Genomic DNA, 48,678 nt, shown 5'->3' with positions numbered 1-48,678 from the left:
TATAGATGTATTTTATTACAATCAAAAGAATGTTGGAAGTGTGCTTTTCAGCACACCCCAACATTCAGTATAGAACCAACTTTTTAAAGGTTCTGTTCACAGACTGGGAAACTCCGGGCACTTAACGGCTCCGGGGGCATCCGGGTTGAATTTGGACAGTAAGCCGGAGAGCCTCGTAAGGCAGTTGTCCAGTTCCTTCAGTTCCTGTTCTGAGAAACCCGACAGGCCTGCCACGGTACAGCTGAGCATGGCTTCCTTTAACTGGCTGACAATGGCGGCTCCGGTGGGGGTGATGTACAGATAGACCTGGCGTCTGTTCCTGGAATCATGCTCCCGTCTGACCAGGTCTTTTTCCTCCAGGTCATTGACCAGTTTGGTCAGCTGCTGCTTGGTGATTTCCAGCCGCGCAGCCAGCTCCGACATGGTGGGGGCGCTGCGGCCCGCCTGGTTTAACAGGATAAGGGCCTGGAAACCGACGGAGTTGGCTTTAATCTGGTTCTGCTGCTGATATTTGCTTTTCGCCAGATTAAAGAATGTGATGGTAAAATCCAGGAAATGTTCACCTACCGTCCTGTAATCCGGGGTATGGTCAGTCATGTTTATAAATACCTCCTCTGTCAGGGCGCGGATATCTGGTTGGAACCCTAGCTGGATCCACGCCTGTTCTCTGTACCCGTTGTACCATATTCCTGATTAAATGTCAATAAATATTAAAAGTAAATAAAGTTTTACAATAAAAGATTGACAAATATTGCTTTTCGTATTATCTTACAGATGGATGGCGGATGACACTGCAGTGCACGGAACTATGCTGCATGACCGGCAAAACAGTGCCGTCAGCCGTAATAGGCCGGTATCTAACCGGCGATACTATAGAAGAGTATGAAGAAGAAAAGGAGAACCTATATGGGTGTGAATGAAGACAATGGAAAGCGGGATATGAAGAACGGTCCAACCAAGAAACCGTTCATTTACTATTATTTCCTTGTCATCCTGATTGTCATGATACTGAACGCACTGGTATTCCCTATGATGGAGCATACCGTCGAGGTGCCGTACAGTGAGTTTATCACACAGCTGGATGCAGGCAATGTAAAAGATGTGTACATGAGCAGTGATGAGACGCAGATTCAGTTTTCCACCAAGGACCAGCAGTGGAATGTTGCTTCTTATAAGACAGGGCCCCTGCCGGGAGATAACCTGGCCCAGCGTCTGGAGACAGCCAAGAGTGAGGGGAAGGTGGACAATTACTCCAGGCAGATTCCCACCAAGGCGTCCCCGCTCCTCAGTTTCCTGATGTCATGGGTGGCCCCGATCCTGATGTTTGTAATCATCGGGCAGATTATGGGGCGTATGCTTTCCAAGCGTATGGGCGGCAACAACGCCATGACCTTTGGCAAATCCAATGCCAAGATTTATGCGGAGAATGAAACAGGAATCACGTTTGCGGATGTGGCGGGCGAGGAGGAGGCCAAGGATGCCTTAAAGGAAATCGTGGATTTCCTCCATAATCCCCAGAAGTATGCGGATATCGGCGCAAACCTTCCAAAGGGCGCCCTGCTGGTAGGCCCTCCGGGAACCGGTAAGACACTTCTTGCCAGGGCGGTGGCCGGAGAAGCCCATGTGCCGTTTTTCTCCATATCCGGTTCGGAATTTGTGGAAATGTTCGTGGGCATGGGCGCTGCCAAGGTCCGCGACCTCTTTAAGCAGGCCAATGATAAGGCGCCCTGTATTGTATTCATTGACGAGATTGATACCATCGGCAAGAAGCGTGACGGCGGCGGTATGAGCGGCAATGATGAGCGGGAACAGACCCTGAACCAGCTGCTGACCGAGATGGATGGATTTGACGGCAAGAAGGGGGTCGTGATCCTGGCCGCCACCAACCGCCCGGAATCACTGGACAAGGCACTCCTGCGTCCGGGCCGTTTTGACAGGCGTGTGCCGGTGGAACTTCCTGACCTGAAGGGAAGGGAGGCCATCCTAAGGGTACACGGACAGAATGTCAAGATGTCCGATGATGTGGACTACAGCGCCATTGCCAGGGCCACGGCAGGAGCCAGCGGCGCAGAACTGGCCAATATCATCAATGAGGCGGCGCTGCGGGCCGTACGCATGGGCCGCGGGGCAGTCGTCCAGGGTGATTTGGAAGAAAGCGTGGAAACCGTCATCGCCGGATATCAGAAGAAAAACGCGGTCATTTCCCAGGAAGAACGTAAAATCGTGGCATACCATGAGGTGGGGCATGCGCTGGTGGCTGCCTGCCAGACCCAGTCCGCACCCGTGCAGAAGATTACCATCATACCAAGGACCTCCGGCGCCCTGGGCTATACCATGCAGGTGGAGCAGGGAGAGCGGTATCTCATGAGCAAGGAGGAGGCGCTGAACAAGATTGCCACCTTCACTGGAGGACGTGCCGCGGAGGAACTGATTTTCCATTCCATCACAACGGGAGCGTCCAATGATATTGAGCAGGCCACCAGGATTGCCAGGGCCATGGTGACACGCTACGGCATGACCGATGAATTCGACATGGTTGCCATGGAGACAGTGACCAACCAGTATCTGGGCGGTGACACGTCCCTGGCCTGCGCGCCTGAGACAGCGAAACGCATTGACGAGCAGGTGGTGGGCATCGTGAAGGGGCAGCACGCCAAGGCCCTTGACATCCTCAGGGAAAATGAAGGAAAGCTGCATGAGATTGCCGCTTATCTTCTGGAGAAGGAGACCATTACAGGTGAGGAGTTCATGGAAATATTTAATAAGGAGCCGTCCGTCCATTGCAATTGACCTGGGGCTGTGCTATTCTGGAAGTATGGACAGGGTGGGGGCATGAATGCTTTCGCCCCTGTTGCATACAGACAGATGAAAGGCAGGAACAGGAATGGGAAAAATTTTGAACATGTTATATGCAGGGGATCTGCACCCCGCTGACTGTGTGATGCAGGATTCAGCGGATTACCAGGCCCTGTGCAGGGAATCCTTAAAGGAAGTGGAGTGCTTCACGGAGAAGCTGGACGCGGGAATGAAGGCGGAATTTGATACCCTGATGGAGCATTATCTGGAGCTTACTTATCTGGAAAAGACGGAGACGTTCAGTCATGGATTCCGTTTGGGCGCCGGGATTATGTGCGAGGTGTTCAGTGAAAATGGCCAGGCGCAGGCCTGAAATATAAGCGTAGCTTAAGAATATAAGGCGGGATTGGTGATAAATTAAACCAATCCCGCTTTATTGTGTATAAAATTGTTTTAAATAAATGGTTAATATTGACAATGATGGAAAAAGTGATATACTTAACTACGTATTTGTGTTACATTTTAACGGATAGGACATCGATGGAACGTCAGGGGCAATGGCAGCCAATACCTGACGTATTTTCGTCTGGATGTGCCTATATCCCAACTTCATGGAGGAGAGCATTATGAAATTACGTAAGTTAGTCAGCGTAGCAATGGCGGGTGTGATGACATTGTCATTGGCAGCCTGCGGCGGTTCCGGAACAGCAGATACGACCGCGGCGCCGGCAGCGTCCACAGAGGCGGCGGCAGACACCACTGCTGCAGAAGCAGGGGAGACAGAGGCCAAAGAGGCAGCGCCTGCAGGCGGTGTGGCAAAGGAAGATTTAAAGGTTGGTTTTGTATTCATCGGTGATGAGAATGAAGGCTATACGGCCGCACATTATAAGGGCGCCATGGAGATGAAGGATGCCCTTGGCCTGTCCGATGACCAGATTATCGTTAAATGGAATATCCCGGAGGATGAGACTGCTCAGGATGCGGCTATGGATCTGGCTGACCAGGGATGCCAGATTGTATTTGCCAACAGCTTTGGACATGAGTCCTATGTGATTGAGGCAGCTAAGGAGTATCCTGAGGTCCAGTTCTGCCATGCTACCGGTTTCCAGGCAGCATCCAGCGGACTGAGCAACATGCATAACTATTTCACGGCTATTTATGAAGCGCGTTACGTGTCTGGCGTGGTTGCCGGACTGAAGCTGAACCAGATGATAGAGGACGGGACCGTTGCAAAGGATGCCTGCAAGATTGGTTATGTGGGCGCTTATCCGTATGCTGAGGTTATCAGCGGATATACCTCCTTCTTCTTAGGCGTGCGCTCCGTATGCCCGGATGCCACCATGGAAGTTAAGTACACCAACAGCTGGGCCAGCTTTGACCTGGAAAAGGAAGCGGCAGACGCCCTGATTTCCGATGGCTGTGTGCTGATCAGCCAGCATGCCGATACAACCGGCGCCCCCACTGCATGTGAGGCAGCAGGCGTTCCATGTGTGGGCTACAACATTTCCATGATTGCAACGGCTCCTACCCAGGCCCTTACATCCTCCACAAACAACTGGGGTGCGTATGTGACCGAGGCCGTACAGCATGTTGTGGATGGAACCGAGATTCCGGTTGACTGGTGCAAGGGCTTCTCAGACGGCGCAGTGCTTATCACTGAACTGAACGAAGCAGCGGTTGCCCCGGGAACCAAGGAAAAGGTGGAAGAGGTTGAGGCCAAACTGGCAGCAGGCGAGCTTCATGTGTTCGATACCTCCACCTGGACCGTTAAGGGCGAGACACTGGATACATATAAGAAGGATGACGGCAATGAGTACATTTCCGACGGATATTTCCATGAGTCCGAATTTGCATCTGCGCCCGCATTCGACATACTGATTGACGGAATTAATACAATTGACAACTAATTTCCCGCAGGTACCAGGCTGGGTGAAGTTGTAAAAGCTGCAAAAGCGGAGCTATCTGACTGGCTCCGCTTTTTTCCACGGAGGCATTGGGGTGCATGGCGGGAATGGATTTTTAAACACGGACTGGTACAGCGCCCTGCCGCAAGCAAGATAAAAATAATATAAATGGAGGACTGCCGGGTGAGCGGAGAATACGCAATTGAACTGAAAAACATCACAAAACGATTCGGCAAGGTAACTGCCAATGACAAAGTATGCCTGTCTGTCAAGCGGGGGGAGATACTGTCCATCCTGGGTGAGAACGGAAGCGGGAAGACCACCCTCATGAACATGATATCGGGAATCTACTACCCGGATGAGGGGCAGATATATGTGAATGGAAAAGAGGTGGCCATCCGTTCGCCCAAGGATTCCTTTGCATTGGGAATCGGCATGATCCACCAGCATTTTAAACTGGTGGATGTCCTGACCGCGGCGGAAAACATCATCCTGGGCCTTTCGGGAAAAGAAATCCTGGACATGAAAAGCGTGGCGGCACGGATTAATGAACTGACGGGCAGATATGGCTTCGATCTGGACCCGGACCAGAAGATATACACCATGTCCGTATCCCAGAAGCAGACCGTGGAGATTGTCAAGCTCCTGTACCGCGGCGTGGACATCCTGATTCTGGACGAGCCCACGGCGGTCCTCACACCCCAGGAAACAGACCGTCTTTTCGCAGTCCTGCGCAACATGCGCGAGGCAGGCCATTCCATCATCATCATCACCCATAAACTCCATGAGGTGCTGGCGCTGTCAGACCGGGTTTCCGTGCTGCGCAAGGGCCAGTATATCGGGACCGTGCAGACAGCCGAGGCAACGGAGGAGTCCCTGACCGAAATGATGGTAGGCAAGAAGGTCAGCCTGAACATCGACCGCCCGGAGCCTGTCAATCCCCAGAAACGCCTGGAGGTACAGGGGGTCACCTGTTTGAATAAGGAAGGTGTCAGGACTTTGGACAACGCCACCTTTACCGCATACAGCGGAGAGATACTGGGGGTGGCCGGAATCGCGGGAAGCGGACAGAAGGAGCTTTTGGAATCCATTGCAGGCTTACAGCCCATGGAGTCGGGAACCATTACATATTATCCGCCTGAGGGCGGGGAGAAGAACCTGGCAGGCATGGCTGCTTCCGCCATCAGCAGGCTGGGCGTGAAGCTTTCCTTTGTGCCTGAGGACAGGCTGGGCATGGGACTGGTGGGTTCCATGGACATGACGGACAACATGATGCTCAGGGGCTACCGGAACGGCCGTCCTTTCTTTGCGGACAGGAAGACGCCCAGAAGCCTGGCGGAGCATATCATCGAGGAGCTGGAGGTGGTGACCCCGGGCGTCACCACGCCGGTGCGCAAGCTGTCCGGCGGAAATGTGCAGAAGGTCCTGGTGGGACGTGAGATTTCCTCCAATCCCAAGGTGCTTATGGTTGCCTACCCTGTGCGGGGGCTGGACATCAATTCATCCTATACCATCTACCATCTGCTCAATGAACAGAAGCAGCAGGGGGCGGCGGTCATCTGTGTGGGAGAGGACCTGGATGTGCTTCTGGAACTGTGCGACCGTATCCTGGTGCTGTGCGGCGGCCGGATAAGCGGTATCGTGGACGGCAGGACAGCCACCAAAGAGGGCGTGGGCCTGATGATGACAAAAGTAGGAGGTGACCAGAGTGAGTAAGGAAATGACAGCGATATCAGTAAAGGAACCTCTGATGCATATATCCAAACGTGACGGCATAGAGCCGTACAAGGCGTGGCTTATCAGGCTGGCGGCGGTACTCATATCCCTGATTGTCTGTGCAGGCGTTATCTTCGCGCTTACTGGCCTGAATCCCATTGAAGTGTACAAAGGGGTGTTTGACGGAGCGGTGGGAACCAAACGGCGTGTCTGGATGACCATACGGGACACCCTGGTCCTGTTGTGCATTGCAATCGGCATTACCCCGGCATTTAAGATGCGGTTCTGGAATATCGGCGCCGAGGGGCAGGTCCTGATCGGGGGCGTCACATCGGCGGCCATGATGATTTATCTGGGTAATTCCCTTCCGCCAATCCTGCTGTTCCCGCTGATGCTGGCGGGAAGCGCCCTGTCCGCCATGGTCTGGGCTGCAATCCCGGCATTTTTCAAGGCATACTGGAATACCAATGAGACACTATTTACACTGATGATGAATTATGTGGCAATGCAGGTCATCACATACTGCATTATCTTCTGGGAGAACCCAAAGGGGTCCAACTCGGTGGGCACCATCAACTCCGCTACAAAAGGCGGCTGGCTTCCCAAGCTTTTTGGGCTGGACTACGGGTGGAACCTGGTAATCGTCCTGGCTCTGACCCTGGCCATGTTCATTTACCTGAAATACAGCAAGCAGGGGTATGAGATTGCTGTGGTGGGTGAGAGTGAGAACACGGCCAGGTACGCGGGTATCAATGTGAAGAAGGTAATCCTTCGCACCATGGCCCTGTCCGGGGCTATCTGCGGCATTGCCGGTTTTATCATTGTAAGCGGCGCAAGCCACACCATATCCACCAGCACGGCGGGAGGACGGGGATTTACGGCAATCATAGTGTCATGGCTCAGCAAGTTCAATGCATTTGCCATGGTCCTGGTATCCTTTTTCCTGGTATTCATGCAGAAGGGCGCGGGGCAGATCGCGTCACAGTTCAACCTGAATGAAAATGCCTCTGATGTCATAACGGGAATCATCCTGTTCTTTATCCTGGGCTGTGAGTTTTTCATCAATTACAAAGTAGCGGTGCGCAGCAGGCGCAAAGACACACAGGCTTAGGAGGGAGGACAAGGATATGGGATTTTTAGTTATATTCATTCAGAAGGCCATTGGGCAGGGCATAGGGATTCTGTACGGCGCCCTGGGCGAGATCATGACGGAGAAGTCCGGCAACCTGAACCTGGGTATTCCCGGGATGATGTACATGGGCGGGATTGCAGGACTGATTGGTGCATTTTTATATGAAAATTCAGCGGGGACACCCAACGGCTTTGTGGGGATGCTGATTTCCTTCCTGTGCGCATTCGCATGCGCGGCCCTGGGCGGTCTGGTGTACAGTGTGCTGACCATTACGCTGCGGGCCAACCAGAATGTCACGGGTCTGGCCCTGACCACCTTTGGCGTGGGCTTCGGCAACTTCTTCGGCGGCTCCCTTGCAAAGCTGGCAGGCGGCGTGGGACAGATTTCCGTGGCGGTTACGGGCGCGGCTTACAAGACGCCGGTTCCTGGGCTTTCTAAGCTGGGAGTGGTGGGGCAGGTATTGTTTTCCTATGGATTCCTTACCTATCTGGCGGTCCTCCTGGCAATTGTACTGGCTTTCTTCCTGGGTAAGACCAGGAAGGGGCTGAACCTGAGGGCTGTGGGCGAGAGTCCGGCAACCGCGGATGCAGCGGGCATTAACGTGACTGCGTACAAGTACCTGGCCACCTGTGTGGGCGGCGGTATAAGCGGACTTGGGGGACTGTACTTTGTGATGGAGTATTCCGGCGGGACCTGGACCAATAACGGATTTGGCGACAGGGGCTGGCTGGCCATCGCACTTGTCATCTTCGCACTGTGGAAGCCGGTCAATGCAATCTGGGGTTCCATATTGTTCGGCGGCCTGTATATCCTTTATCTCTATATCCCGGGACTGGACAGGGGGGCCCAGGAGATTTTCAAGGCCCTGCCATATGTTGTGACCATTGTGGTGCTGGTGATTACCAGCTTGAGGAAGAAGAGGGAGTATCAGCCGCCTGAGAGCCTGGGACTGGCTTATTTCAGGGAGGAGAGGTAGGTTACGTCGAATGGACGCGGACGGGAGAGGGATTTTGTCCGTGGGAGGATTGGGATGGCGCTGCGGCCGTATGCTGCAGCGCCATTCGGCTCTTTTAAACTGCCAGGGGTGGGCGTCCGCTGTCGCTTCAGAAAAGGGAGCGCGGTGGTGCTGGTTTCTGGCAAAGAATGGCATGGGAGTTTTTGGGATGGCTTGACAAGGGGGATTATGCTGTTATGATTAGAAGCGGATGATTCCATAAGGATTTTGGACTATGGCCGGGTGTGGGCCGGAGAAAGGGGATGTGGGATGAAGTTATTGTTTCGGCAGAGGTTTTTCTCGTGGTTTGACAGTTACGATGTTTTTGATGAGGACGGCAGGACGGTTTATACGGTCCAGGGGAAATTGGCCTGGGGACACAGGCTGGAGATATATGACGCGCAGGGAAGGCATCTGGGTACTGTTAAGCAGGAGGTGCTTACTTTCTTGCCAAGGTTCCGGCTGTATGTGGGTGAACGGCTGGTGGGGGAGGTTTGGAAGGAATTCACGTTTTTCAGGCCGTCTTTTAAGATGGATGTCAGGGGATGGCATATTGCCGGGGATATCCTGGAATGGGATTATTACATAGAGGATGCCATGGGGAGACGGGTAGCGGGGCTGTCCAAGCAGCTGTTTAAGCTGACTGATACATATGTGCTTGAGATTGGGAACCCGGAAGACGCATTGTATGTGCTTATGGCGGCCCTGGCAATCGATGCTGCAAAATGTTCATCGGATAATTGACAGTGAGGCGGATGATTATGGAAATGAAAAATGAGATTTACCGTTATATGAAGGAGCTGGTTGCAATCCCCAGTATTTCCAACAGCAGGGAGGAACAGGCGGCAGGGGATTACATAAGGGAGGAACTGGGGCGGCAGCCGTATTTTAAGGCGCATCCTGAACTTACGGGAATGTATGGGCTGGAGGGGGATATCCTGTCCCGGGGGACCCCTTATGGGCTGGTGAAGGGGAGCACTTCAAGGACAGTTATCCTTACCGGGCATTATGATGTGGTGGATACTGAGGAGTATGGGGATTTCCGGCCCTATGCGTATGATGTGGAGGCGTGGAAGCTGGCGCAGGGAAAGGAACTGGAGGACCTGATGTCAATGCTGCCTGAGGAGGCCAGGGCGGATTTTGAGACAGGGGAATGGCTGTTCGGGCGGGGTGTCAACGACATGAAGGGGGGACTTGCGGTGGGCATGGCCCTGATGGACTGGTATGGGCAATTGATGCTGGAACATCCGGAACTGCCGGGCTGCCTTCTGTTTGCCGCGGTGGCGGATGAGGAGGCTTATTCAGCCGGTATGAGGGGGTCCATTCCGTTTTTTACGGGGCTGCAGGAACAGTTTGGCCTGGAGTATGGATGCCTGGTGGATCTGGAGCCCAGTTTTAATGAGGATGGCAGGCAGCAGATCTATATCGGGTCTGTGGGGAAGACCATGCCCGCGGTGCTGGTCCAGGGCGTGAAGGCGCATGTGGTGGATTGTTTCCGTGGATTGAACGCAATCGGGGTCCTGGCGGAAATGTTCATGCGCACGGAGCTGGCCCCTGAGTTTTCAGAACGATGGGAAGGGGAACCGTGTCCGCCGCCCACCTGGTTTAACCTGAGGGACCGCAAGGAAGGGTATGATGTGTCGGTGCCCCACCGGGCAGCGGGCTATATGAGCATGCTGGGGTTTGGGAAGACGGCGGATTCTGTCATGGGACGGCTTAAGGAGATTGGGCGGGAGGCATTTTCCTCTTATATGGAACGGATGGAGGCCCGGGAGGCAGCGGTCCGGTCCGGCGCAGCCCTGCCGGATGTGGATCTGTCCCGCTGTGTCATGGAGTACGGGGAACTGGTAAGGCTGTGCCGGGAGCGGCATGGGGAGGAGGCGGGAAAATGGTTCAGGGCGCTGTATGAGGATGCGGGGGAACGTATCCGCCTGGGCCAGTGGAACTATCCTCGGGCGACCTTGGAAATCATGGATGCAGCCCTGACCTATTCAGGGATTACGGCGCCTGTCATGGTGATTGCATTTGCACCGCCGTATTATCCGGCTTTTCACAGTGACCGCCTGCCGGGAAGGACAGGACAGGGAAGCGCGCTCTATGAAATGCTTCAAAAAGCATCGGGGGAGACCTGCGGTATCCGGCTGGGAAAACGCAATTACTGTTGTGGTATCTCGGATTTAAGTTACTGCGCAGGGCCGGATATGGAGGAGCTTAAGGCTTATGCGGCCAATGCCCCTCTGTGGGGGAAGCTGTATGGAATGAACCTGGACGCCATGTCCGTTTTCCAGGTTCCGGCCCTTCTGTTCGGCCCCGTGGGCAGGGATGCGCATCAGATGTCGGAGCGTGTCAATGCAAGGAGCCTGCTGGAAGAAGTTCCAGCAATCCTACAGCATTTTATCGAACAAATGTTTGCAAATGATGGTGGAATGTGATATACTTACGCCATACACTTTGGGGTGAGTTTTAAGTAAAGATTACTGATAAGAGACAAGGAGCATTTTGAATGGCAAAGCAGTACATTAAAATCCGCGGGGCCAATGAGCATAATCTGAAGAATATATCCGTGGATATACCGAGAAACGAGCTGGTGGTGCTGACCGGACTGTCCGGGTCCGGCAAGTCATCACTGGCTTTTGACACCATCTATGCGGAAGGGCAGAGGCGTTATATGGAGTCCCTGTCTTCCTATGCCCGCCAGTTCCTGGGACAGATGGAGAAGCCGGATGTGGAGAGCATAGAAGGGCTGTCGCCGGCCATTTCCATAGACCAGAAGTCCACGAACCGGAACCCGCGTTCCACGGTGGGTACCGTGACCGAGATTTATGATTATATGAGGCTTCTGTATGCCAGGGTGGGTATTCCACACTGTCCCAAGTGCGGCAAGGAGATACACAAGCAGTCCATTGACCAGATGGTGGACCATATCATGCAGATGCCGGAACGTACCAAGATTCAGCTTCTGGCTCCTGTTGTCAGGGGGCGTAAGGGCGAGCATGTGAAGGTTCTGGACCAGGCGCGCAAGAGCGGTTATGTGAGGGTGCGCATTGATGGGAACCTTTATGAGCTTTCGGAAGATATCAGGCTGGATAAGAATATCAAGCATAACATAGAAGTGGTAGTGGACCGTCTGATCGTGAAGGAAGGCATTGAAAAGCGTCTTACGGATTCCATTGAGACCGTGATGGCCCTCAGCGGCGGGCTTATGACCGTGGATGTGACGGACGGGGAACCGGTGAACTTCAGCCAGAGCTTTTCCTGCCCGGACTGCGGCATCAGCGTGGATGAGGTGGAGCCCAGAAGCTTTTCCTTTAACAACCCCTTCGGCGCGTGTCCGGAGTGTTTCGGACTTGGATATAAGATGGAGTTTGACGAGGACCTGATGATTCCCGACAAGTCCCTTTCCATTGATGACGGCGCCATTGTGGTGCTGGGATGGCAGTCCTGTACGGACAAGGGAAGCTTTACAAGGGCAATCCTCGAGGCGCTTTCCAAGGAATATAAGTTCCGTCTGGACACTCCTTTCCAGGACTATCCAAAGGAAATCCAGGACGTGATCCTGTACGGTACGGGGGGGAAGGAAGTCAAGGTACGCTATAAGAGCCAGAGGGGCGAGGGCGTGTATGACGTGGCTTTTGAGGGCCTGGTTGAGAATGTGAACCGGCGTTATAAGGAGACATTTTCCGAGGCATCCAAGGCAGAGTACGAAACCTATATGCGGATTACCCCCTGTCCTGCGTGTAAGGGGCAGAGGCTTAAGAAGGAGTCACTGGCAGTTACGGTGGGGGATATGAATATCTTCCAGGCCACCAATATGTCCATTGTGAAGTTCAAGGATTTCCTGGATGGACTGAAGCTTAGCAATATGCAGCTGGCCATTGGGGCGTCCATCCTCAAGGAGATACGGGCCAGGATTTGTTTCCTTATTGACGTGGGGCTGGATTATCTGTCCCTTTCCAGGGCAACCGGAACCCTGTCAGGCGGGGAGGCACAGCGGATCCGTCTGGCGACCCAGATCGGTTCGGGCCTGGTGGGCGTTGCCTATATCTTGGACGAGCCAAGCATCGGCCTTCATCAGAGGGATAATGACAAGCTTTTAAAGACCCTGATCCATCTGCGGGACCTGGGCAACAGCGTGCTGGTGGTGGAACACGACGAGGATACCATGCTGGCAGCGGACTGTATCGTGGACATCGGTCCCGGGGCAGGCGAACATGGCGGACAGGTAATTGCCATGGGTACGGCCCAGGAAATCATGGATAACCAGGATTCTGTGACAGGGGCGTATTTAAGCGGCAGGCTTAGGATACCTGTGCCGGCTGAGCGCAGGAAGCCCACGGGCTGGATTACGGTACGGGGGGCTGCTGAGAATAACCTGAAGAACATCAATGTGGATTTCCCACTGGGCGTCATGACCTGTGTCACAGGCGTATCCGGTTCCGGCAAGAGTTCACTGGTCAATGAAATCCTGTACAAATCCCTGGCCAGGAAACTGAACCGTGCAAGGACCATACCCGGCAGGCACAAGGGAATAGACGGCACGGAACAGCTGGATAAGATCATTGCCATAGACCAGTCCCCCATCGGACGTACGCCAAGGTCTAATCCGGCCACCTATACAGGCGTGTTTGATTTAATCCGTGATCTGTTCGCATCCACGGTGGATGCAAAGGCAAAGGGATATACCAAGGGACGGTTTAGCTTTAACGTCAAGGGCGGGAGGTGCGAGACCTGCAGCGGCGACGGAATCATCAAGATTGAGATGCATTTCCTTCCGGATGTATATGTGCCATGTGAGGTCTGCGGCGGCAAACGGTATAACCGTGAGACATTGGATGTGAAGTACAAGGGCAAGAGTATTTATGACGTGCTGGATATGACGGTGGAGGAGGCGCTTAAGTTCTTTGAGAATGTCCCCTCTGTCACCAGGAAGATACAGACCCTGTATGATGTGGGCCTGGGTTACATCAGGCTGGGACAGCCTTCCACGGAGCTGTCAGGCGGCGAGGCCCAGCGTATCAAGCTGGCAACCGAACTGTCCAAGCGCGGCACGGGCAAGACCATCTATATCCTGGACGAGCCTACCACGGGGCTGCATTTTGCAGACGTGCACAAGCTGATTGATATCCTCCGCAGGCTGTCTGACGGCGGTAATACGGTGGTGGTCATTGAGCATAATCTGGATGTGATTAAGACGGCTGATTATATCATTGACATCGGACCCGAAGGCGGTGACAAGGGCGGTACCGTGATTGCCAAGGGAACGCCGGAGGACGTGGCCGCGAATCCTGTTTCCTATACCGGAATCTATATTAAGAAATACCTGGACATGGACAGGCAGCATGAGGCAGGGATGGATTCATAGACAGGATGATGGCGCGGGCTTGGGCGGATTGGAGTTGAAGCCGGAAAACCCACATGGAAAATGGGGTTAGAAAAAAGTCTGAGAAAATTGTCGAAATTACTTGCTATTTGCGGCAGGGTGCCGTATAATATATTCATACGAAAGATAAAAAAGAGATTGTACTATTTTGTACAATCTCTTTCAATTTATGCGGATATAAATATTTTCTGATAAATTGGGTCATGGTATAGGGAGAGGTAGTTTGGATTTTAGGTTTTGGCGGGAATATCCAGAAAAGACATGACATGGAGGAAGAAATCTCATGGATAGAGAGATGATTATCGTTTTGGACTTTGGCGGTCAGTATAATCAGCTGATTGCGCGCCGCGTCCGCGAGTGCAATGTATACTGTGAAGTCCATCCTTACAATATGAGCCTGGACAGGATTAAGGAGATGAATCCCAAGGGAATCATTTTCACAGGTGGACCGGATGTGGTATTTGAAGACGGCGCTCCGCGCTGTTCCAGGGAGATATTTGAACTGGGGATACCGGTTCTTGGAATCTGTTATGGAGCCCAGCTGATGAGTTATCTGCTGGAGGGCGTTGTCAAGAAGGCGGTTGTCAGCGAGTATGGACACACGGAGGTGGATGTGGATACATCCAGCAAGCTGTTTGAGGGAGTATCGCCCAAGACCGTGTGCTGGATGAGCCATGGGGTCTATATCGCCCAGGTGCCTGCCGGATTCAGAATTACAGCCCATACGGAATCATGCCCGGTTGCAGGTATGGAGTGTGCGGAAAGGAATTTCTATGGGGTTCAGTTCCATCCTGAGGTAGTCCACACAAAAGAAGGAACCAGGATGCTGTCCAACTTTGTCTACAATGTCTGCGGTTGTTCCGGGGACTGGAAGATGGATTCATTCGTAGATACCACAATTAAGGCGCTGAGGGAGAAGATTGGAGACGGGAAGGTGCTGTGCGCGCTTTCCGGCGGAGTGGATTCCTCGGTTGCTGCGGTCATGCTGTCCAAGGCAATCGGTAAGCAGCTGACCTGTGTGTTCGTTGACCATGGCCTTTTAAGGAAGAATGAGGGGGACGAGGTAGAAGCCGTATTCGGCCCCGAAGGACAGTATGATTTGAACTTTATCCGTGTGAATGCCCAGGAGAGGTTCTATGCAAGGCTGAAGGGCGTGGAAGAGCCTGAGGCAAAGCGCAAGATCATAGGCGAGGAATTCATCCGTGTATTCGAAGAAGAGGCAAAGAAGATTGGCGCGGTGGATTATCTGGTTCAGGGAACCATCTACCCGGATGTGATTGAGTCAGGCCTCGGCAAGTCCGCTGTCATCAAATCCCACCACAATGTGGGCGGGCTTCCTGAGCACGTTGACTTTAAGGAACTGGTGGAGCCTCTCCGTCTGCTGTTTAAGGATGAGGTGCGTAAGGCTGGTTTGGAACTGGGGATTCCGGAATATCTGGTATTCAGGCAGCCATTCCCGGGTCCGGGCCTTGGCGTCAGGATCATCGGCGAGGTAACGGCTGATAAGGTAAGGATTGTACAGGATGCGGATGCGATTTACAGGGAAGAGATTGCAAAGGCCGGGGTGGATAAGGACCTGGGGCAGTACTTTGCAGCCATTACCAATATGCGCTCCGTGGGATGCATGGGTGATGAGAGGACGTATGATTATGCGGTTGCACTGAGGGCCGTGCTTACATCTGATTTCATGACCGCGGAGGCTGCGCAGATTCCTTGGGAGGTACTGGGGAAGGTGACCAGTAGGATTGTGAATGAGGTGAAGGGGGTTAACCGGGTGCTGTATGATTGCACGGGGAAGCCGCCGGCTACGATTGAGTTTGAATAGTAGTGTTCCCATCGCACCGGTTCCGTGTCTGTTGTCCAACCGAAAATAGAATAAAGTAATACACTGGCAGAGCCGACAGGATTTAAGATCCTGCCGGCTCTGTTTCTGTATCTGTCCCTATTCTATCCAATTATACTAAGGGCGAAAAAGGGAAGAAAAAATCTGAAACAAGTCAAAAACAACGTATTTTCAAGGTTTTATGAGTATTACAGTTAGATTCTGTATCCGTATCTAAGGTCAAATCTGCTGATGAAAACAGGAACTGAAACAGAAAAAAAACCAGAATCAGACACATCTAAACGTCTAAAATGCTGAAATAAAAAAGTCTATTTTAATCTGGACAAAAGGGTGATTTTCAATCGCACTTGAACAAGTAGACAGGGAGCCGGGAAGCCGCTTAAATGGCGAGACTTTCCGGCTCTTTGTGTGTGGTGTGATACCTGTTTGATACCTAAATAAACAATTTTAGTGTCATTCTATGATACCGCCTGTTTCGGTTTCTGTGAAAAAATAGGAAATATGATAAAACGAAATGCATCACGACCATCATCTTGTTGCTATTGCCATAAGCATATCTTAAGTTTGGACCCACTTGCGTATTACTAACTTGCGTAATAATTCTACTACTTTTGAGACAATAACTCTCCAACTCCAAAACCATCTTCATCAAAATTACAAGTAAGTATAAATTTTGAATCCATGGGAAACCTCCTGTCTGTTAATAAGACAAGTATGGTACAGACAGGAGGAAAAATGAAGCAGAACGGCATTTTGCTTTTTCCCTTTCATATAATTCTTCCAGAGAAACACGGCGATGATTGTAGTAAAGCGCTATGAACTGCATTTCGTGGTCACATTGTGGACATTTGAGTGGGTCATAGCCAAAAGACAGAAGGATGTCTTCGCGCCATTTCGTATAAGCCTTCATCAGACGGTGCTTGGATTTGGGGGACAGTTTTCCAAAGGGTTTTATCTTTTTCACGGTGCCTTGCATAGAGACCATAGTAACGTGTCATTTTAAAGTTTTTTTCGGGTATGTGCTGGATCAGAAGCTTTATAAAATCGATGGCAGGAAGTGTCATTTTTACAAAGGCATTATCTTCGTGACGGTTATAGTGAAACGTGACGTTGCTGCCATCATAGGAATCAATACGTTTTAGGGCAATGACGGGGCGTCCGAGATAACGGCTGATATATCTGATGACCGCATCCGAATCACATAGATTAGGTTTGGCATAAACATAAAACCCATTGATATCCTTACGGTAGATAAGAGCTTTTGTTTTTTTGAAAGAAGGTCCAATGCGTGATTCGAGAAGGTTGAGAAGTGCTGTCTGAAAGGACTTTCTTAAGAGGGTATAGTTAAAATGTTTGATGACACGCCAGAAGCCGTCATTAGAGAAACCGCCTTCGGTAATAAGGCAATGGATATGTGGATTCCATTGCAGGGGTCTCCCAAATGTATGAAGGACGCAGACAATGCCGGGAACAAAGTTTTTAGATTTGTTGAGGTTATGGAACATACGCAGAACAACACTGCGGACAGCCTGGAAAAGGCAGTCAAGGAGAGAACGGTCTTCCAGAAAGAAGTGCCGTAATTCTTCATCAATGGTAAAGACACAATGACGGTGAGTGCAGCGTATGAGTTTAAAAGCCATTTGAGTGGAACGTTCCTGGCAGTATTTAACGCCGCAGGTGGGGCAGAACCGGCTTTTGCAGCGAAAAGGAACGAACGTTAAGTTGCCGCAGTGCGGGCAGGCATACATGGCGCCGCCAAAAGAAGGGTCACCACAATGAATCATCTTAGAGATATTTTCCATTTCAACATCTCTGGGATGAAGTGAATATTGAATGATTTCGTAATTGTCTTTAAAAATCTCTTGTAAAATGTTCATGGGATAATTATGAATCAGATAGAAAGAAAAAGCAAGCCCACCCCTCAAGATTGAGGGGCAGGGGAGTTGAAGTGCCGAAGACACTTTTTCATATAATATAATAGGATAGTTGCCAAATGGAGATCATCCGATGGAAAAAGCCCGCAAAATGCGGGCAAAGCAAACAGACGATGGTTAAAAGTGGTCAATATAAAAACCTTATTCAAATTCATCGTCATACAGATTATCATCCTCTGTAAGGAATCCATGCATATCAAGCAGGTCAGAATCAGATATATTCCTGACCAGTAATGATGAGTACTGTCAGCCACAAAATGTCATCAAAAAAATAGACAAATAAACCAACATATTTTTGTGAAAATTCTATAATAAATATGCATCAAACATAAAAGTATTGACAAATGTGCTGTTGCTAAATATAATAAAGACATAGGACGTTCTACATATTTTGAGGAGGGAATAATGAATCAGACAAGAATGACCATACAAGGGGATAAATTTCTTATTAATGGGGAATTGACCTACAGTGAGATTGATGAATGCCCATACCGTGGCCTTCTCATGAATGCCAGATTCATCCAGGGTATTTACGATGACAGGACGGGACGGGAGCGCTATAACCGGTTTGGGAAAATATTTGACCCTGATGTTAATACGGATGAATTGATTCAAAGCCTGGTGGAATGGTATAAGGCTGGACTTAGAGCGTTTACAGTGGGAGTTCAGGGCGGAGGGCCCTGTTATACGATTCCTCTTGAGTCCATTGATAATAATCCATATGGCCATGATGGAAACCACTTGGATGAGGCATATCTGAAGCGTCTGTCAAGACTGATTGATGCAGCGGACAGGGTGGGGATGGTTGTTATAGTAAGCCTGTTTTACGGTGTACAGAGCCGGTACCTGACGGATGATGACGCAGTCGAACTGGCAACAGCTAACATATGCAGATGGCTGAAGGAAAAAGGATATACGAATGTAATCATTGAGATTGCCAATGAGCATAACATAAAGGCTTATGGGTGCCACAAGGTCCTGAGTCAGGAAAATGGTATACTCAGACTGATGGATATTGCAAGAAAGGAATCCGGGGGTCTTCCTGTAGGTTGCAGCGGTACCGGAGGATATTATTCGGAACGGATTGCCCAGGCATCAGATGTCATTCTGATACATGGAAATGCACAATCCAGGAATCTGCTTTATAATCTGATAAAAAAGGCAAAGTTAGTAAAACCGGCAAGGCCTATTGTGGTAAATGAAGATTCGCAGGCACTCAGTCAGATGAAGGTTACATTCCAAAACAGGGTATCCTGGGGTTACTACAATAACATGACAAAGCAGGAACCGCCCACTGACTGGGGAATCACAAAGGGAGAAGATGCATTCTTTGCCATGCGCATGGAAGAATATCTGACAGGTAAGGAAAGTGGGATTCCGTTTGAAGAACAGTTTTACCTTCAGGGCCTGGAACCGGGGATGGCATTCGAAGGAAAGCGGTTTATACGTCTGGCAAGCCTGTATCCGGAACAGATTGATTATGTGAATTTCTATAGGAATGGACAGCTATATGAACAAGCTTATGATGACCCGTTCCTAATTAATTACATAGAGAACTGGTGGCAGGGACCGGTGACCGGGATTGTCTCAGGAGAAGAGTGGAAGGCAGTAGTATATCTTCGTGACGGAAAATCCATAGAGAAGACCGTTATTATAGAATAAACTGTTTCATTATGTATGAAGTATTTTCCAATCCTGCAGATTTATGATATATTAAGTATTAAATGACAGTGAAAGGTCGGTAAAATCAGATGGCAGGTAATGGCAGGAAAAAGTTGGAGACGATTGGTCAGCAGACAATCGTAGATCAGATTATAAATACACTTACGGAATCCATCATAAGAGGAGATTATAAATCAGGTTCAAAGCTCCCAAGTGAATTTGAACTTATGGAGGAAATGCAGGTCAGCAGAAACTCTTTACGGGAGGCTATGAAGATTTTGGCTACAATGGGAATTGTGGAGATAAAACGCGGGGATGGAACCTATATCTGTTCCCAGGTAAACCCCACCTTGTTTGACAGGCTTGTTTACAGTATGATTTATGATGTGAGCAGCAGCGATGAGCTTCTGGAGCTGCGCCAGATTTTGGATGAGTCCACGGTACAGCTGGCAATGTCGAAAATTACATTGGAAGAAGTGGAAAAACTGCAGAACAGCATCAATGAAATGAGGGCTGCATGTAAGAACCAGGATGTGGAGCGGATGCAGACATGTGATTTGGAATTCCATATGCTTTTGATTGACAGCTGTAAAAATATCTTCTTCATCCGTATTTTGAAGAGTGTCTACAGTATCTTTGAAAAATCGATTGTGGAAAATGTCAAAAAGGAAACCGTTGATTCTAAGGCACCACTGTACCATCAAAGAATATTGGACTGTATTGTCAGCAAAGATTACAACAAAGTTCATGAAGTTGTAGAAGAGTCCTTGGCTACCTGGAGGGAAAGGGTTTGAATCAGGGATAAAACAAACCAGCAGTTTGTTTTATAGTCAAACACGTAGGACGTTCTACAATTAAAAATTAACGGAGGCCGCAGAATGGAGTATCTTGTTATTGACGTGGGTGGAACCAATACAAAATACGCGGTTATGACAGAGGACTGTGTTTTTAGGGAAAAAGGGAGATTTAAGACAATTACGGCTCCACTGGATCGGTTCATTCATTCGATTGTTTCCCTGTATGAAAAATTCAGGGAACGTGTCAATGGAATTGCACTCAGTATGCCCGGGATACTGGACAGCGAAGTTGGGTTTATGTATACTGGTGGAATGGTAACCTGTATCCATAACCTTAATATTGTGGAATTGTTATCACGCTACTGCCCGGTCCCCATCAGCGTTGAGAACGATGCTAAATGCGCAGGCATGGCCGAAATCTGGAGGGGGTCCCTTATGAGCTGCAGGGATGCGGTCGTGGTGGTCTGCGGCAGCGGCATTGGCGGGGCTGTCATAAAGGACCGCAAAGTAGTAAAAGGAGTCCATCACATGGCAGGAGAATTCAGCTATCAGCTGACCACGGCAGAGGAGCCATATGGTGAAAGACGGATGTTCGGTTTCTCATCCGGGATTGCCTCCCTCATAGAACTGGCTTCCAGTAAAATGGATATGCCCCGGGAGGAACTTGACGGTGAGGTCATTTTCCGGGACGCATCAAATGGAAACAGGCAAGCCATTGAAGCGGTGAGGGAATATGCCAGACGGATTGCGGTGCAGATAACCAATTATCAGTTTATCCTGGACCCTGAGAGAATTGCGGTGGGCGGCGGAATCAGTATACAGCCACTGTTCCTGAAGCTTTTAAAGGAAGAATTGGTGAAAATTAATCGGTTGTATGAAAAGTGGCAGATTCCCATGCCGGAAGTGGTGGCTTGCCGATATTATAATGATTCAAATTTAATTGGCGCGTTATATGTACATTTAAGTACAGTAGATGAGGGAGTAGTGCTGGAAAATAAGGAAAGGGAATAGGTGAAGACATGTTTCCAGAGAATTTTTTATGGGGCGGCGCTGTCGCAGCGAATCAGTGTGAAGGTGCTTTCCTGGAGGATGGTAAGGGTTTGTCAATACAGGATGTCCTGCCAGCAGGGGCAATGGGGGATAGAACGGACCGGCCCACGGATGATAACCTTAAATTGGTAGGCATTGATTTTTATCATCGATATAAAGAAGATATCAGGCTCTTTGCGGAAATGGGGTTTAAAGTATTCCGTACTTCCATTGCGTGGAGCCGGATATTTCCCAGGGGGGATGAAGAGCAGCCGAATGAGAGCGGTCTTAGGTTCTATGATGATATATTTGATGAATGCAGAAAATATGGAATGGAACCCCTTGTGACCATATCGCATTATGAGACACCGCTATATCTGGCAGAAACGTATAATGGGTGGACAAGCCGCGATTTAATTGGATTTTACGAGCATTATGCAAGGACAATATTTGAGCGGTACGGGGATAAGGTAAAATATTGGCTTACATTTAATGAGATAAATTCTGTTCTGCATTCTCCATTTATGAGCGCCGGAATAAACACTCCCATGGGGCAGCTGACTGAACAGGATTTATTCCAGGCAGCACACCATGAACTGGTAGCCAGCGCGCTGGTTACAAAATTAGCCCATGAAATTATGCCGGATGCGAAAATTGGCTGCATGATTTTAAGCATGCCAACCTATCCCTTGACACCGTCTCCTGATGATGTGATTGCAGTCATGGAGACAGAACACAAAAATTACTTTTTTGCGGACATCCATGTGCGGGGTATATATCCAGGATACATGAAGCGGTATTTTAAGGAAAGGAATATCCAGATTCAATTTGCAGAAGGGGATGTTGACATCCTGAAGAATACAGTGGATTTTGTATCATTCAGCTATTATATGAGTTCCTGTGCATCTGCGGGTAAAGTGCATCAGAAGGGAAGCGGAAATCTGCTGGAAGGCATCCCTAACCCATTGCTGCCGACATCTGAATGGGGGTGGCAGATAGACCCCAAGGGACTCCGGTATACCTTGAATATGTTCTATGACCGCTACCAGAAGCCCCTTTTCATTGTTGAGAACGGACTGGGGGCCATTGACCGGCCGGCAACAGACGGAAACGGCGGGATGCGTATTGAGGATGATTATCGGATTGATTACCTGAGGGAACATCTGCTTCAGGTCGGGGAGGCAATTGAGGATGGTGTGGAAGTGATGGGATATACCACATGGGGATGTATTGACCTTGTCAGTGCTTCAACGGCACAGATGAGTAAGCGGTATGGGTTTATCTATGTGGACCGGAATGATGATGGGACCGGGACATTAGAACGGTATAAGAAAAAGTCGTTTTATTGGTATAAGGATGTCATAAGTACGAACGGAGAATCATTAATCGGAGCAATATAAGCAGATTATATCAGGAGGAGAAGAAAATGTTAAAAAAGGTAAGGAAGTTGACAGCGGTTCTAATAGCAATGGCAATGGGGCTTACAGCCTGTGGCGGCGTGTCTGGTGATGGCGAAGCCGGGGGGAAGACAGAAGGGACTGTGATTTCAGCGGGGAAAGAAGGAAAGGAAACCGTGAGGATAATTATTCCGGGTTTGAGCGAAACGTCTACCATTGACCCTGTATCAGGACTTGAAACCAAGGGATTAAGTGAGTTCCAATCATTTTTAAATGAGCACATACCGGACTATAACATTGAGTTATTGACCATTGCCTGGGATGGCTGGATTCAGAGTATGGAGGCCATGCTGACTTCCGGAGAAGCGGATGTGGGGATTTTTACAAATCAGGAAGCCGTTCCAAGTTGGTATACTGATTTGACACCGTATCTGGAAGCGGATAAGGATGTGAACTTGGATAATCTGTCAGATTGGTTCATTGACCCTGCCGTGCATTATACAAGGTATAAATCCTTTAACCATCCGGAAGAAAGCGGTAAGATATACGGATTGCCACTGACCATTTCCTGCGCAATGATCATATATGATAGTCAGCTCTTTGAAGAATGGGGGGTGGATGAACCCAATGAGGATATGTCCTTTAGCGAATTGGTTGATTTAGCGGAGAAAATGACCGGTACGAATCCTGTGACCGGTAAGAAAAATTACGGTGCGTACCTCTATCCGGAGTGGACGGAATGGTATTCACTGAGCTATGATGCACAGAAGCCGTTTTTTAGTGACACTATGGATATCAATGAGCTGGATATGGATGAGTATGTAGAAAGCATTAAAACCTCACCGGAACTGAAATTATTCTTTACTGACTTCATACGGCTTGTGGATTGCTGTAACGAAGCAGTTGCCACCGGAAATGGGGCCGAGAACTGGTTTACACCAGATAATGATATTGCAATCAACTTTAACTGCAGCAAGGGGACAAAGCCGTATATGCAGTATGTCTATGCTGAGGATAACGAAATTACAGACCGGTATAAGCCGCTGATGATTCCAGAAGGTGCAAATGGGGAAGGTTTCCCTGAATTCTATCGTCTGGCGATTGCTCAGAATGCAAAGAATCCGGATGCTGCCTGGGATGTGGTTAAGCATATTGCAACGGATAAGGATATCATCGAATTCTATCTGATTAATTATCAGAGGGATAAGGTGCCGTGTCTGAGGGATACATCCGGCATGGGTATGATGGATAATGAAATCAACCAGAAGAGACAGGATTACCAATTGGAGAACATGTTTATTACCGATGATTACTGGTATTGGAGAACCGCAATGCAGAAGGTAAATAACCAGCTTTTATCTAAACAGTACACCGCGGATGAAGTTGTGGACGTGTATTATGGTGAAGTAAAAGCATGGGTTGATAACATCAAGAGGCAGGCTGGGAATTAGTGAACCTGTAGATTCATAGAAGGGCAGAGGGCTAATGCGTCCTCTGCTGAGTGAGGATAGCTTATGAGGAATGTAAAAATCAAAAGATATGTCAGTTGGTATGTTCTAATCCTGATTCCAATCATAGGAACACTAGTATTTAATTTTTATCCGCTGCTTCAGACCTTTATCACAAGCCTACAGAACATGAATGGCAAGTTTATCGGCCTTACCAATTACCGTATCATGTTTGCCAGCGGTGAGTTCAGGCAGACCGTCATCAACACACTTTACATGGCAGTTCTGGGAGTGGCCTTCAATATTCCTCTGGCCTTTATTATCGCCAGTCTGTTGAATAACATTGGAAGGGGTAAAGGTGTCTACCGTGTAATCTTTTTGCTGCCTATGGTAATGTCAATGGTAACGGTGGTAACACTTTTTAAATATCTGATGCTGCCCAATGAGGAGGGCATTTTTAACTATATCATCGGTTTTCTCGGACTTGAGCCCAGCTTATGGTTAAATGGTCCCGGTACGGCCAGGGAGTCGGTGGTATTCATAGCCGTTTGGAAAGGAATCGGGTACAATATCATCCTGTTCTTTGCAGGTCTCCAGGGAATTCCGGTGGATATGTATGAGGCAGCGGAGATTGATGGGGCTAACAGCTTTAAGAAATGGCTGTATATTACAATACCTGCTTCCAAGAGTACATTCACATTTGTTCTGATTACATCCACGATTGCCGCATTAAAGCGTTTTACGGAAGTTTATGCGGTCAGTATGGAGACCGGTAATCCGGCAGGGACCCTGGAAACACTGCTACTGTATATTTATAAGAATTCCTTCTCCACCTTGAACTATAAGGATGAGGGTCTGGCAGGCGCAGCATCTGTCATCCTGTTCCTGATTATACTGGCAGCCACTTTGCTGAACAGCCATCTGACTAAGGATAAGGATACAAAACCTCATAAACTGGGGAAGAAGGAGGCAAAGGCATGAAAACCCATAGAAAAAAAGTTAAACCATCCATCATAGCAAGCTATATCCTATTGTCCCTGCTGGCCCTGGCTATCGTGGTTCCATTCTTCTGGTTTGTATCAACCAGCTTTGATTATGTGAAGTCTTATTCCCTCAGGTTTCCTCCGAGACTGTGGCCAAAGGAGTTCAGCACTTTTAACTATAAGATGGCTCTTGCCAACATACCAATCCTCAATTATCTGAAGAACACCATCATTATTGTTATTTTGAGTGTGTCCCTCAATGTAATCACATCAACAGTTGCTGGCTTTGTTATCTCCAAAGGCAGGTTTCCAGGCAAGAGCCTCATTCTACTGGTTATCCTTTCGAACATGATGGTTCCTTTTGAATCCAAACTGCTGCCTGTATATTCCATTATCCGGAATATGGGGTTGAATAACACATTCCTGGGTGTAGTTCTACCCAATATCATGACAAATGCCATGTATATATTTTTTGTCAAAACATATTGTGACAGCCTGCCGGATGACCTGTATGAGGCCGGTCGTGTGGATGGAGCAAACCTGGTTAGGATTTACAGGCAGATTTACCTTCCGCTGCTGACACCAATCATTGCCACGATTGTAGTTCTGGATTCAATCAATGTGTGGAATGATTTGCTGTGGCCCATGATAGTCATGACGAAACAGAGTAATTATACGGTCCAGATAGGACTGCAGATATATAACTCAGGGTCGGCGGGGACAACCCATGCGGGAACAGCTTTAGCCCTGTCGGTCATCAGCATTATTCCATTATCAATCATTTATATTTTCTGCCAGAAATATATTGTGCAGAGTATTGCATTTTCCGGGATGAAGCAGTGAGGAACAGTATTACACTAAAATAAATCAAGAAAACAGAGGTCTGAAAAAATGAAGAAAACGCTATATACAATCAATACGGTAAATAATTTCATGGATATAATCTATAAGCCTTTTGGTGAACCCTTCAAGGAGCAGACAGAAGGACTGGAGATTTATAATATTATGGACGACAGTTTGTTAAAGGAAACACTTGATAATGGGGGTGTTAACGCGGATGTATGCAACCGGATGCTCAACTATGCCCAAGCAGCCCAGTCTTCAGGAGCAGATGCAATCCTAACCACCTGTACTTCGGTCAATGAGGCGACCAAGTATATTAAAAAGTTCATCCATATTCCTGTCATGAATATCGAAGAGCCGGTAGCTGATATGGCAGTGGAAAATGGAAAAAGAATAGGAATTTTAGCCACTCTGCCAACAAGCCCGGCTGCCATTGGACGGGTGATTAAGGAAAAAGCGGCTGAGCAGGGAAAAGAGATTGAATTGCTCAATGTGGTTGTGGATGGCGCCTTTAACGTGCTTTGCAGCGGTGACAGGGAGCGCCATGACCAGATGGTGTGTGAGGCACTTTATAAACTGTCAGAGGAAGTGGACGTGATTGCATTTGCACAGATTTCCATGAGTCTGTTAAAGCATGATGAGGTAAAGGTGCCAATCTATAAGATTGGGACATCTGGATTTAAGAAGATTTATAGTATGATGAAATAATAGAGAGGATATCGTCATGGCAGATAAAATATTAGCAGAGAGCCTGAAACTGCAGGCAAAGACAGTAAGGAAAGAAGTGTTGACCATGATACATACAGCTGGTTCAGGGCATCCGGGAGGTTCATTGTCAGCAGCGGATATTATGACCGCATTGTATTTCCATGAATTAAAAATCCGTCCGGGAGAACCACTGTGGGATGGCAGGGACCGGTTCGTCCTGTCCAAGGGTCATGTGTGCCCTGTCCTATATACATGCCTGGCGCTGAGGGGATATTTTGATAAGGACATATTGGGGACATTGAGAAAAGAAGGCTCCATCCTGCAGGGACATCCCGATATGAAACGCTGCCCTGGAATTGACATTTCAACGGGCTCTCTGGGACAGGGAATTTCCACCGCGGTGGGAATGGCACTGAGGGCCAAACGTGACCACATGGATTACAGGGTATTTGTGCTTGTAGGGGACGGGGAAACTCAGGAAGGGCAGGTCTGGGAGGCAGTAGAGACCGCTTCCAAATACCATCTTGATAATATGGTGATTTTTGTGGACAATAATGGACTGCAGAATGACGGCCCCTGTGATATAGTCATGCCAACCGGTGATTTGGAAGAAAAGTTCAGGGCATTTGGCTGTGACACCTATAAAATCAATGGACATGAGATGGAAGAAATTATAGATGTATTGGATATAGTCCGTAAAAACAGTGCCGGAAAGCCGCATTGCATCATAGCCAGAACCATAAAAGGAAAAGGTGTATCATTCATGGAAAATATTCCGTCATGGCATGGAATGGCACCAGATGACAGGCAGTATGCGCAGGCAATGGAAGAAATTGAGGAGGGATTCTAATGTTCGCAAAAAACGTAGGACGTCCTACACGAGAAGCATATGGTGATGAAATACTGGAACTAGGAAAAGAAAATCCGGATTTTTATATTGTGGACTGTGACATAGGTAAGTCCTGCAAGACGGTTGAGTTCGCTAAGCAGTTTCCGGAGCAGCATGTGAATGTGGGGATTGCGGAGCAGAATGCCTGCGGAGTTGCAGCCGGGCTTGCTTCCTGTGGGAAACTTCCCTTTGTCACTACCTATGCGGTTTTTGGCAGTATGAGAATGAGCGAGCAGATACGGCAGGAAATCTGTTATCCTAAACTGAATGTGAAAATCGCCTGCTCACATGGCGGTTTGACACCGGCCAATGATGGGGCAAGCCATCAGGGAATTGAAGATATGGGGATTTTAAGGACGCTTCCCAATATGACCGTAGTCAACGGGTGTGACTATTATTCAACGAGAAAGCTGGTACGCGCGGCGGCAGAGTATAAGGGACCGGTTTATCTGAGGTTTACCAGGGATGCTGTACCGTTTATCTATGATGGGACAGAGGACTTCCAGATAGGAAAAGCCAAGGAAATAAAGGCAGGTATGGATATTACGATTATAGCGAACGGTGATATCATGAGCCGCGCGTATGAAGCGGCAGATATCCTGGAAGCGGAAGGAATTTCCGTAAGACTGCTGGATATGCACACAATTAAGCCGTTGGATAAGGAGGCGGTGGTTAAGGCGATTATGGATACCGGGAGAATCATTACGGTGGAGGACCATAATATCATTAATGGATTGGGGAGCGCTGTCTGCGAGGTTGCCGCTGAAAGTGGAAGTGGAAAGGTTGTGCGGATTGGTATACAGGACCATTTTGGGGAATCTGCTCCTTATGAGAGACTCCTGGATAAGAATGGTATATCGGTACAGAACATAATTACGAAAGCTAGGGAATTGCTCCAGGAATCGTAAGCGAAGAAATGAGATGGGGTAAACTTTGAACATGAGGTAAATGATTATGAAGATAGTTATATTGGATGGCTATACGGAGAATCCGGGAGATCTGAGCTGGGATGGTCTTGAAAAGCTGGGGGAACTGATTGTATACGACAGGACCTGTGTTTCGGATGACCAGGAGATTGCGGGCCGCATGAGAGGCGCACAGATTGTGATAACGAACAAGACACCTATTTCAAAAAACGTAATGGATGCCTGCCCTGGACTTAAGTACATAGGGATGCTGGCAACTGGATATAATGTGGTGGATTGCGGGGCCGCGCGGGAGAGAGGAATTCCTGTGTGCAACATCCCGGCCTATGGGACTGATGCAGTAGGACAGTTTGCCATTGCCCTGCTTCTGGAAATCTGCCACCATATTGGCCATCATGATAAAGCAGTGCATAAGGGAAGATGGGAAAACAACCCAGACTGGTGTTTTTGGGATTATCCTCTCATAGAACTGTCTGGTAAGACAATGGGAATTATTGGATATGGACGGATTGGACAGAGTACGGGACGGATTGCCCAGGCAATGGGAATGAAGGTGCTGGCGTTTGATTCTTATAAAAATCCATGCCTTGAGAGTGATACCTGCCGATATGCTGAACTTGATGAGGTGTTTGGCTGCTCAGATGTGATTGCCCTTCACTGTCCGCTGTTTCCTGAAACAGAAGGGATTATCAATAAAAAAAGTATTGCTAAGATGAAAGATGGTGTAATCATCCTTAACAATTCCAGAGGTCAGTTAATTGTGGAGCAGGACCTGGCAGATGCCCTTGAGAGTAAAAAAGTATATGCAGCGGGGCTGGATGTAGTATCATCAGAACCGGTTAAAGGGGATAATCCCCTGCTGAAAGCGCCTAACTGCATAATCACCCCTCATATTTCCTGGGCGCCTAAGGAGAGCAGGCAGAGGCTGATGGATATTGCAGTTGCCAATGTTAAGGCGTTTATGGATGGTACGCCGCAGAATGTGGTGAATATCTAAAGGCAAGGCTATATCAAGTACTATAAAAAGAGGCCGTAAATCAGAAGCGCCAAATCAGAACGGCTTTTATCGGTTCCTCTTATTTTAATACAACTTGCTTCTCATGTATATTTGGTAGGCGAAACCCATGGGTGCCTGTAGACAAAAGCGGCGCTGGGATGTAAATCCTAGCGCCTTTTTTCTTTTATTAACCGAATTGCGTATAAAATAAGCTTTAACTCAATTATCCGGTCGAAAATAGAATAAAGTAAAATCAAGCAGAAGTATCAGGACTAACAATCCCGGTACTTCTGCTTTTTGTTTTCCGTCTTTCCTTTTCTATTCATTTCTATCCTTTGTCCTGTGTTCACTCTCAGTTTTCAAAATAGAGAAAGAGCAAATAGGAAATCTTATTTGAAAAAATAGAGGGAACCGAAATTCCTTATTTTGTGGAAACCAACCGGATTCAGAATTTTCATCCGACCCACGAAGCGTACCACCTGTTTTTTACAAACAAAGTCGAAAATAACTTTTGTCGGAACAGTTTTCACACCACCTTATTCGGATAAGTACAGGTATTGGACGAAATGCAGAACACTTCTCCAACCTCAACCTCTATGCCGGACTCCTCAAAAATCTCTCGTTTCACAGCGTCAACAATGTGGGTGGGTAGTGTTTTCTCTACAATTTCCATGAGCAATCTTCCATGATTTAATGCAACTATTATAATGCCCTGGTTCCGATATTGAAACAGATAAATTTAAGAAACGAGAACCTAAGAAGCACAATCTCACCCTCTGTCTTAAAACCAATCCAATTCTTTCTAGAATTATCTTTGCGAAACATATGTTCTTATGTTAGGATTAATAGTAGGAAAGCACTCACGACAGGAGTGGTAACCTCCCAGACTTAGTAAAACCGGCTTGCCGGAATACATAGGAAAGGTCGCTGGATGTCCGGTGGACATCCGTTTAGCGAGGACCGAAGCGGAGCGAAGACGGTAGCGCCCATGACAGCTTACGAGATTATTTCAATCTTCATAGGGATATTGGCTTTATTGATGTCCTTTGGCAGCTTGATTGTAGCGATTATCGCCTTTCTCGATAAGAGAAACAAGCGAAAATAAAATGCCCACCCTGTCTGATCCACAGGATGGGCGGTGTCCGTAAGGACATTTAGCATTTAAACCTTGGGAGCATCCACTTTTGGAGTGGGTGCTTTCTTTTTACATTTCTATTATAATCAATCCATGCCACAATTTCAAGTAATTCTTAGGAATTTCCTCTCAAAAACCTACGCCGGCGAGAGCAGTTCGCCTGTTTTTCACCTCATATCCATCAAAACTGCCCTCATTTCCAGCCGCCGACACCCGGAGTAGCCGTTACTAAATTATCAGTCGGCTTGCAATAGTTCTATGATAAATACTTATTCAAAGTTATTTTTATATTAAGACTGATATCGGAACCAGGGCTGGAACATGGTCCGTCAGACCCAGCAGAACCGGCTGAAGAAGGGAGAAAATAGTACTCTATTATGATGGGGTTACAGGGGCTGTGAGCAGACAGGGCCAATTATTTGGGTTGGAAAACCTGTAAACCGTTCTCCGGATATCAGGGAACAATAATTCAAGAGGATGATTGGAAAATATCTTCCAGGCGAAAAGTGGATTTAAGAATATCCTCTTAAAACAAAAAGACGCATTAATCCTGTAGTCTTTGTATTCATCTTTACATGCAGAGCTTATGGAGGTGTGCGTTTTTTATTATCCATTATCCGGACATATTTAAAATATTATAGGTTCACTTAGCCTGCCACTTCCCCCGCTCGCCTACCTCAACGCCCCTCCCAAAACACCCCCCAAATGAAAAAGAATAGACATTTCCCCTAATAAGTTATATATTGTAGAAAAGAACAACCACAGTCCCCCCCCTTTATACCTCCCCAAAAAACAAAAAACTCCCCAACAAAATGAAAAGGAACTATAAATGGACAACAATACTTCCCTAACCATCGAATCAATCATCACCCAATACGCCTCCTATATCTACAACCTTTCCCTCAAACTCTCAGCCAACCCGGACAGAGCAGAGGATTTAGCCCAGGAAACCTTCATCAAGGCCTGGGCCAACATTTCTGCGGTAAAGAATGAGGATGCCATAAAATCATGGCTCCGCACCATCTGCATCAACGAATTCCGTATGATGATAAGAAAAGAAAAGCGTGGGACCATGGGGTACGCAGAGAGTATGGATGAGCTGGAACATGATGGGGAATTCCTGGTGGACCCCAGGCCGCTGCCCATTGATGAAGTCCAGGTGGCGGAGGAAGTTGCCAAGCTGCGGGACGGCTGTTTCCTTGCAATGACGCGGAAACTGACATTGAACCAGAGGATGGTATTCTCATTGATTGATATGTTTGGCATCTCCATCAATGAGACAGCCCAAATCCTTGATTTGACACCCAAGGCAGTCAAAGGACTGCTGTACCGTGCCAGGATGAACCTGGAATCATTTTTCAATGACCACTGCAGCTTCATGGATATCCACAATCCCTGCCAATGCACGGCCTGGATTGAATTCATGAAGGATAGGAATACGTTCCAGGAAAAACTCAGGCAAAAGAAAGCGTATCTGGATTATCAGGAAAAGGGATATGTCCATAACCCTGAGGCAGGCAGGAAAATGCTTTACTATTATCGTAATCTGCCGGAGCAGAGACCCTCACAGGAATGGTTTGATAAGATAGCTGCATTGCTGTATGATCCGTCCTCCTCATGATTTTAAAATAAAATCCGGACCGCCCGGGACTTTTGCTTAAAAATGTCATCTCTTATTATGTAAGGAAAAACATACACAAATAGAAATTTCCAAGCAAAAATACAAAGAGAAAAGAGGAATGGATAATGTTTCAGTCAAGATGCGGGGTATGCTGTGATTCATGCGAAAGGAAACAGGCTGTTAACTGCAGGGGATGCATCAATATGGATGCCCCTTTCTGGGGAGGCGTCTGCGGCGTCAAATCATGCTGTGAATCCAAGGGGTTGAACCATTGCGGGGAATGTGATGGTTTTCCCTGTGAAATGCTGTCAACCATGGGAGTGGAAGAAGGATTTGACCCGGCGCCCAGGTTGGAGCAATGCAGGAAATGGGCCTGTGAAAGGAAGGAGTGAAGCCGTGTCATGGTTATCAAATTGGACATCCCGCAAAAAGCCAATCCGCTTTTTGCCCATTGGGGTGAAACCATAATCTGGTCCTGCCTCCAGGGGATAATGGGGGAAATCTATGCGGACAATGGGGAATATCCCGTGTCTGCAATGGCAGTTCTGGGGGATTTCTGCTTTTTGGCAGGAATCCCAAACCGCGAATTGGTTCTGTACAGGCCGGACTGCTGCCATGATGAAGTCATAATGGTACCTCAAAATGACAGCTGGTCCGGTCTGATTGAATCGTGTTACGGAACCAGGGCTGAAAGGATAACCCGCCATGCAATCAAAAAGGAGCCGGATGTATTTGATAAGTCAAGGCTCCGGCGGGCTGTTTCCTCCCTTCCGCCTGGTTTTACCATCAGTATGATGGATGAGGATTTATATAACCAGTGCAGATTAAACGCCTGGAGCCGGGACCTGGTTTCCCAATACCCGGATTATGGAATGTATGAAAGGCTTGGGCTGGGGGTCATGGCATTAAAGGACGGCCAGCCGGTTTCCGGCGCATCCTCCTATGCAACCTATAGGGAGGGGATTGAGATAGAAATCGATACCCGGGAGGAATATCGGCGCATGGGCCTGGCATATGCATGTGGAGCCGGATTAATCCTGGAATGCCTTGAGAGAAATATTTATCCAAGCTGGGATGCGCACAACCTGGAATCCGTTGCGCTGGCAGAAAAGCTGGGATATCATTACGACCACCCATATCCGGCATTTCTTATCCACCCATATTAGCCGCATACGGATATGATTGGATGCGGTTTTTTGAGGGATGGGGCTGTAAAAGGCTGGGGTTCCTCAATGTTTTTTGCCCGACTCCCGCCTGACCGCATCCATCCGGTAAGCCCCGGCCAGTGCATCATACACGTTTTCAAACACTTCATATGTTTTCTTGTATTTTTCATGGCAGGAAGGCTCATATCTCTTTTTAATGGAAATGCATTCCCTTACCGCATCTTCATAAGAAGGAAAGAAGCCTTCCGAAACAGCGCCGATGATGGCAGCTCCCAGACAGGGGGCTTCTTCATTTTCCGGAACCTCGATTACCTGCCCTGTGATGTCGGACTTAATCTGGGTCCAGAGGGAGGATTTGGCGCCTCCGCCAGTGGATATGATTTTGCTGATAGGGATTCCGGATTTTGCCATGTAATCCAGGTTCTTTTTTAAAAGACAGGCAACCCCTTCCATGATTGCCAGGGCAAGGTCATACTGGTCATGGGATGCGCGGAGCCCAAAGAAGACGCCGGAAGCATTTTCGTTAAAATCAGGTGAATTGACGCCGGTAAGATACGGCAGGAATACCGGGGGAACCCTGTCAGGCCGGGACTCAATTATCTGGTTTATCTGGGAAAATGATACGTCCTTCAGGAATGTGTTCCGATACCATTCCAGGCTGAACCCGCCGCTTTCACAGACAGGCAGCAGTACGTAGGTCCCGGGAAAGGGACCGCAGTTCAGGGGCAGACGGCTGTCGCCAAAGAGGGGGCCGCGGACCATGGCTGCAATGGAAAGCACGGTGCCTGCTGACTCGCTGACCAGTCCTTCCTGGATATTGCCGGTTCCAATCATTCCGGCAAAATGGTCCAGCGTCCCCACGTTAATCTTTGTGTCAGGAGTAAGGCCTGCATTGCCGTGGGCCAGTTCAGGAAGCAGCGTTCCCGCAATGCTGCAGGGCGGCAGCAGCTCCGGAAGCTGTGACAGGCTGACCCCGCAGAAACTGAGGATATCCGCCCAGTAACATTTTCGGATAATATCAAAATAATGTGAAAAGCTGTAGATGGAGTAATCACCGGCCATACGCCCGCAAAGCCGGAATATGATATAATCCTTTAAAAGAAGGTAATGGGCCGTATTCCTGAACACGTCAGGTCTGTGTTCCCGCATCCACAGCATCTTGGTTATGGGCCAGGTGGGAATCAGTTCCGGCTGTCCGGTGGTATGATAGCACAGGTCAGCTGGAAAATGCTCAGACAGCAGGGCGCACTCCCCGCCGGACCGCATATCCATCCATGAGATGGCCGGATGGATGGGCTGCCTGTCCTGCCCCAGGAGAATCAGGGATTCGGCCTGACCTGTCAGTACGATCTGAACCACATCTCCGGCATTGGCGTCCTTCCCGGCGCCAGCCGCCTTCCGTATCATTTCTTCGATGGAACGAAAATACCTATCGCAGTCAAATTCCACAAAATCCCCATCCCTGTCATACTGCACGGTTTCTGAAAGAGTGGCAATCGGGTGAAGCTTTTGGTCATAGACCGAGACTTTAATGTTGGTGGTGCCTAAATCAATGGAAATAATGTTCATAAACCTAACCCTCCTGTAACATGATGATGGCCGTTGCCCAGGCCCCGCTTTATTTTTTCTTATAAAGATTATATACAGAGCTGCGTTGGACCAGGTACGGTTCCAAGGAGAACACGCAGGTATCGGTCCTATTTTCCAGCAGGACAGCATTCAATATGCTGATGCAGCTTTCCGCCATCTTTTCCCTGGGAAGATGGATGGTGGTGAGGGGAGGCATGGAAAATGCTGACAGAGGATTATCATCGAATCCAATGACGCTGATGTCCTCAGGCACCCGCAGGCCGAACTGGGACGCTGCCTTATAGACCCCGTGGGCCAGTGTATCATCAAAAGTCAGGACACCTGTGAACGGCACGCTGAAACGGCCGGATTCATGGTCCCACAGTTCGTTCATGATTTGGAATCCGCCCATGATGGAGGAGTTACAGGTATCCTTTATCATATCATCATGGAAGGGAACCCCATATTCCTCAAAGGCCCGCCTGATTCCAATGACAAATTGGCTGCTGATGGGTATGGTCAGGGGAGTGGTGATGACCAGGCAGTCCCGATGGCCTTTGGAGAGCATCTCGCAGGCAGCCATATAGCCTCCCTGGGCATAGTCCACATGCACATGATGGCAGTTTACGGACTCATAGCGGGCGCCCTGGAGGATAAGCTTCTGGGTAATGCCTGAGAGCAGGTTCAGGTTCTCCGGGTTGGTGGTGGTCGGCTCCAGTATGACAAAGTCCGGCTGCCGCGATAAGACTGTTAAAATATTGGCAAGCTCCTGCTTCTCACTGAACTGGGAATCAAATATCATGGTGGTATATCCGTGATTGGCCATTTCAATGGAGATATTGCGGAAAATATAAGTCAGGGCCGGGTTCTCGATATCATTGAAAATAACGGCAATGGTTTTGGTGGAATTGCTCCGGAGTCCCTTGGCCAGGGAATTGGGGGTATATCCCATCTCCTTGGCTGTGTCCAGGACCAGCCTGCGGGTTTCTTCCTTGACCAGGGGATTGTTGTTAAGGGCCTTGGAGACAGTGGAGAAGGAGATTCCCAGTTCCTTGGCAATGGATTTAATTGTAACAGGTTTATTAGAAGCTGTATCGGCCATAAGATGAATGTATTGTGCAGGCAAATCTGCTGCAATACATAAATTCACCCCTTTCCTTTGTTATTTATGTAACATGGTTATGGTAACATGATTTCATTGGTTTCAGCTTACACTTTTATTACAACGTTGTCAATAGTCGTTTTATAGAATATTTAAAATTTCTGAAAAAAAACCAGTTGTAAAATTATTATAATCAAGGATACTTCTGCTATTTGCACGAAAAAAAGACAAAAAACAAAGCATAATAAACAAAAAACAAAGAAAAAATAAAAATCTATTGACAAATCCGACACACGATTATATGATAATTACAACGTTTGAAATATTTAAACGGAGGCTCAATGAGCCAAAATTTTTTAACCAATAATTACAACGTTGTAAATAAGGAGGGAAATTCATGAGATTATCGTGTACCAGCACCATGGTTCCGGGAAAGGACCTTACGGAAAAGGCCAGGAACCTGAGCCGATGGGGATATGAAGGCATTGCTGTTTTCGTGGACTATGAAGATTGGAACCAGGAACTGTACCAGGAGCTTTTATCCTTACAGGAACGCACGGGAGTCGTTCCTTGTGAGTTCGCTTTTGGGGATGGGATATATGGACATCTGATGGACAGGAATCCTGACATAAGGAAGAGGAGCAGGGAAATGTACAAGCTGGCTGCCAGGATCAGCGGTGAAATCGGCGCTGTGACTGAACTCGAATTCGAATACGGACCGCAGTCACCTCTTCCGCTTTTCCATCCGTATGCGAAGATGGGGAAGGAGGAGGAACAGGAGTTCTGTGAGATGTACCGGGAACTGGCGGAACCATTAAAAGGCACGGAAGGAAAAATGCTTTTAGAAGGAATCAACCGCTACGAAAGTCCCTACTTAAACAGCATCAGGGACTGCAGGGACATGGTTGAGTCCCTTGGCTTAAAGGAGGCGGGTGTCCTGGCGGATTTCTTCCATATGTCCATCGAGGAGTCCGATTACAGGGAAAGTATCCTCTATGCAGGGGAATACATAAAACATGTCCACCTGGGCGACAGCAACCGCCTGCTTCCGGGACACGGGATGACAGACTGGAAGGCCTGCTTTGATGCGCTTAAGGAGATAGGGTACAAGGGGTTTGTGAACCTGGAATGCAGCACCTGCGGGGATCCGGCGGTAACATTGCCTGAAACGGCTGATTACCTCAGGAAACTGATTGGATAAGAAGTACCCGCAAAGTGGGGCGTGCAGATGGCGGGAATGAATTTTCAAACACGCCCTTAGGGAAGGATTTACAATATGGAAGGCTTTACAATCAGGAAACCGTTTTTTGAAATAGGACCCAAGACATACATCTATGGAAAGAAGGCCTTGGAACTTGCCATGGCGGCAGACCGGGCCGGCAGGAAGTACCAGGTGGACATCATATTCTCGGCCCAGTACACGGACATCCGGCCCATCGCAGAAGCCACCAGCCATATTAAGGTATTTGCCCAGCACATGGATCCGGTTTATCCTGGCAGGGGGATAGGGGCCGTGCTGCCGGAAGCCCTTAAGGAGGCAGGGGCGGCGGGCGTCCTGTTAAACCATGCAGAAAGGCCCCTGACCCTTGACGGAATCCGCAGGTCGGTTGTAAGGGCAGGGGAAGTGGGGCTGGCAACGCTGGTGTGCGCAGGAACGCCCCAGGAGGCAGCGGCGGTGGCGGCCCTTGGCCCGGACATGATACTGGCGGAAGCACCCGGACTGATTGGAAAAGGGGCAAGAGGGCCAGGGGACATGGAGGAGATAGACAGGATTAACCAGGCGGTGCACAGGGTGGCGCCTGGGATGATGATACTGCACGGCGCAGGAATCAGTGATGAAAAGGATGTATATGAGGTCATAAAAGCAGGAGCGGATGCAACCGGCTCCACCAGCGGGATCATGAAGGCAGACAATCCATGTGAAATGATGGAGAAAATGATTGCCTCCGTGGCAGCCGCGTGGACTGCCCGGCATCAGACATGCCAGGGCCAGGAACGAGGATGATAAGGAGGATGATGATGGCGGTATATCATGAAATCATTCCTGTTGAGACAGACAGGAGGGTAAGCTTTGAGGATGTGACGGAAAAGGTACAGGATATTGTGGAACAGTCAGGCATACGCAATGGGCTGGTGAATGTCTTCTCACAGCATACAAGCTGCTGTGTATTCATACAGGAGGACTCAGAGGATGAAACCTACTGGCACACGCCGTTGATATTGCAGGATATGGTCAATGCCATGGAGAAAGTGTTCCCCACCTGCCGGAATGAAGGCCAGTATCTTCATCCGGGACCAATCCACACAAAAAATGCAATGGAACTCAGGGACGAGAAGCCGGAGTGGCTCCTGAACACGGATGGTCATCTGCGCTCCGTGCTGTTAGGCCGTTCCGAGACCATTCCCTTGGTTGAGGGGGAGATGACGCTGGGGGAATTCGGGCGCATATATTTTTCTGACATGGACCAGACAAGGGCCAGGGAACGCAAGGTACGGGTGCAGATAGTAGGGGAATAAAACATATATGGATAAAACTAGGAGGTAATCATGGGAATTCTTGAGAAAATGAGGCTGGACGGAAAAAAGGCATTTGTAACAGGCGGCGCACGCGGGATTGGGAAATGCATTGCCATTGCACTGGCGGAAGCAGGCGCGGATGTTGCCATTGTGGATGTGGACCTGGAGGAGGCAGAGAAGACTGCCCGGGAGATTGAAGCTGCAAACCATACCAAAACAATCGCGGTTAAGACCGATATCACCAAACCGCAGGAAGTGGATGATATGATGGCCCGGATACTGGAAGAGTTCGGCAGGCTGGATGTGGCATTCTGCAATGCGGGAATCGGCCACGGTGTCCCGGTGGAGGATGACAACCTGGCTGACTGGGACCGGGTCATCCAGGTCAATTTAAACGGAACCTTCCTGACCGCCCAGGCAGCCGGAAGGCAAATGATCCGGCAGGGCGGCGGCTCCATCATTAACACGGCCTCCATGTCCGCCCATATCACCAACATCCCGCAAAAGGAGTGTTCCTACGCGGCGTCCAAGGCTGGCGTCATTGCAATGTCCAGGAACATGGCAGTGGAGTGGGCGGATAAGAATGTAAGGGTCAACACCATAAGTCCCGGCTATATGGCCACGGAAATGACGCTCAATGACCCTGGACTGGTTCCGTTAATCGGAAAGTGGGAGGAAATGATCCCGGTACACCGTATGGGAAGGCCGGAGGAGCTGCAGGCCATTGCCGTGTATCTGGCAGGGGATATGAGTTCTTATACAACAGGTGCGGATTTCCGCGTGGACGGCGCGTACACCTGCTTCTGATGCAAAATGCAGTTGTAAAAACTGTCATGTAATGTTTGGGGAACAAACCGTTTTATGCAATGATAGAAAATCAGGCACAAAGGAATCCAAGATAAAGGAGAAGGGGAATTATGAGGAAAATATTATGTATGGCAATGGCAATCATGACAATTACAAGTTTATCTGCCTGCGGCAACAGCGGGACAGCTGCCAATGCAGGCGCAGACGCATCCACGTCTAAAAGCGCCCAGACAACGGCGAAGGACGGTTCGGAGTCCGGCTCCGGATCAGGTTCGGAATCAGCAGCAGGAAATGCTTCGGATGATTCTGGATTAATTGTTTATACCCAGAAAACCATGAACCAGTATTTCCATGTGGCGCTGCAGCAGAAGGTGGAGGAAGCAATCACCGCAGCCGGATATCAGCCGGAAGTGGCTAACTGCAACAACGATTCCACGCTTCAGAATGACCAGATGCAGAATTTCATCTCCAAGCATCCAAAGGCAATCATTGCCAATACCGTTGACTCGGACGCCCTTAATGATGCTGCCAACGCGGCAGTGGCAGCGGGAATCCCGGTGGTCATGGTGGATAACCCTGCTTCCACGGCAGTGGTGGACTGCTCCATCAAGTTTGACAACTTAAAATGCGGGGAAATGGCGGCAGAGCGGATTGTGGAAGCGCTGGAAGCAAAATACGGTTCCCCTAAGGGCCGTGTGGTCAATGTTTACGGCGCCATGAGTTCCGAGTGCTGGCGCCTGCGCAAGGATGGCTTTGACGCTGTGATGGATAAGTATCCGGAAATTGAGAAGATTGAAGTGCCCGGAGAAGGTGAGCGCTCCAAATCCCAGGAAGCCCTGACCAATGTAATTGCCAAGTACGATAAGGAAATCGATGCGGTACACTGCCCATCCGACGACCCTGGCCTGGGATGTGCGGAAGCCATGCAGATTGCCGGCATGTGGTACCCGGTGGGGGATGAGGATCATGTGATATTCGTCACAGGAGACGGGGAACCGGATGCGGTCAGGTTCCTTCAGGATGGATATTACGATGCGATTATCGTAGAAGATGCCTATGCATATGGGCCAATGGCAGTTGATATGCTGGTACAGTATATCTTTAAAGGGGAGCCGGTTCCCACCTCCGGAACCTATACCAACGAGGATTTCTATTGGAAGACAGCTGAATTCATGGACGGAGAGACCGGTCCGATCCTTCAGGTCCCTCCTTACGCCCTGGACAGCAGCAATGTCAATGAGGACGGACACTGGGGTGTGGCTGCACTGAAGGCAGAAGGGAAATGACCCGCGCGGTGTTTACCGGGTAACCATAGGAAAGGACAGGTGAAACATGGAAGAAATACTCCTGAAGGTTGAGCATGTCAGCAAGAACTTCGGTGCAACCCAGGCCCTGAAGGATGTGAGCTTTACCATAAAAAAAGGGACCATCCACTCTCTGCTTGGAAGGAATGGAGCCGGAAAATCCACGGTTGTCAACATCATAGCCGGAATCTATAAACAGAACAGCGGCATTGTTACGCTGGACGGCAATGATATCACCCCATATTCTGTCTTTGAACGGCAGAATATGGGAGTTAAGATAGTGCCGCAGCACGCCAGCATTGTTCCGGAACTGACTGTCGGGGAAAATGTTTTCATGGGCATATGGCCCAGGAAAAAGGGCGGTTTTGTGGACTGGGGGAAATTATTCATAGACGCGGAAAAAGAACTGCGTAAATATGGCCTGGATGTGGACCCAAAAGAAAAGGTGCGCAACTTAAATGGAGTGGACCAGAGGAAGGTAAACATCATCAGGGCCATGCATGGCGGCGCAAAGCTGATCATCCTGGACGAGCCGACAACCGCCCTCTCATCGGTTGAGCGTCAGGAACTGTTTGTGTTTGTCAATGAATTAAAGGCCCAAGGGACTGCATTTATCTTTATCAGCCATTACCTCCAGGAGGTGGTGGAACTGTCAGATGATGTGACGGTCATAAGGGACGGGCGTTCCTTTTCAGGTTCTGATGGCGGTGAGCTCAATGAGGAACGTCTGGCAAGCCTGATTGCAGGCGGGGAAGTGGAACTGATAAACCGGGAAAAGCTTCCGGACAACAGCGGCAGGGAACTGCTGCTGGAATGCAGGAACATGTCCGGCCATATCCTTAAGGATGTGTCCGTAAAGCTATACCGCGGTGAGATCACAGGTCTGGTGGGATTTCCAGGTTCAGGCGCAAGGGAACTGTGCCGTACCCTGTTCGGCCTGGAGAAAATGACCGAGGGGGAAATATGGATAGGGGGCAATGAGAAGGTGGGAATCCGCAACCCGTCCGATGCCATGAAAAACGGGATTTCCTATGTCTCCTATGACAGGCATAAGGAGGGAATCGTGGGCCTTATGTCCATCCGTGAGAATATCAGCCTGCCGTCCCTGTACACCACGCTTAAGAATAAGCTGGGATTTGTGGATATGGAAAAATCCAGGGATATATCAGAGCATTATTTTGAACTGTTCCATGTTAAGGCAAACTCCACAGATGATAAACTTAACAGCCTTTCTGGCGGGAACCAGCAGAAGGTAGTTGTGGCAAAGACGGTCAGTACCGGTCCGAAGCTTCTGATGCTGGATGAACCCACCATTGGAATTGATATTAAGAGCCGTGAGGAGATTATTGAAAATATCAATAAGATAGCAGAAGAGGACCATACATCCGTCCTGTACCTGACCAATGATTTTGACGAGCTTATCCGTACCGTTGACAGGATACTGTTCTTTAAAAACGGCAGGTTGGAAAAGGATGTAAGGAATCATGGACTGAGCCATGAGGATGTAATCAACATCCGTGATTCTGTGGGTTAAATGCCATTGTTTGTGAATGTATGAGACATGGAGGGATAAAAGTGAATATAAAATGGTTCAAATTAAAAAGAAAATTGCTGAATAATATTGTGTGGATCCTGCTGGTCCTGGCGGTTGCCGTTGTGGGCGGCCTGGAACCCAGCTTCTTCAAACCTACGATTTTAGGGAATGTCCTTTCACAGGCAACGGTACTTGGAATCCTTTCCTTTGCCCAGGCCTTTGCAATCATGCTTGGCTTAATCGATCTGTCCCTGTTGGGCGTGATGTCATTTTCCGCTACCTGCGGACTTCTGCTGCTTGAAAAAGGCTGCCCTGCCGCGCTTGCCATCCTGGTCATCTTCCTGGTAGGCGCCTCTATAGGCGCTTTGAACGGAGTGCTGATAGCAAAGCTGAAAGCAGTGGCACTGGTGGAAACCCTTGCCGTGAAGCTGACCCTGCTGGGGGCATTCCTGGTCATTACCCAGGGGCGCGCCATTACCAATATGCCGGATTCCTACAAATGGTTCGGGCAGGGAAGCGTTGCAGGCATTCCCACCCTTCCCATTGCATTAGTTGCAGTGTTTGTATTCGTATATATCCTGTGGAATAAGACACCCTATGGACGCAGTCTGTACGCGGTAGGCGGCAATGAGGACGCGGCTTATGTGTCAGGTATCAAGGTTGACAGGATAAAAATCATTGCCTTTACCATCTCAGGATTCCTGGCAGGCGTTGCCGGATTCTTCCTTTCCGCCTATATGGGGGCTGTCACCTCCACATTTGGTACCTCCTATGACATGAATAACATTGCAGCCACTGTAATCGGCGGCGTGGCGTGCAGCGGCGGCCAGGGAAATGTCCTGGGAGTGCTGGGCGGCGTCCTGCTCCTCACCGTCATCCAGGTGGGACTGCAGATACTGGGTGTATCCAGCTACTATGTGCAGATGATTAATGGCCTGATTATCTTTGTGGCAGTGCTTTTAGACGCAGTCAGGCTGAAGACACAGCAGGGCTGAAGGAAATTGGAAATAACCTCTTGCTATTTTCTCCCCAATCCATTAAAATCAGTTGTGGTTTATGCATTTTCATGTATAAACATAATAAGGGTTACATGAGGAGGAAAGTATGAATTACGGTGCATTAAGCCTGTTGCCGCCCATTGTCGCGGTTATCCTTGCAATCAGGAGCAGGAATGTGATCCTGTCCCTGTTCTGCGGGGGATTTGTGGGGGTCATGATATTCTGCGGGGGCAATCCGTTCCTGGCCGTGAAATCCATGATTGGCGATTACCTGTTTGTCCAACTGACGGACAGCTACAATGCAGGTGTGATTGTCCTGGTGGTATTTATCGGGGGATTTATTAAATTGATGGAGAAATCCGGGGGAGCACAGGCATTCAGCCAAAGCGTGTACCGGTACGTGAACACGAAGCTGAAGGCGCAGATGTGCGCGTGGGCTGGGGGAATCCTTATCTTTTTCTCGGACCTGGGAACGCCCCTTCTGGTGGGGCCGGTGTTCAGGCCGCTGTTTGACAAACTGAAGATATCCAGGGAAAAGCTGGCCTGGGTACTGGATTCCACCTCGTCCCCTGTGGCAATCCTGATTCCGTTCATCGGATGGGGCGTTTATATCATGGGGCTGATTCAGGCGGAGTTTGAGAATCTTGGGGTGGCGGAGTCTGATTATACGACCTTTGTCCGCGCAATCCCGTTCCAGTTTTATGCCATCCTTGCAATCATCATGATTCCTCTGGTGGCATTTACGAAGCTGGATTTTTCCCAGATGAAAAAGGCGGAAATGAGGGCTGGGAAGGAAAACAGGGCCGCTGACCTGGTCAAGGAGGAGATTGTCCATGAGACAAGGAATGGATATTCCCTTAAACATGCAAAGCCGATTATGGTAATCCTTCCGATTGTGGTTGTATTCGTAACCCTGTTCGGAACCCTGGCGCCTCTGGGATTCCCGTTCGCAAAGGTGGACGGCAACGCGTTCCGCGTGGCCCTGACCATGGGATATTTCTTTGGGGCAGTTGTCCTGATGGCGTTAATCTGCCTGTTTAAGGTCATGGATTTTAACGAAACATTCAAGGTATATGTGGGCGGTATGAAGGGGATGACAGATGTGGCCATTACCCTGATTCTGGCTTGGTCCCTGGGTAAGATGATCAGCGGGCTGGGGACGGCTGAATTCATAGTCAGATTCCTTCAGGACATGAGCTTTTCCGCATCCCTGGTGCCGGCTGCAATCTTCCTGTTCGGGGCGTTCATATCCTTTTCAACTGGCAGTTCCTGGGGGACGTTCGCCATCATGATGCCGCTTGCAATCCCGATGGCGCATGCATTCGGCATACCATTTTATATTGCGGTTGGTGCAGTCCTGTCCGGCGGCCTGTTCGGCGACCACTGCTCACCCATATCGGATACCACCATCCTGTCCTCCACAGGCGCGGAGTGCGACCTGGTGGAACATATCAAGACTCAGCTGCCCTATGCGGCTGTCAATGGAATCATAGCGTTCATTGCCTATATCATAGCAGGACTGACCGGAAGCGAGGCAGCCCTTGGCTTTGCGGTGGTTGCCCTGGTAGTCGTGATGGCAGTGCTGAACCGGATTACGGCGGCACGTCTGGCTGGTGGGGAATAGGGATAAAAAAACTCCGGAAATACGGCTTGGATGCATTTCCCATCAGGGGACGCATTCTGGAAATGAACCGTATTTCCGGAGTTTCCTATTATTTCTGTATCAGCTTCTGCATCTGTTCGATTTCTTTTTCCTGGACATCGATGATATCCTGGGCCAGTTTCTTTATTTCCTCCTGCTCTGAATAATCCAGGATATCCCTGGCCATATCCACAGCCATCTGATGATGCATGATCATGCCTTCTGCAAATGCCTGGTCTATGTTGTCGACGCCGGAAGGATTGATGTGATGGGACATGGAATCATCGGAGAACATCTCACTGTATTTTGCAAGGTAAGCGTCTTCATTTTCCTGATTCTTCTTTCCTTCTTTTTCGTATTTATTAACCAGGTCATTCATCTGGGCCAGTTCTTTTTTCTGAGCGGTAATGATATCCTGTGCCAGGGTCTCAAGGCCGGAAACTTCCCCGCCGTAGTCCAGATAGCTCTCCGACATTTTGATGGCAGCCTCATGATGAGGAATCATTCCTTTTAAAAAGTCAATGTCGGCACTGCCGGATTTTTCGCGGATCATCATGTCATCCATCATATTCATCATGATGGAATCCTGTTCGGTCAGGTAACGGCTCAGGTTATCGCCATTGCCGGATGCCTGGCCGCCGTGGGAGGAATGGTCCATATGGCTGTCGGCCATGGATGTGCCTTCTGAACCGTTCATGGAGCCGTTGTCCGTGCCGGACATGGAGGAGGATGCGGCGTTGGGATCCTCTGTCACCCCGCTTTCTGATGTGGTTCCGGTTTGCCCCTGGCTGTTGTTTTTCCTGTTCATGGATGCTGCCGCTGCCACGATGATGATGACCAGTGCAACGCAGATACCGATAATCCAGATACGCATGTTTTTGTTCATAGTAAAATCTCCTGTATTGTTAGATTGGTGGTTTGATAATAGATGGGGTTAGTATTTGCTGGTTTCTGGAAAATATACTGGTACAGCGTATTGTAAGTCCTTGCGCGGATGGTGGATGCTGGATTCACCGGTTTTTACGCAAGACAGTGCCGGGTCAGGGAAAAACGCGCCAATCTCCGTATCAATACTTGCAAATAAGAAGTCAATAAGGTAAAATGATACCATAAAACTAAATAACGCAAAGATAAAAACACAGTCCCGGCCGGTAGTCCGGGCGCAGTTCCAAAAATCTGTCAGTAACCTGCCTCCTCGGTTGTCCATTCTTTGCTGTTGAAAGCGAGGAGTGTTTTTTATGCAAAAAAGTAAACTGACAGTATTTTTTGACGGCATTTTCTGGATTGGTATCTATGAACGCATCCAGGATGGAAAGCTGGAAGCCTGCAAAATCACATTCGGGGCAGAACCAAAGGACTATGAGGTATATGAATTTCTTTTAAAGAACTGGAATAAACTGCGGTTCAGCCCGCCGGTGGAAGCTGGTGGGAAAAAGGAAACAAAGGTTAATCCCAAGCGCATGCAGAGGAATATCAGGAAACAGCTGGAAGCACACGGGACCGGGACCAAATCCCAGCAGGCATTAAGTCTCCAGAAGGAAGAGAATAAGTTGGCGCGCAAGGAGAAGGGCCGCAGGCAGAAGGAAGAAGAAAAACAGCGCCAGTTTGAAATCAGGCAGCAAAAGCGGAAAGAAAAGCACCGGGGAAGATGAATCAAAGATAAAAGCAGAAAACACAGCGGTAATTTACTGCTGTGTTTTCTGCTGGTTTTGGGGAAAAGAAATTGAACAAATAAAATATTGATAGTAAGATAAGGTATGCAGGCAGCAAAGGAGGTTTCAGCCATATGAAGATTGACCGTCTCATCGGTATTTTATCCGTCCTTCTCCAGAAAGAAAAGGTGACCGCGCCCTACCTTGCGGATAAATTTGAGGTATCCCGGCGCACCATCAACCGCGACATTGAGGATATATGCAAGGCAGGAATCCCCATAGTGACCACCAGGGGTGTGAACGGAGGCATTTCCATCATGGAAGGGTACAGGATGGATAAAACCCTGCTCACATCCAGGGAAATGCAGTCCATCCTGGCAGGACTCCGAAGCCTGGACAGCGTATCCTTTACCGGGCAGTACAGACAGCTGATGGACAAGCTGTCTGTGGGGAACCATGATCTGATTCATGTTGACAGCCATATCATGATTAACCTGTCCTCCTGGTACAAAGAGACCCTTACGCCTAAAATCCATCTGTTCCAGGAAGCCATCGAGGAATGCAGGCTGACCCGGTTTTCCTATTTTTCCCCGTCCGGCGAGACTTCCCGCTGCATTGAACCTTATACGCTGGTATTCCAGTGGTCATCCTGGTATGTGTGGGGATATTGCTGTCTCAGGGAAGATTACCGGATGTTTAAACTGAACCGTATGGCAGATTTGGAACTCTGCCCGGAGCATTTTACAAAACGTAATATGCCTGCTTATGAAAATGAACCCACAGGCCCGTTTCCGGTAAGGTTCCAGGTAAAGGCCATCTGCCAGCCGGCAGTCAAATGGCGCATCATAGAAGAGTTTGGGATTGAAAGCCTGAAGGAAATGGAAGACGGCCGTATTCTGTTCCAGGCAGGTTATTCCGATAAGGAGAATCTGATGGGGTGGGTCCTCAGCCTTGGCAGCCAGATAGAACTGCTGGAGCCGGAGGCGTTCAGAAAAGAACTGGCAGAGACCGCAGGCAGGATACGCGCACTGTATCAACCGGAGGATGGGGAATCGGTTATTTAGGCAGATAAAATGTATAAATATGACATTCTGTTGTCATGTTTGTGGTGTTATGATTGGAGAAAAATGAGGTGCTGAAGGCAATGGAATAGGATTAGAACCCGGCACGTGAAAGACAAGGAGGATGGCTATGGCTTCAAGTTTAGGATATGTACAATATGTTGCATCCCAGCTGGCGGGCGCGGGCGTGATTACCTATAAGAAATTATTCGGGGAATACGGCCTCTGGTGCGGCGGCAAGTTCTTTGGAACCGTGGAGGACAACCAGTTTTATGTGAAAATGACCAATGCGGGCCATCTGCTTTTACCGGACGCAGAACCGGCAGCTCCTCATGGAGGGGAACCGGGCATGTATCTGGTGGAGGATCTGGATGATGCGGACTTCCTTGCCAGGCTGGTCATCCAGACCTGCGGGGAACTGCCTGAACCCAAGGTGAAGAAGAAAGCGGGTAAAGCGAAGAAAATACACAGCACGGATGACGGAAGGTGATGTTCAGACCCATTCCCGGGAAGGCGTGCACTGAGTGGTGGGATGGAGCACTGGAAACAGGATTTCCAGATTTACCATTGGTTTCCTAAACATTTTCCATTGATTATGTGGTATTATATTTTTGTAACAGAAATGTAATATTTATGTAATAATAGGAGGACATACCATGAGGAAATTATCAGTTTGCCTTTTGACAGCAGCAACAGCCATGGCCGCAGCGGGCGCGGTTCCGGTAACCGCATTAGCAGCAACCGGTACATATAACATTCCGGGAGGAAAGATGATTGTCATCGGCGGCAGCATGAATGGTTCCAACTGTGAACTGCCTGGTTTCCCAGGTGTTAATATCCCGGGCATCAATATTCCAGGTTCCAATATCCCGGACAACAGTCTGCCTGCCCCGGATTTCCCAATCCCGGATTTCCCAGGTAATATGCTTCCGGATCAGCCCGGCGGCATGCTTCCGGACCAGCCGGGCAATCCTGCTCCGGACCAGCCCGGGACAGACGGTTCCCAGGACGCATTTGCCAATGAAGTCGTGAGATTGGTAAATGAAGAAAGGGCCAAGGCCGGCCTTCCGGCCCTTACCGTGGATAGAGGCGCAGCCAGCGCAGCCCAGGTAAGAGCCAAGGAGATAGAGAGATCCTTTTCACACACCAGACCGGATGGCAGCAGCTTTAATTCTGCCCTGACCGAAGCGGG

General features: G+C 49.0%; 42 protein-coding genes and 2 pseudogenes (1 of these 44 cut by a window edge). 38 read left to right on the top strand and 6 right to left on the bottom strand.

What is annotated here, in order from left to right:
* Positions 1-96: 96 nt before the first annotated feature.
* Positions 97-597 (bottom strand): MarR family winged helix-turn-helix transcriptional regulator, encoded by a 501-nt coding sequence (locus LK536_RS44100; protein ID WP_227796043.1) that lies wholly within the window; start codon positions 595-597, stop codon positions 97-99.
* Between the two features lie 309 nt (positions 598-906).
* Here LK536_RS44100 and ftsH point away from each other — a divergent pair, with 309 nt between their 5' ends.
* From ftsH to guaA, 11 genes are all read left to right on the top strand, one after another.
* A complete protein-coding gene (gene ftsH / locus LK536_RS44095; protein ID WP_025486205.1) occupies positions 907-2,790 on the top strand; it encodes an ATP-dependent zinc metalloprotease FtsH in 1,884 nt (627 codons plus the stop codon).
* A gap of 94 nt (positions 2,791-2,884) precedes the next feature.
* On the top strand, positions 2,885-3,169 hold the full coding sequence (locus LK536_RS44090; protein ID WP_227796044.1) for a DUF6809 family protein: 285 nt from the start codon (positions 2,885-2,887) through the stop codon (positions 3,167-3,169).
* A gap of 253 nt (positions 3,170-3,422) precedes the next feature.
* A complete protein-coding gene (locus LK536_RS44085; RefSeq protein WP_040379992.1) occupies positions 3,423-4,703 on the top strand; it encodes a BMP family ABC transporter substrate-binding protein in 1,281 nt (426 codons plus the stop codon).
* A gap of 165 nt (positions 4,704-4,868) precedes the next feature.
* Complete coding sequence (locus LK536_RS44080; protein WP_235712154.1) at positions 4,869-6,416, top strand: ABC transporter ATP-binding protein; 1,548 nt, start codon at positions 4,869-4,871, stop codon at positions 6,414-6,416.
* The gene (locus LK536_RS44075) at positions 6,409-7,527 is read left to right on the top strand and encodes an ABC transporter permease (protein ID WP_227796046.1); all 1,119 of its coding nucleotides are present in this window, start codon (positions 6,409-6,411) and stop codon (positions 7,525-7,527) included. The genes LK536_RS44080 and LK536_RS44075 overlap by 8 nt, the downstream gene beginning before the upstream one ends.
* 16 nt (positions 7,528-7,543) lie before the next feature.
* Positions 7,544-8,524 (top strand): ABC transporter permease, encoded by a 981-nt coding sequence (locus LK536_RS44070; RefSeq protein ID WP_130789746.1) that lies wholly within the window; start codon positions 7,544-7,546, stop codon positions 8,522-8,524.
* 10 nt (positions 8,525-8,534) lie between these two features.
* Positions 8,535-8,720 (top strand): hypothetical protein, encoded by a 186-nt coding sequence (locus LK536_RS44065; RefSeq protein WP_506092159.1) that lies wholly within the window; start codon positions 8,535-8,537, stop codon positions 8,718-8,720.
* A gap of 92 nt (positions 8,721-8,812) precedes the next feature.
* A complete protein-coding gene (locus tag LK536_RS44060) occupies positions 8,813-9,286 on the top strand; it encodes an LURP-one-related/scramblase family protein (protein WP_008718746.1) in 474 nt (157 codons plus the stop codon).
* Between the two features lie 17 nt (positions 9,287-9,303).
* Complete coding sequence (locus tag LK536_RS44055; RefSeq protein WP_227796047.1) at positions 9,304-10,974, top strand: M20/M25/M40 family metallo-hydrolase; 1,671 nt, start codon at positions 9,304-9,306, stop codon at positions 10,972-10,974.
* A gap of 71 nt (positions 10,975-11,045) precedes the next feature.
* The gene (gene uvrA / locus LK536_RS44050) at positions 11,046-13,904 is read left to right on the top strand and encodes an excinuclease ABC subunit UvrA (protein WP_227796048.1); all 2,859 of its coding nucleotides are present in this window, start codon (positions 11,046-11,048) and stop codon (positions 13,902-13,904) included.
* 301 nt (positions 13,905-14,205) lie between these two features.
* Positions 14,206-15,747, top strand: a complete 1,542-nt coding sequence (gene guaA / locus LK536_RS44045) for a glutamine-hydrolyzing GMP synthase (RefSeq protein WP_008718741.1) — start codon at positions 14,206-14,208, stop codon at positions 15,745-15,747.
* 718 nt (positions 15,748-16,465) lie between these two features.
* Here the strand turns inward: guaA and LK536_RS44040 are convergent.
* Positions 16,466-17,642, bottom strand: a pseudogene (locus LK536_RS44040) (IS91 family transposase).
* Positions 17,643-18,104: 462 nt separating this feature from the next.
* Here LK536_RS44040 and LK536_RS44035 point away from each other — a divergent pair.
* From LK536_RS44035 to LK536_RS43985, 11 genes are all read left to right on the top strand, one after another.
* A complete protein-coding gene (locus LK536_RS44035; RefSeq protein ID WP_227796050.1) occupies positions 18,105-19,361 on the top strand; it encodes a glycoside hydrolase family protein in 1,257 nt (418 codons plus the stop codon).
* A gap of 89 nt (positions 19,362-19,450) precedes the next feature.
* Positions 19,451-20,155 carry a FadR/GntR family transcriptional regulator gene (locus tag LK536_RS44030; RefSeq protein ID WP_227796051.1) on the top strand — a complete coding sequence of 235 codons (705 nt, stop codon included), beginning with the start codon at positions 19,451-19,453 and terminating at the stop codon, positions 20,153-20,155.
* 84 nt (positions 20,156-20,239) lie between these two features.
* Positions 20,240-21,169: an ROK family protein gene (locus tag LK536_RS44025; RefSeq protein WP_227796052.1), complete on the top strand. Its 930-nt coding sequence runs from the start codon at positions 20,240-20,242 to the stop codon at positions 21,167-21,169.
* An 8-nt stretch (positions 21,170-21,177) separates the two neighbouring features.
* Complete coding sequence (locus LK536_RS44020; protein ID WP_227796053.1) at positions 21,178-22,587, top strand: glycoside hydrolase family 1 protein; 1,410 nt, start codon at positions 21,178-21,180, stop codon at positions 22,585-22,587.
* A 26-nt stretch (positions 22,588-22,613) separates the two neighbouring features.
* A complete protein-coding gene (locus tag LK536_RS44015) occupies positions 22,614-24,035 on the top strand; it encodes an ABC transporter substrate-binding protein (protein ID WP_227796054.1) in 1,422 nt (473 codons plus the stop codon).
* Between the two features lie 186 nt (positions 24,036-24,221).
* Entirely contained in the window at positions 24,222-25,013 is a 792-nt protein-coding gene (locus LK536_RS44010) for an ABC transporter permease subunit (RefSeq protein WP_506092158.1), read from the top strand.
* A complete protein-coding gene (locus LK536_RS44005) occupies positions 25,010-25,858 on the top strand; it encodes a carbohydrate ABC transporter permease (protein WP_227796056.1) in 849 nt (282 codons plus the stop codon). The genes LK536_RS44010 and LK536_RS44005 overlap by 4 nt, the downstream gene beginning before the upstream one ends.
* A gap of 48 nt (positions 25,859-25,906) precedes the next feature.
* Complete coding sequence (locus tag LK536_RS44000) at positions 25,907-26,566, top strand: aspartate/glutamate racemase family protein (protein ID WP_227796057.1); 660 nt, start codon at positions 25,907-25,909, stop codon at positions 26,564-26,566.
* 16 nt (positions 26,567-26,582) lie between these two features.
* Positions 26,583-27,416: a transketolase gene (locus LK536_RS43995; RefSeq protein WP_227796058.1), complete on the top strand. Its 834-nt coding sequence runs from the start codon at positions 26,583-26,585 to the stop codon at positions 27,414-27,416.
* On the top strand, positions 27,416-28,363 hold the full coding sequence (locus LK536_RS43990; protein WP_227796059.1) for a transketolase family protein: 948 nt from the start codon (positions 27,416-27,418) through the stop codon (positions 28,361-28,363). The genes LK536_RS43995 and LK536_RS43990 overlap by 1 nt, the downstream gene beginning before the upstream one ends.
* A 46-nt stretch (positions 28,364-28,409) precedes the next feature.
* On the top strand, positions 28,410-29,378 hold the full coding sequence (locus tag LK536_RS43985) for a D-2-hydroxyacid dehydrogenase (protein ID WP_227796060.1): 969 nt from the start codon (positions 28,410-28,412) through the stop codon (positions 29,376-29,378).
* Between the two features lie 526 nt (positions 29,379-29,904).
* Here LK536_RS43985 and LK536_RS43980 read toward each other — a convergent pair.
* Complete coding sequence (locus LK536_RS43980) at positions 29,905-30,051, bottom strand: hypothetical protein (RefSeq protein WP_227796061.1); 147 nt, start codon at positions 30,049-30,051, stop codon at positions 29,905-29,907.
* Positions 30,052-31,342: 1,291 nt separating this feature from the next.
* On the opposite strand from LK536_RS43980, the gene LK536_RS43975 reads away from it, so the two are divergent.
* The 3 genes from LK536_RS43975 to LK536_RS43965 all read left to right on the top strand — a co-directional run bounded on the left by LK536_RS43975 (position 31,343) and on the right by LK536_RS43965 (position 33,300).
* Entirely contained in the window at positions 31,343-32,134 is a 792-nt protein-coding gene (locus LK536_RS43975; protein ID WP_227796062.1) for an RNA polymerase sigma factor, read from the top strand.
* A gap of 125 nt (positions 32,135-32,259) precedes the next feature.
* Complete coding sequence (locus tag LK536_RS43970) at positions 32,260-32,526, top strand: DUF3795 domain-containing protein (protein ID WP_227796063.1); 267 nt, start codon at positions 32,260-32,262, stop codon at positions 32,524-32,526.
* Positions 32,527-32,535: 9 nt separating this feature from the next.
* On the top strand, positions 32,536-33,300 hold the full coding sequence (locus tag LK536_RS43965; RefSeq protein WP_227796064.1) for a GNAT family N-acetyltransferase: 765 nt from the start codon (positions 32,536-32,538) through the stop codon (positions 33,298-33,300).
* Positions 33,301-33,363: 63 nt separating this feature from the next.
* Here the strand turns inward: LK536_RS43965 and LK536_RS43960 are convergent, their stop codons facing one another.
* Together LK536_RS43960 and LK536_RS43955 are read right to left on the bottom strand one after the other, a co-directional pair.
* Positions 33,364-34,869 (bottom strand): FGGY-family carbohydrate kinase, encoded by a 1,506-nt coding sequence (locus LK536_RS43960; protein ID WP_227796065.1) that lies wholly within the window; start codon positions 34,867-34,869, stop codon positions 33,364-33,366.
* A 49-nt stretch (positions 34,870-34,918) separates the two neighbouring features.
* Entirely contained in the window at positions 34,919-35,971 is a 1,053-nt protein-coding gene (locus tag LK536_RS43955) for a LacI family DNA-binding transcriptional regulator (protein ID WP_025486260.1), read from the bottom strand.
* A 397-nt stretch (positions 35,972-36,368) separates the two neighbouring features.
* On the opposite strand from LK536_RS43955, the gene LK536_RS43950 reads away from it, so the two are divergent.
* From LK536_RS43950 to LK536_RS43910, 9 genes and pseudogenes are all read left to right on the top strand, one after another.
* Positions 36,369-37,172 carry a sugar phosphate isomerase/epimerase family protein gene (locus tag LK536_RS43950; RefSeq protein ID WP_120056996.1) on the top strand — a complete coding sequence of 268 codons (804 nt, stop codon included), beginning with the start codon at positions 36,369-36,371 and terminating at the stop codon, positions 37,170-37,172.
* Positions 37,173-37,178: 6 nt separating this feature from the next.
* Positions 37,179-37,232, top strand: a pseudogene (locus LK536_RS43945) (DUF6783 domain-containing protein); the annotation flags it as partial.
* A 15-nt stretch (positions 37,233-37,247) separates the two neighbouring features.
* A complete protein-coding gene (locus LK536_RS43940; protein WP_008718635.1) occupies positions 37,248-37,976 on the top strand; it encodes a triose-phosphate isomerase in 729 nt (242 codons plus the stop codon).
* Between the two features lie 14 nt (positions 37,977-37,990).
* The gene (locus LK536_RS43935; protein ID WP_008718633.1) at positions 37,991-38,488 is read left to right on the top strand and encodes a secondary thiamine-phosphate synthase enzyme YjbQ; all 498 of its coding nucleotides are present in this window, start codon (positions 37,991-37,993) and stop codon (positions 38,486-38,488) included.
* Positions 38,489-38,518: 30 nt separating this feature from the next.
* Positions 38,519-39,295 carry an SDR family oxidoreductase gene (locus LK536_RS43930; protein WP_227796067.1) on the top strand — a complete coding sequence of 259 codons (777 nt, stop codon included), beginning with the start codon at positions 38,519-38,521 and terminating at the stop codon, positions 39,293-39,295.
* A 110-nt stretch (positions 39,296-39,405) separates the two neighbouring features.
* Positions 39,406-40,581 carry a sugar ABC transporter substrate-binding protein gene (locus LK536_RS43925; RefSeq protein WP_227796068.1) on the top strand — a complete coding sequence of 392 codons (1,176 nt, stop codon included), beginning with the start codon at positions 39,406-39,408 and terminating at the stop codon, positions 40,579-40,581.
* 46 nt (positions 40,582-40,627) lie between these two features.
* Positions 40,628-42,133, top strand: coding sequence for a sugar ABC transporter ATP-binding protein (locus LK536_RS43920; protein ID WP_227796069.1), 1,506 nt, complete (start codon positions 40,628-40,630; stop codon positions 42,131-42,133).
* Positions 42,134-42,174: 41 nt separating this feature from the next.
* Positions 42,175-43,128 (top strand): ABC transporter permease, encoded by a 954-nt coding sequence (locus LK536_RS43915; RefSeq protein WP_227796070.1) that lies wholly within the window; start codon positions 42,175-42,177, stop codon positions 43,126-43,128.
* A gap of 109 nt (positions 43,129-43,237) precedes the next feature.
* Positions 43,238-44,755, top strand: coding sequence for a Na+/H+ antiporter NhaC family protein (locus LK536_RS43910; RefSeq protein ID WP_227796071.1), 1,518 nt, complete (start codon positions 43,238-43,240; stop codon positions 44,753-44,755).
* 88 nt (positions 44,756-44,843) lie between these two features.
* On the opposite strand, the gene LK536_RS43905 is transcribed toward LK536_RS43910, so the two are convergent.
* A complete protein-coding gene (locus LK536_RS43905) occupies positions 44,844-45,659 on the bottom strand; it encodes a DUF305 domain-containing protein (RefSeq protein ID WP_025486270.1) in 816 nt (271 codons plus the stop codon).
* Between the two features lie 352 nt (positions 45,660-46,011).
* Between LK536_RS43905 and LK536_RS43900 the strand changes: the two genes are divergently transcribed.
* The 4 genes from LK536_RS43900 to LK536_RS43885 all read left to right on the top strand — a co-directional run.
* Positions 46,012-46,425, top strand: a complete 414-nt coding sequence (locus LK536_RS43900) for a YjdF family protein (RefSeq protein ID WP_227796072.1) — start codon at positions 46,012-46,014, stop codon at positions 46,423-46,425.
* A gap of 134 nt (positions 46,426-46,559) precedes the next feature.
* Positions 46,560-47,489: a helix-turn-helix transcriptional regulator gene (locus LK536_RS43895; protein WP_227796073.1), complete on the top strand. Its 930-nt coding sequence runs from the start codon at positions 46,560-46,562 to the stop codon at positions 47,487-47,489.
* A 127-nt stretch (positions 47,490-47,616) separates the two neighbouring features.
* The gene (locus tag LK536_RS43890) at positions 47,617-47,976 is read left to right on the top strand and encodes a TfoX/Sxy family protein (protein ID WP_008718548.1); all 360 of its coding nucleotides are present in this window, start codon (positions 47,617-47,619) and stop codon (positions 47,974-47,976) included.
* 166 nt (positions 47,977-48,142) lie between these two features.
* Positions 48,143-48,678, top strand: the 5' portion of a protein-coding gene (locus tag LK536_RS43885; RefSeq protein WP_227796074.1) for a CAP domain-containing protein. It continues 190 nt past the right edge of the window; the window shows 536 of its 726 coding nt (coding positions 1-536); its start codon is at positions 48,143-48,145; its stop codon lies beyond the right edge, outside the window.

It is taken from the genome of Clostridium pacaense (genome assembly GCF_020709765.2).
Lineage (GTDB): Bacteria > Bacillota > Clostridia > Lachnospirales > Lachnospiraceae > Enterocloster > Enterocloster hominis.
The sequence above is the reverse complement of the archived record's forward strand: the minus strand, read 5'-3'. Positions and strand labels throughout refer to the sequence as shown.

What these genes read in the sequence shown, in the direction of transcription:
- LK536_RS43985 (WP_227796060.1), top strand. Translation starts at nt 28,410, where the DNA reads ATGAAGATAGTTATATTGGATGGCTATACGGAGAATCCGGGAGATCTG.
- LK536_RS44080 (WP_235712154.1), top strand. Translation starts at nt 4,869, where the DNA reads ATGGAGGACTGCCGGGTGAGCGGAGAATACGCAATTGAACTGAAAAAC.
- LK536_RS43970 (WP_227796063.1), top strand. Translation starts at nt 32,260, where the DNA reads ATGTTTCAGTCAAGATGCGGGGTATGCTGTGATTCATGCGAAAGGAAA.
- LK536_RS43980 (WP_227796061.1), bottom strand. Translation starts at nt 30,051, where the DNA reads ATGGAAATTGTAGAGAAAACACTACCCACCCACATTGTTGACGCTGTG.
- LK536_RS43905 (WP_025486270.1), bottom strand. Translation starts at nt 45,659, where the DNA reads ATGAACAAAAACATGCGTATCTGGATTATCGGTATCTGCGTTGCACTG.
- LK536_RS44010 (WP_506092158.1), top strand. Translation starts at nt 24,222, where the DNA reads ATGAATGGCAAGTTTATCGGCCTTACCAATTACCGTATCATGTTTGCC.
- LK536_RS44070 (WP_130789746.1), top strand. Translation starts at nt 7,544, where the DNA reads ATGGGATTTTTAGTTATATTCATTCAGAAGGCCATTGGGCAGGGCATA.
- LK536_RS44000 (WP_227796057.1), top strand. Translation starts at nt 25,907, where the DNA reads ATGAAGAAAACGCTATATACAATCAATACGGTAAATAATTTCATGGAT.
- LK536_RS44015 (WP_227796054.1), top strand. Translation starts at nt 22,614, where the DNA reads ATGTTAAAAAAGGTAAGGAAGTTGACAGCGGTTCTAATAGCAATGGCA.
- LK536_RS44035 (WP_227796050.1), top strand. Translation starts at nt 18,105, where the DNA reads ATGAATCAGACAAGAATGACCATACAAGGGGATAAATTTCTTATTAAT.
- LK536_RS43900 (WP_227796072.1), top strand. Translation starts at nt 46,012, where the DNA reads ATGCAAAAAAGTAAACTGACAGTATTTTTTGACGGCATTTTCTGGATT.
- LK536_RS44085 (WP_040379992.1), top strand. Translation starts at nt 3,423, where the DNA reads ATGAAATTACGTAAGTTAGTCAGCGTAGCAATGGCGGGTGTGATGACA.
- LK536_RS44065 (WP_506092159.1), top strand. Translation starts at nt 8,535, where the DNA reads ATGGACGCGGACGGGAGAGGGATTTTGTCCGTGGGAGGATTGGGATGG.
- uvrA (WP_227796048.1), top strand. Translation starts at nt 11,046, where the DNA reads ATGGCAAAGCAGTACATTAAAATCCGCGGGGCCAATGAGCATAATCTG.
- guaA (WP_008718741.1), top strand. Translation starts at nt 14,206, where the DNA reads ATGGATAGAGAGATGATTATCGTTTTGGACTTTGGCGGTCAGTATAAT.
- LK536_RS44020 (WP_227796053.1), top strand. Translation starts at nt 21,178, where the DNA reads ATGTTTCCAGAGAATTTTTTATGGGGCGGCGCTGTCGCAGCGAATCAG.
- LK536_RS43990 (WP_227796059.1), top strand. Translation starts at nt 27,416, where the DNA reads ATGTTCGCAAAAAACGTAGGACGTCCTACACGAGAAGCATATGGTGAT.
- LK536_RS44100 (WP_227796043.1), bottom strand. Translation starts at nt 597, where the DNA reads ATGACTGACCATACCCCGGATTACAGGACGGTAGGTGAACATTTCCTG.
- LK536_RS44025 (WP_227796052.1), top strand. Translation starts at nt 20,240, where the DNA reads ATGGAGTATCTTGTTATTGACGTGGGTGGAACCAATACAAAATACGCG.
- LK536_RS43895 (WP_227796073.1), top strand. Translation starts at nt 46,560, where the DNA reads ATGAAGATTGACCGTCTCATCGGTATTTTATCCGTCCTTCTCCAGAAA.
- ftsH (WP_025486205.1), top strand. Translation starts at nt 907, where the DNA reads ATGGGTGTGAATGAAGACAATGGAAAGCGGGATATGAAGAACGGTCCA.
- LK536_RS43975 (WP_227796062.1), top strand. Translation starts at nt 31,343, where the DNA reads ATGGACAACAATACTTCCCTAACCATCGAATCAATCATCACCCAATAC.
- LK536_RS44090 (WP_227796044.1), top strand. Translation starts at nt 2,885, where the DNA reads ATGGGAAAAATTTTGAACATGTTATATGCAGGGGATCTGCACCCCGCT.
- LK536_RS44030 (WP_227796051.1), top strand. Translation starts at nt 19,451, where the DNA reads ATGGCAGGTAATGGCAGGAAAAAGTTGGAGACGATTGGTCAGCAGACA.
- LK536_RS43925 (WP_227796068.1), top strand. Translation starts at nt 39,406, where the DNA reads ATGAGGAAAATATTATGTATGGCAATGGCAATCATGACAATTACAAGT.
- LK536_RS43995 (WP_227796058.1), top strand. Translation starts at nt 26,583, where the DNA reads ATGGCAGATAAAATATTAGCAGAGAGCCTGAAACTGCAGGCAAAGACA.
- LK536_RS43950 (WP_120056996.1), top strand. Translation starts at nt 36,369, where the DNA reads ATGAGATTATCGTGTACCAGCACCATGGTTCCGGGAAAGGACCTTACG.
- LK536_RS43910 (WP_227796071.1), top strand. Translation starts at nt 43,238, where the DNA reads ATGAATTACGGTGCATTAAGCCTGTTGCCGCCCATTGTCGCGGTTATC.
- LK536_RS43965 (WP_227796064.1), top strand. Translation starts at nt 32,536, where the DNA reads ATGGTTATCAAATTGGACATCCCGCAAAAAGCCAATCCGCTTTTTGCC.
- LK536_RS43935 (WP_008718633.1), top strand. Translation starts at nt 37,991, where the DNA reads ATGGCGGTATATCATGAAATCATTCCTGTTGAGACAGACAGGAGGGTA.
- LK536_RS44055 (WP_227796047.1), top strand. Translation starts at nt 9,304, where the DNA reads ATGGAAATGAAAAATGAGATTTACCGTTATATGAAGGAGCTGGTTGCA.
- LK536_RS43890 (WP_008718548.1), top strand. Translation starts at nt 47,617, where the DNA reads ATGGCTTCAAGTTTAGGATATGTACAATATGTTGCATCCCAGCTGGCG.
- LK536_RS44005 (WP_227796056.1), top strand. Translation starts at nt 25,010, where the DNA reads ATGAAAACCCATAGAAAAAAAGTTAAACCATCCATCATAGCAAGCTAT.
- LK536_RS43940 (WP_008718635.1), top strand. Translation starts at nt 37,248, where the DNA reads ATGGAAGGCTTTACAATCAGGAAACCGTTTTTTGAAATAGGACCCAAG.
- LK536_RS43920 (WP_227796069.1), top strand. Translation starts at nt 40,628, where the DNA reads ATGGAAGAAATACTCCTGAAGGTTGAGCATGTCAGCAAGAACTTCGGT.
- LK536_RS44060 (WP_008718746.1), top strand. Translation starts at nt 8,813, where the DNA reads ATGAAGTTATTGTTTCGGCAGAGGTTTTTCTCGTGGTTTGACAGTTAC.
- LK536_RS43930 (WP_227796067.1), top strand. Translation starts at nt 38,519, where the DNA reads ATGGGAATTCTTGAGAAAATGAGGCTGGACGGAAAAAAGGCATTTGTA.
- LK536_RS43955 (WP_025486260.1), bottom strand. Translation starts at nt 35,971, where the DNA reads ATGGCCGATACAGCTTCTAATAAACCTGTTACAATTAAATCCATTGCC.
- LK536_RS43960 (WP_227796065.1), bottom strand. Translation starts at nt 34,869, where the DNA reads ATGAACATTATTTCCATTGATTTAGGCACCACCAACATTAAAGTCTCG.